Origin of the sequence: Chryseobacterium aahli, from assembly GCF_022699665.1 — a bacterium.
Lineage (GTDB): Bacteria > Bacteroidota > Bacteroidia > Flavobacteriales > Weeksellaceae > Chryseobacterium > Chryseobacterium aahli.
This window is the reverse complement of record NZ_JALDNB010000010.1, coordinates 115,344-173,014: the sequence shown is the minus strand read 5'-3', so window position 1 is coordinate 173,014 and position 57,671 is coordinate 115,344. Positions and strand designations below refer to the sequence as shown.

41 protein-coding genes (2 of these 41 cut by a window edge) are annotated in these 57,671 nt (G+C 35.0%); 15 read left to right on the top strand and 26 right to left on the bottom strand.

Going from position 1 to position 57,671, the window contains the following annotated elements; translation table 11 throughout:
* The 7 genes from MQX03_RS15920 to MQX03_RS15890 form a co-directional block, all read right to left on the bottom strand.
* On the bottom strand, window positions 1-642 hold the beginning of the coding sequence (locus MQX03_RS15920) for a choice-of-anchor L domain-containing protein (RefSeq protein ID WP_242804228.1). The gene continues 2,964 nt to the left of window position 1, outside the view; only the first 642 of its 3,606 coding nucleotides appear in the window; its start codon is at window positions 640-642; its stop codon lies beyond the left edge, outside the window.
* A gap of 169 nt (window positions 643-811) precedes the next feature.
* A complete protein-coding gene (locus MQX03_RS15915) occupies window positions 812-3,157 on the bottom strand; it encodes a choice-of-anchor L domain-containing protein (RefSeq protein ID WP_242804227.1) in 2,346 nt (781 codons plus the stop codon).
* A gap of 131 nt (window positions 3,158-3,288) precedes the next feature.
* Window positions 3,289-3,819, bottom strand: a complete 531-nt coding sequence (locus tag MQX03_RS15910) for a hypothetical protein (protein WP_242804225.1) — start codon at window positions 3,817-3,819, stop codon at window positions 3,289-3,291.
* A 10-nt stretch (window positions 3,820-3,829) separates the two neighbouring features.
* Entirely contained in the window at window positions 3,830-4,600 is a 771-nt protein-coding gene (locus MQX03_RS15905) for a TIGR02757 family protein (RefSeq protein ID WP_394801754.1), read from the bottom strand.
* A 6-nt stretch (window positions 4,601-4,606) separates the two neighbouring features.
* Window positions 4,607-5,521 (bottom strand): ribonuclease Z, encoded by a 915-nt coding sequence (locus MQX03_RS15900; RefSeq protein ID WP_242804223.1) that lies wholly within the window; start codon window positions 5,519-5,521, stop codon window positions 4,607-4,609.
* A 131-nt stretch (window positions 5,522-5,652) separates the two neighbouring features.
* The gene (gene rdgB / locus MQX03_RS15895) at window positions 5,653-6,228 is read right to left on the bottom strand and encodes an RdgB/HAM1 family non-canonical purine NTP pyrophosphatase (protein WP_242804221.1); all 576 of its coding nucleotides are present in this window, start codon (window positions 6,226-6,228) and stop codon (window positions 5,653-5,655) included.
* Between the two features lie 117 nt (window positions 6,229-6,345).
* Complete coding sequence (locus MQX03_RS15890; RefSeq protein WP_242804220.1) at window positions 6,346-7,176, bottom strand: CPBP family intramembrane glutamic endopeptidase; 831 nt, start codon at window positions 7,174-7,176, stop codon at window positions 6,346-6,348.
* A gap of 196 nt (window positions 7,177-7,372) precedes the next feature.
* On the opposite strand from MQX03_RS15890, the gene MQX03_RS15885 reads away from it, so the two are divergent.
* The 3 genes from MQX03_RS15885 to MQX03_RS15875 all read left to right on the top strand — a co-directional run bounded on the left by MQX03_RS15885 (window position 7,373) and on the right by MQX03_RS15875 (window position 11,105).
* Window positions 7,373-8,167 carry a hypothetical protein gene (locus tag MQX03_RS15885; protein ID WP_242804219.1) on the top strand — a complete coding sequence of 265 codons (795 nt, stop codon included), beginning with the start codon at window positions 7,373-7,375 and terminating at the stop codon, window positions 8,165-8,167.
* A 96-nt stretch (window positions 8,168-8,263) separates the two neighbouring features.
* Entirely contained in the window at window positions 8,264-9,454 is a 1,191-nt protein-coding gene (locus MQX03_RS15880) for an MFS transporter (protein WP_242804218.1), read from the top strand.
* 55 nt (window positions 9,455-9,509) lie between these two features.
* Window positions 9,510-11,105: a peptide chain release factor 3 gene (locus MQX03_RS15875; protein ID WP_242804217.1), complete on the top strand. Its 1,596-nt coding sequence runs from the start codon at window positions 9,510-9,512 to the stop codon at window positions 11,103-11,105.
* A gap of 72 nt (window positions 11,106-11,177) precedes the next feature.
* On the opposite strand, the gene MQX03_RS15870 is transcribed toward MQX03_RS15875, so the two are convergent.
* The 3 genes from MQX03_RS15870 to MQX03_RS15860 all read right to left on the bottom strand — a co-directional run bounded on the left by MQX03_RS15870 (window position 11,178) and on the right by MQX03_RS15860 (window position 16,933).
* Window positions 11,178-13,532: a reprolysin-like metallopeptidase gene (locus tag MQX03_RS15870; protein ID WP_242804216.1), complete on the bottom strand. Its 2,355-nt coding sequence runs from the start codon at window positions 13,530-13,532 to the stop codon at window positions 11,178-11,180.
* A gap of 528 nt (window positions 13,533-14,060) precedes the next feature.
* Window positions 14,061-16,418, bottom strand: coding sequence for a zinc-dependent metalloprotease (locus MQX03_RS15865; RefSeq protein ID WP_242804215.1), 2,358 nt, complete (start codon window positions 16,416-16,418; stop codon window positions 14,061-14,063).
* 20 nt (window positions 16,419-16,438) lie between these two features.
* A complete protein-coding gene (locus MQX03_RS15860) occupies window positions 16,439-16,933 on the bottom strand; it encodes a hypothetical protein (protein ID WP_242804214.1) in 495 nt (164 codons plus the stop codon).
* A 220-nt stretch (window positions 16,934-17,153) separates the two neighbouring features.
* Here MQX03_RS15860 and MQX03_RS15855 point away from each other — a divergent pair, with 220 nt between their 5' ends.
* Complete coding sequence (locus MQX03_RS15855) at window positions 17,154-18,089, top strand: DUF4349 domain-containing protein (protein WP_242804213.1); 936 nt, start codon at window positions 17,154-17,156, stop codon at window positions 18,087-18,089.
* Between the two features lie 223 nt (window positions 18,090-18,312).
* Here MQX03_RS15855 and MQX03_RS15850 read toward each other — a convergent pair whose 3' ends face one another.
* Together MQX03_RS15850 and MQX03_RS15845 are read right to left on the bottom strand one after the other, a co-directional pair.
* Window positions 18,313-18,678 carry a hypothetical protein gene (locus MQX03_RS15850; RefSeq protein ID WP_242804211.1) on the bottom strand — a complete coding sequence of 122 codons (366 nt, stop codon included), beginning with the start codon at window positions 18,676-18,678 and terminating at the stop codon, window positions 18,313-18,315.
* Window positions 18,679-18,713: 35 nt separating this feature from the next.
* Window positions 18,714-19,853, bottom strand: coding sequence for an acyl-CoA dehydrogenase (locus MQX03_RS15845; protein WP_229984422.1), 1,140 nt, complete (start codon window positions 19,851-19,853; stop codon window positions 18,714-18,716).
* 143 nt (window positions 19,854-19,996) lie between these two features.
* On the opposite strand from MQX03_RS15845, the gene MQX03_RS15840 reads away from it, so the two are divergent.
* The gene (locus tag MQX03_RS15840) at window positions 19,997-21,775 is read left to right on the top strand and encodes an AMP-dependent synthetase/ligase (RefSeq protein WP_242804210.1); all 1,779 of its coding nucleotides are present in this window, start codon (window positions 19,997-19,999) and stop codon (window positions 21,773-21,775) included.
* A gap of 269 nt (window positions 21,776-22,044) precedes the next feature.
* Here MQX03_RS15840 and MQX03_RS15835 read toward each other — a convergent pair whose 3' ends face one another.
* Together MQX03_RS15835 and MQX03_RS15830 are read right to left on the bottom strand one after the other, a co-directional pair.
* A complete protein-coding gene (locus MQX03_RS15835) occupies window positions 22,045-22,821 on the bottom strand; it encodes a zinc ribbon domain-containing protein (protein ID WP_229984420.1) in 777 nt (258 codons plus the stop codon).
* A gap of 2 nt (window positions 22,822-22,823) precedes the next feature.
* Window positions 22,824-23,921, bottom strand: a complete 1,098-nt coding sequence (locus MQX03_RS15830) for a Nif3-like dinuclear metal center hexameric protein (protein ID WP_242804209.1) — start codon at window positions 23,919-23,921, stop codon at window positions 22,824-22,826.
* A gap of 64 nt (window positions 23,922-23,985) precedes the next feature.
* On the opposite strand from MQX03_RS15830, the gene MQX03_RS15825 reads away from it, so the two are divergent.
* Window positions 23,986-24,813, top strand: a complete 828-nt coding sequence (locus MQX03_RS15825; RefSeq protein ID WP_242804208.1) for an ion transporter — start codon at window positions 23,986-23,988, stop codon at window positions 24,811-24,813.
* Between the two features lie 35 nt (window positions 24,814-24,848).
* Complete coding sequence (locus tag MQX03_RS15820) at window positions 24,849-25,010, top strand: hypothetical protein (protein ID WP_164998515.1); 162 nt, start codon at window positions 24,849-24,851, stop codon at window positions 25,008-25,010.
* Between the two features lie 66 nt (window positions 25,011-25,076).
* Here the strand turns inward: MQX03_RS15820 and MQX03_RS20550 are convergent, their stop codons facing one another.
* From MQX03_RS20550 to dnaE, 4 genes are all read right to left on the bottom strand, one after another.
* Complete coding sequence (locus tag MQX03_RS20550; RefSeq protein ID WP_242804207.1) at window positions 25,077-27,053, bottom strand: T9SS type A sorting domain-containing protein; 1,977 nt, start codon at window positions 27,051-27,053, stop codon at window positions 25,077-25,079.
* Window positions 27,054-27,300: 247 nt separating this feature from the next.
* A complete protein-coding gene (locus tag MQX03_RS15810) occupies window positions 27,301-28,794 on the bottom strand; it encodes a T9SS-dependent choice-of-anchor J family protein (RefSeq protein WP_242804206.1) in 1,494 nt (497 codons plus the stop codon).
* 298 nt (window positions 28,795-29,092) lie between these two features.
* Window positions 29,093-34,252: a T9SS type A sorting domain-containing protein gene (locus MQX03_RS15805; RefSeq protein WP_242804205.1), complete on the bottom strand. Its 5,160-nt coding sequence runs from the start codon at window positions 34,250-34,252 to the stop codon at window positions 29,093-29,095.
* A gap of 293 nt (window positions 34,253-34,545) precedes the next feature.
* On the bottom strand, window positions 34,546-39,213 hold the full coding sequence (gene dnaE, locus MQX03_RS15800; RefSeq protein WP_242804204.1) for a DNA polymerase III subunit alpha: 4,668 nt from the start codon (window positions 39,211-39,213) through the stop codon (window positions 34,546-34,548).
* A gap of 242 nt (window positions 39,214-39,455) precedes the next feature.
* Here dnaE and MQX03_RS15795 point away from each other — a divergent pair, with 242 nt between their 5' ends.
* Entirely contained in the window at window positions 39,456-41,528 is a 2,073-nt protein-coding gene (locus tag MQX03_RS15795) for an alpha-ketoacid dehydrogenase subunit alpha/beta (protein WP_242804202.1), read from the top strand.
* Between the two features lie 80 nt (window positions 41,529-41,608).
* On the top strand, window positions 41,609-42,643 hold the full coding sequence (locus MQX03_RS15790) for a bestrophin family protein (RefSeq protein ID WP_242804200.1): 1,035 nt from the start codon (window positions 41,609-41,611) through the stop codon (window positions 42,641-42,643).
* A 5-nt stretch (window positions 42,644-42,648) separates the two neighbouring features.
* On the opposite strand, the gene MQX03_RS15785 is transcribed toward MQX03_RS15790, so the two are convergent.
* A complete protein-coding gene (locus tag MQX03_RS15785; protein WP_129534237.1) occupies window positions 42,649-43,107 on the bottom strand; it encodes an Lrp/AsnC family transcriptional regulator in 459 nt (152 codons plus the stop codon).
* A gap of 144 nt (window positions 43,108-43,251) precedes the next feature.
* Here MQX03_RS15785 and MQX03_RS15780 point away from each other — a divergent pair, with 144 nt between their 5' ends.
* The gene (locus tag MQX03_RS15780; RefSeq protein ID WP_129534238.1) at window positions 43,252-44,478 is read left to right on the top strand and encodes an aminotransferase class I/II-fold pyridoxal phosphate-dependent enzyme; all 1,227 of its coding nucleotides are present in this window, start codon (window positions 43,252-43,254) and stop codon (window positions 44,476-44,478) included.
* A 68-nt stretch (window positions 44,479-44,546) separates the two neighbouring features.
* Here MQX03_RS15780 and MQX03_RS15775 read toward each other — a convergent pair whose 3' ends face one another.
* Genes MQX03_RS15775 through MQX03_RS15765 form a run of 3 tightly spaced genes read right to left on the bottom strand, consistent with a single transcriptional unit; the run spans window position 44,547 to window position 47,136 of the window.
* Window positions 44,547-45,551, bottom strand: a complete 1,005-nt coding sequence (locus MQX03_RS15775) for a glycosyltransferase (protein WP_242804198.1) — start codon at window positions 45,549-45,551, stop codon at window positions 44,547-44,549.
* Window positions 45,552-45,562: 11 nt separating this feature from the next.
* Window positions 45,563-45,964: a branched-chain amino acid ABC transporter substrate-binding protein gene (locus tag MQX03_RS15770; protein WP_242804197.1), complete on the bottom strand. Its 402-nt coding sequence runs from the start codon at window positions 45,962-45,964 to the stop codon at window positions 45,563-45,565.
* 2 nt (window positions 45,965-45,966) lie between these two features.
* A complete protein-coding gene (locus MQX03_RS15765; RefSeq protein ID WP_129534239.1) occupies window positions 45,967-47,136 on the bottom strand; it encodes a THUMP domain-containing class I SAM-dependent RNA methyltransferase in 1,170 nt (389 codons plus the stop codon).
* A gap of 136 nt (window positions 47,137-47,272) precedes the next feature.
* Between MQX03_RS15765 and MQX03_RS15760 the strand changes: the two genes are divergently transcribed.
* Together MQX03_RS15760 and MQX03_RS15755 are read left to right on the top strand one after the other, a co-directional pair.
* Window positions 47,273-47,998, top strand: coding sequence for a class I SAM-dependent DNA methyltransferase (locus tag MQX03_RS15760; protein ID WP_242804196.1), 726 nt, complete (start codon window positions 47,273-47,275; stop codon window positions 47,996-47,998).
* On the top strand, window positions 47,998-48,717 hold the full coding sequence (locus MQX03_RS15755) for a ZIP family metal transporter (protein ID WP_242804195.1): 720 nt from the start codon (window positions 47,998-48,000) through the stop codon (window positions 48,715-48,717). The genes MQX03_RS15760 and MQX03_RS15755 overlap by 1 nt, the downstream gene beginning before the upstream one ends.
* A gap of 167 nt (window positions 48,718-48,884) precedes the next feature.
* Here the strand turns inward: MQX03_RS15755 and MQX03_RS15750 are convergent, their stop codons facing one another.
* Both MQX03_RS15750 and MQX03_RS15745 read right to left on the bottom strand, forming a co-directional pair.
* Entirely contained in the window at window positions 48,885-50,291 is a 1,407-nt protein-coding gene (locus MQX03_RS15750; protein WP_242804194.1) for an OmpP1/FadL family transporter, read from the bottom strand.
* A gap of 56 nt (window positions 50,292-50,347) precedes the next feature.
* The gene (locus MQX03_RS15745; protein WP_242804193.1) at window positions 50,348-51,448 is read right to left on the bottom strand and encodes a prolyl-tRNA synthetase; all 1,101 of its coding nucleotides are present in this window, start codon (window positions 51,446-51,448) and stop codon (window positions 50,348-50,350) included.
* Window positions 51,449-51,595: 147 nt separating this feature from the next.
* Here MQX03_RS15745 and proS point away from each other — a divergent pair, with 147 nt between their 5' ends.
* The 3 genes from proS (at window position 51,596) to MQX03_RS15730 (ending at window position 55,972) form a co-directional block, all read left to right on the top strand.
* The gene (gene proS / locus MQX03_RS15740; protein ID WP_129534243.1) at window positions 51,596-53,071 is read left to right on the top strand and encodes a proline--tRNA ligase; all 1,476 of its coding nucleotides are present in this window, start codon (window positions 51,596-51,598) and stop codon (window positions 53,069-53,071) included.
* A gap of 127 nt (window positions 53,072-53,198) precedes the next feature.
* Entirely contained in the window at window positions 53,199-54,524 is a 1,326-nt protein-coding gene (locus tag MQX03_RS15735; RefSeq protein ID WP_242804192.1) for an OmpA family protein, read from the top strand.
* 113 nt (window positions 54,525-54,637) lie between these two features.
* Window positions 54,638-55,972 (top strand): Nramp family divalent metal transporter, encoded by a 1,335-nt coding sequence (locus MQX03_RS15730; protein WP_129537209.1) that lies wholly within the window; start codon window positions 54,638-54,640, stop codon window positions 55,970-55,972.
* 6 nt (window positions 55,973-55,978) lie between these two features.
* On the opposite strand, the gene MQX03_RS15725 is transcribed toward MQX03_RS15730, so the two are convergent.
* Window positions 55,979-56,365 carry a hypothetical protein gene (locus MQX03_RS15725; protein ID WP_242804191.1) on the bottom strand — a complete coding sequence of 129 codons (387 nt, stop codon included), beginning with the start codon at window positions 56,363-56,365 and terminating at the stop codon, window positions 55,979-55,981.
* Between the two features lie 71 nt (window positions 56,366-56,436).
* Window positions 56,437-57,671 carry the 3' portion of a beta-glucosidase BglX gene (gene bglX / locus MQX03_RS15720; RefSeq protein WP_242804190.1) on the bottom strand. It continues 1,093 nt past the right edge of the window, so 1,235 of the gene's 2,328 nt are visible here — the last part of the coding sequence; the start codon falls outside the window, past its right edge — the gene reads right to left on this strand; its stop codon occupies window positions 56,437-56,439.

Here is a 57,671-nt window from a genome sequence, read left to right as displayed (position 1 = left end):
AACTGCTAAATTAGTATAAGTAGGATCGCCTACTTTTTTTAACAATAAAGCAAAAGCATCGCTGATAGTACACGGAAAATTACCTTGATATTCTTCTGAAGCAAATAAATATCTAAATGAAACTTCTGTGGAAGTAGGAATGAAATCAAATTCTATGAAACTGGCATCATTAAGATTGACATTTGATATCCCAAGTGCATTTGCCAAATCCTGATCACCTTGTATAGGAAGTGTATCTTCCAGAGGACCTGAAATAAAAGAGTTACCTGCCTTTGATGCATGACCTGTGGTCAGTAATATTCCCTTCTCAAAAGGAAAATTGGTAGTGCCTCTATGGAAAAACCCCCAGCTTCTACTTGGATTGCTTGTTGCTAAATTTGGTGATACAACTACCCCATTTACATTTGCTGTAGAACATGCAGAACCACCAGAGATAAGAACATCTTTCACCAATTGTGTAATGCTATATGAAGATTCTGGATAGTTTGCGGTATTCACATCAATAAAAGCACCAGCTTTCATCGTTTGAGAAGAAGCTTTCTGAATACTTTTAACTTTTTCTCTAGTCTGAGAAAATGTAAAATTTCCAATAAGAACTAAAAACAAAGCCAAAAATAAACTTCCTGCACTTTTATTTAACATTTTGTATTATTTTTAACAAAAATACTATTTTTTTTGATTAAAATTTAATTCAAAAATATTTATATTATTATTAACACAATCTTACCATTTTAATTGTATTAATCTGATTGCAAAAATTAAACATAAAAAAAGACCGATTATTCATCGGTCTTTTTAATATTAGAGAATTTTATTCAAAGTTTTTCAATAAAATCCAACCAGTTTTCACTGTTAATTTTTTAGTTGCAGGATCTTCGAAAGTCACCTGATACCAATAAGATGAAGTTGGAAGCTTTTTACCTTGGAAATAACCATCCCAGAACGGCCTGGTTTTTTCAGCTTTAAATACGGCCTTACCATAACGGTCAGAAATAACCGCCTGGAAATCTTTGAGATCACTAATTCCTCTGAAATCAATCATCTCATTTACGTTGTCTCCGTTTGGAGTAATTACATTTTTCATAACAAATGTGAAATACTCTAAGAAACCAACACAACTTGTATTTTTCACTTTAACTCTGATTGAAACTAATGAATTATTTGGAACATTTGTAAATACATTTGAAGATTGCCAAGTAACTCCACTATCATTAGAATATTCTAATTGTCCGTTGCTTGGATTACTTGCTGTCACAACCAAAGTTCCACTTTCATCATAATCAACTTTGATAATCTGAGGAACAATTGCCTGAATGACCTGCGTAGTGTATACTTTAGAACAAACCCCATTATTAATTGTTACAGAATATGCACCTGCGGTAGTTGCAGATATGGTTTGCGTTGTAGCACCATTGCTCCACAAATATTGGTAACTTGGACCCGCACCAGCATCTAAAGTGATATTGTCACCAGAACAAATATAACCACCTGTAAGATTTGAAGTAATTGCAGGAACAACTTCTACTGTAATTGATACAGGCTGTAGAGATTTACATCCTTGAGCACCGATTGCGTAAACAGTATAAGTTGTAGTTTGTGTAGGAGATACCGTACGTACAGCACCTGTACCCGCAAAACCACTCCACTCATAAGTTGCTCCTCCTGAAGCCGTTAAAACAACTGACTCCCCATTACAGATTTTCATTTTTGAAGCATTAAGTACCGGTATAGGTGTTGCTTCTTTTCGTAAAGTTAAAGTAACTAGCTTACTACAGAAAGCACCATTAGAAACTACTACATATAAAACCTGGCCGTCATTTCCGTTAAAAAGTTCTGGAACAGTAATAAAACTATTGTTTTGAGCAACTGCATCTGCCTGATTTACATAAAATTTAAATACTGCACCCGCCGTAGTACTGATAGAAGGTTTTGCTGAATTAAGATCAAAAGTAGAAACACTAGGTGTAGTACATAATTTTAAAATAGCATTCTGTGCCGTTGGAGTTGTACCTCCTATAATGGTAACTTTTGCTTCTGCAGGACAATTTTGGCCCGGTATAATAATTTTCACAGTATAAACACCCGGGCTGGTAGCTGTATAATTTACGTTGGTAGCACCAGGAATGGCAATGCCGTCTTTAAACCATTGAAATGTCATCCCAGGAGTAGTAGCTACCAAAGCCTTTAAAATTTGGGGTGCATTATCACACACATTTAAAGTCTCTGGTACAGGGTTCCCTGCTTCATCCACAATACTTACTCCAATATCAAATGATCCGGCTTCTAAAAATACTGCCGAGTCATAGATAGTATCACGCGCATCTGCTATAACCATTTTAATGTGGTATGATTGTCCAGGAACTACAGTAGCCTCAGCTGTGAGAGGTACAGTACGCCCGTTATAATTTGTTGCATTAGGTAAAAGCGATCCAAAATACTGAGCGTTTATAGGGCCACAAGAAAAACTTGCAGGCAGAATATTTGGTACGGATACAGGACCAGCTCCAGCAGGAAGTATTGCTAAATTAGTATAAGTTGATCCCGGAGTATTAGGCTTTAGCAGTAAAGCAAAGGCATCATCAAATTGTAACGGTGGGCATGGATAGCTGCCTTCATACTCATGAGATGCAAAAATGTAATTAAATTTCATCTGGCTGCTTGTCGGTACAAAGTCGAACTCCAGAACTGAAGCATTATTAAGGTTTGCAACACCAATGGCAGCACTCAAATCAGCATCACCAGTTCCTCCATTGTTATCACCCATACTGCTTTGAGCAGTGTTACCTGCTTTTTTCGCAAAACCTGTTGATAATACGATACCTTCTAAAAATGGAAAGTTGGCAGTTGCCTTATTAAAGTAACCCCAAGCTCTGTTTTCCAGCGTGGCTGCTGTACTCGGTGTAACAGTTACATTGGAAATATTAGGAACAACACATCCTCCACCGTTACCCACAAGAATATCTGTAACTAATTGTGTTGGAGTATAATTGCTCGCAGGATATGGAGCTACGTTAACATCAATAAAAGCTCCCGCTTTTGCATTCAGAGGAAAAACAGTTGGTTTCTGAGTTCTTACTTGAGCAAAACTAAAAGTGCTTAGAAAAGCAAAAAGAACAAAACTAATTTTAAAGTAATTTTTTAATCTATAATTTAACATTTTCAGATTGTTTGCCCAAAAATAATAAAAATAATCCTAAATGATTAAGATTTAGTCTATAGATTTGCGAATTAACATCAAATTTACAATATGATTTAGAAAAACAAAAATTACAATTTTTTACTATCAGATTAGTCTTTCTTCAGGTCATCAATCATATTTTGCAGCTCCTGAATTTTATCTTTTAGCAACTTAATTTCGTTTTTATTTGAATTTACATTGCTTTTTAAAATCGCTTTTTTCGCTTTTTCTATATGATCCTCATCATCCTCATCTTCATTGATTTCCTCAATATCTTCCTGAATATCTTCGATATCTTCCGTGATTTCTTCAATATCCTCACTAATTTCTTCCAAATCTTCCTGAATGTCTTCAATGTCTTCGCTGATTTCTTCAATATCTTCCTGGATATCTTCAATTTTTTCATGGCTTTTGTTCACCGACATTTGGATCAGAATTGAAAGATAAATAGCTTCCAAAGAAAGAACCGTCGTCAATACCAACAGCATTTTGTCAAAATCAACCACGCCAAATGAAGGTAGTAAAAATGCAGTCAAAAAAAGTAAAGTATGAATAATAAGAGATGGTATAGAGCCAATCCAAGAGGTGATTCCATCTGCCAGTTTCTCAAGAAGTTCTATTCTTTCGTGTGATGTTTTCATTATTTTTTGTTTAAAATAATTCCTTAGTTACCCCTAAACCAAATAGTGCAAAATCATATTTTGCGGGATCTTTAGGATCAAATTTTCTGATAATTTCGTCTAACTCTAAAACAGTTTTCCAATCATTCTGCGTTCTGGAAATCAAGCCTAATTTTCTTGAAATATTTCCTGTGTGAACGTCTAAAGGTATTGATAAATTTTTAGTATCGATGTTATTCCAAATTCCAAAATCAACGCCACGCTGATCATTTCGCACCATCCAACGCAGAAACATAATAATTCTTTTTGAAGATGAATTTTTGTAAGGTGAACTTACATGTTTGTGACTTCTATGCTTTTCAGTCTGTAAAAAACCCAGCCTGAACCTTTCGATCGCATGATAAAAATTAGTTTCAGAATCTTTAATGATAAATAAATTTTCTAAACTATTATTTTCACGATAAATCCTGTTAAACTGTCTGACAAAATAAGTAAAATCTTCTCCGTTAAAAGTTCTGTGAATACTTTTTCCGTCAATAAATTTCAAATCATTTTCAGAATAATTCATCACAAAATCATAGGGAGAATTTCCCATGATGTCCAATATTTTATCAGCTGACTTTATAATTGCTTTCCTATTTCCCCAAGAAATAGTCGCCGCCAGAAAACCAGCAATTTCAATATCTTGTTTTAAAGAAAAACGATGCGGAATCTGTATAGGATCGTCTTGAATAAATTCAGAATTATTATACACATCAGCCTTTTCGTTTAGAAAATCTTTTAATTCTTCAAAATTCAACATATTCATTTAGATTTTTACAACTTCTAAAGCCTTAGGTAAAAAAGTATTTGGAAAAACCGTTCTTGCCTCATCAGTAAATACCGTCAAATCACCATATCTATTAGAAAAATGACCTAAAATCAATTTACCGACTTCCGCTTGTCTCGCAATTCTGGCTGCTTCTAAAGCTGTTGTGTGACCGGTGTAATCTGCCATTTCTTTCAAATCGTGTAGAAAAGTAGACTCGTGATACAATACCGTCACGTTTTTAATAATCGGAATGACAGATTCTAAATATCTGGTATCGCTGCAAAAAGCGTAAGAAACGGGCGGTGCGGGTTCTGTGGTCAAAATTTCATTTTTAAGAATATATCCGTCACTCAATTCAAAATCTTTACCTGCTTTCAAATTGTGATAATCACAGGTTTCAATTTCATTATATTTTGAAATTTCCTGCATATTAAGATGCCTGTCTTTTTGTTTTTCTTTAAAAAGATAACCGTTACAGTAAATTCTGTGATCTAATGGGATCGTATAAACCTCTACTCTATTGTCTTCGTAAATTTTCTCGGAATAATCTTTATCAAGCTCATGATAAACGATTTCAAAACCACGATGGGTTTCTGTAATGGTAAAAATGGTTTCCAGCATTTTTTTAATGCCTTTCGGACCATAAACATGCAACGGCACATCTCTTCCCAACAAACGAAAAGACGCAATCAAACCCGGCAAACCAAAACAATGATCCCCATGAAGATGCGAAATAAATATATGATTGATTTTTGAAAATCTTGCTTTTGCTTTTCTCAGCTGCACCTGCGTTCCTTCACCACAATCGATCAGAAAACATCGCTCTTCCATCTCAAGAAGCTGCGAAGTGGGCGATGTATTAACAGTAGGAATTGCTGAATTAAAGCCTAAAATGGTTAAATAAGTACTCAAATCAATAGTTTATTGGGGTAAATGTACGATAAAAGTTTGAGGTTGAGGTTGAGATTAAGGCTGAGGTTAACGTTAACGTTCATACTATTTTCAGAATATTTTATCAATCTAAATCTGAGCCCAATCCTAAATTATCCATTCACTTTTAAAAAATTTAAAAACAAATCTAGTGCCTGTTTTCTGTGGCTGATCTGGTTTTTATCTTCAGGATTCATTTCTGCAAAAGTCTTTTCATAACCTTCCGGAACAAAAATTGGGTCGTACCCAAAACCTTTGTGACCTTTATTTTCTGTAAGTAAATTTCCGTGAGCTCTGCCATCAAAATATTGAGCGCCGTTTTCGTCATAATAGCACAAAACGGTAATGAAATAGGCTTTTCTGTTTTCCACACCTTTCATTTCGTCTAAAACTTTCTCAATATTTTTTGCAAAATCATGGTTTCCGGCATAACGTGCGGAGAAAATTCCCGGTCTTCCGTCTAAAGATTCTACAACCAAACCGCTGTCATCGCCCAAACTCGGAATCCCAGTTTTTTCGAAACAATATTTTGCTTTAATTAAAGCATTGGCGTTGAAAGAATCGCCGTCTTCCACGATTTCGTCATGCAAATCATAATCTGCAAGACTTTTAACGGTAAACTTGTCTCCTAAGATCTGTTGAATTTCTTCTTTCTTGTGTACGTTGTGTGTGGCAACTAATAATTCCATGTAACTTTTATTTTTTTAAGCGCATAATGCGCTGTAATCTTTCTTGAAAACTAATAGCACTCATTGAATTTTGTGAAATTTGTGAAGAATGTTGGTGCTATTGGTGTTTGAATGAATTTAAATTTCTGAATAATGTACTTTATACTTCTTCATAAATAAATAGTAAAATGAAGAAAGCAAAACAATCCCAACTCCTAAAATTATCCATTCTGAAACTTTAAAAGCATCTGCAAAACTTTCAGATTTGGTGTAAAATATTAAGAAAGATGAGCATAAATTATTAAAACCATGCAAAAGCATTGGCAAGAGCAACGATTTAGTTTTATAATAAACCAACCCTAAAACGCAGCCAAGCATTACAGCTCCTACAAACTGCCAAGGATTCCCATGTACCAGACCGAAGACAATCGACGCAAAAACAATCGCTTTCCAAGGCTGTACCCCATTATTGATTAGTCCTTTCTGAATAATTCCTCTAAAAATAATTTCCTCAAAAATCGGCGCCATAATCACTGCAGTAATAATCATCACAACGGGATTATAAGTCAACTGACTCATCAAATCTGTAAAAAAATCATAATACTTTCCGAAAAAAGGTCCTGTAGTTGGAATTTGGGATGTTACAAATTCTCCTATAAACATCATTCCCAACATCATAGGAAATATGAGCAGATAAGTATAAAAATTAGTCGGAGAAAAGTTGAAATTCAGTTTCTGTTTCGTCTGTAATCTCACCACAAAAAAATCGAAGAAAGCAATTGAGATTAAAAATACCACCGCATTTGATACCATCAAAAACCAATCTTTATATTGTAGATTTTCTTTAAAAAACAACATCCAGAAAACATTGAAAAATCCAACAGCTAATGATCCTACCACAAAACCTGCGAATAATATCAAACCTCCGATCCAGGTGAATGTAAATTTTGGGTATCTGCTGTTTTCCATTTTTTTAATTTGAGAAACAAAGATAATTGAATTTGTATGAAAGAAAAATCAAATTCTGTTTTGGATAGGCAAAATTATTCCAGAAAATAGAAGATTAAAAATTTAATCTAAAAACTTAAATTTATATTCGCATAATTTGTGGGCATGAAACGTTTAACAATTTAACTTTATAATTTTCCTGAAAATAATTTCCATAATGAAACTTAAATCATTATTATTCTTTCTGCTTTTTATCACTCTAAAATTATCAGCTTGCAGATGCGGATCTGGGAATATTGCACAAGAATATTTTGATGCGGATCTTATAGGAATTATAACCGTTACAAAAACCTTTGATGGTAGCATTAAAGCTAACGGAGATCATAAATACGATAACTATAAAGCTAAAATTGATTTTAACCAAATAATTAAAGGACAAAAAGTAAATTTTTTAAATGTATTCGGTGCAAAAGATAAAGGAATTAATGATTATCAAGGCTGTTCACTTGCCCTTAATAGCGGAGAAAAATATCTTGTCATTTTAAAAAAAGATCAAAATAATGAATATTGGGTAGATTTATGCAGCCGGATGATTCTTTTAAGTTATCACAATAGTATTGACGAAGAGAATGAAATAATAAATCGGTATATCAATTTGTTTAAAAATCTTGAAAAATATAAAAACCAATTTTATGATTTAAAATTTGAAAAATTTTATGATTTGTCTGAAAAACGCATCACCTATCCTTACACACCACATACGGAATTTATAAAGTTGAATATCTCACAACCTTCTGAAAAATTAGGAATCTACAAGGTTTTTACTGATAAAAACAATAAAATAAAGAAAATAATCCCCATAAAGAAAATTGGTGAAAAGGATAAAAAAATTGAACAATTAATTTTAAAAAACTTGGAAATAGATCGTCCTCACCGAGATGAAAACAAATATAAGGAAAGTTTACTTTTACTCTATTTTGACGATTTTGAACACTTTTCTCTAAAATTCTAAAAAATTTGAATAAATAAATTTTTAAATTATTCATTTTGAAACATTGATATTAAATTATTTTTCTGAAGTATCTTTGTATCTTAATTTTTTATGAATATGGATCATGCAGTCAAACAGCCGGAAAATGTAAATTTACCACTACTCAGTTACGTTGGTTTTACTTTTTTAGGATACTTTATTATAGGTTTATCTCTCTCCGTTTTACCAATTTTCATCAGTAAAAACTTAGGTTTCAGCTTGGTCATTGCCGGATTGGTCATCAGTTTACAATATGTTGCCACATTTTTCCTGAGGGCATATTCCGGAAAAATCATTGATGGAAAAGGTCCGAAGCCGGCCGTTTTATTCAGTATGTTAGGTTTTTCTTTAACAGGAATTTTTCTTATTCTGGCTTATTATTTTAAATTTTCTCCTCTACTTAGTTTAGGTTTTCTGATCATCACACGTTTGCTGACAGGATGCGGAGAAGGAATGATTGGTGCGAGTCCCATCAATTGGGCAATTATGGCGCTTGGTGAAAAACATACCGCAAAAATTATTTCTTATAACGGTGTTGCGTGTTACGGAGCTTTAGCAATCGGGGCTTCGCTTGGAGTTGTGATTGAGCATAAATTCGGGCTTTACGGTATCGGTATTATTTCTATTTTAATTGGAATCATTGGTTTTCTGTTTGCCAAAACTAAAATCAATTACACAAATATGAATACTCAGGATTCTCAATCTTTCTGGAAAGTTTTGGGAAAAGTTTCGCCTTTCGGAATTTGTCTGGCTTTGGGAGGAATTGGTTTTGCAAGTATTTCTACTTTTATCACCCTATACTACAATTATTTTCATTGGAATAACGGTGCACTTTGCCTCACCGTTTTTGGAGGATTATTTGTTGCCGGAAGATTGGTTTTCAGCAATGTCATCAATAATTATGGTGGAATAAGAGTTGCGATTGCCTGTCTTTTAGTAGAAACAATAGGGTTGGTCATTATTTCCTTTGCAGCAACTTCACAGATGGCACTTTTAGGAGCCGGAGTTACCGGATTAGGATTTTCATTAATTTTTCCCGCTCTTGGAGTGGTTGCGATTAAAAGTGTTTCGCCATCAAGTCAAGGCTCTGCTTTGGCAGGATACGGGCTTTTTATTGACCTTTCGCTTGGCGTTGCAGGTCCGTTAATTGGTGGCGTTGCAGATATTTGTGGAATGAAATACATCTTCCCGTTCAGTGCCGGAATGGTTTTGGTAGGTCTGTGCGTTGCTTATTATCTTAAAACTAAATCAAGTTTCAACAAGTCGTAAATCCGATTTTCAGAATCCGATAAAAATCACGATTTTTGCAACTTCAAAATACACTATGTCAGACTTAATCAAAGAAATAGAGAAAAGAAAAACATTCGGAATTATTTCTCACCCCGATGCCGGAAAAACTACGCTTACAGAAAAATTACTTCTTTTTGGAGGTGCAATTCAGGAAGCTGGAGCCGTAAAATCGAACAAAATTAAAAAAGGAGCAACCTCCGACTTTATGGAAATCGAAAGACAGAGAGGAATCTCGGTAGCGACTTCCGTATTGGCATTTGAATATAAAGGCTACAAAATCAACATTTTAGACACACCTGGTCACAAAGATTTTGCTGAAGATACCTACAGAACTTTAACGGCAGTAGACTCTGTAATCGTCGTGATTGACGTTGCAAAAGGGGTTGAGGAACAGACTGAAAAATTGGTTAAGGTTTGTAGAATGAGAAACATTCCGATGCTGGTTTTCATTAATAAATTGGATCGTGAAGGTAAAGATGCTTTTGATCTGTTGGATGAAGTTGAACAGAAATTAGGTTTACGAGTTGTTCCACTTTCTCTCCCTATTGGAATGGGAGCTGATTTTCAGGGGATTTATAATATCTGGGAAAATAATATTCAGTTATTTTTAGAAGAAAAGAAACAGAAAGTAGGTGAAGCCATTAAGTTTGATGACATCAACGATTCTTCTATTGATGAGGTTATCGGTACTAAAGCCGCTAAGAATTTAAGAGAAGAATTGGAATTAATTCAATCTGTCTATCCTGAATTCAGCCGTGAAGATTATATGAATGGTGATTTGCAGCCTGTATTTTTTGGTTCAGCTTTAAATAATTTTGGAGTCCGTGAATTGTTGGATGCATTTATCGAAATTGCTCCGATGCCGCAGCCAAAAGAAAGCGAAACCCGCATGGTAAAGCCTGAAGAATCTGCATTTACAGGATTTGTTTTCAAAATTCACGCAAACATGGATCCTAAACACAGAGACCGTTTGGCTTTCGTGAAAATCGTTTCAGGAACATTTAAAAGAAATGAAAATTATCTTCTGGTAAGAGAAGGCAAAAAAATGAAATTTTCATCTCCAAACGCATTTTTCGCCGATAAAAAAGAAGTTGTGGATGAAAGTTTCCCGGGAGATATCGTAGGACTTCATGATACAGGAAGTTTCAGAATTGGTGATACTTTGACGGGTGGGGAAAAAATCAGCTTCAAAGGAATTCCGAGTTTCTCTCCTGAACATTTCAGATATATCAATAATAATGATCCTTTAAAGGCAAAACAATTAGCAAAAGGTATCGATCAGCTGATGGATGAAGGTGTTGCACAGTTGTTTACTTTAGAGATGAATAACAGAAAAATCATCGGTACAGTGGGTGCACTTCAGTATGAAGTTATCCAATATCGTTTGGAACATGAATATGGAGCAAAATGTACTTACGAACCACTTTCTATGCACAAAGCTTGTTGGGTGGAAGCTGATGAAAAATCTGAAGAGTATAAAGAATTTGCAAGATTAAAACAGCGATTTTTAGCAAGAGACAAATACAATCAATTGGTGTTTTTAGCTGATTCGTCATTTACCATTCACATGACTCAGGAGAAATTCCCGAATGTGAAATTACATTTCATCAGTGAATTCAGACAGAAATAAATTTTAAAATTTCATTCATATTCATAAAAAAACCGTTCAAATGAACGGTTTTTTTATGAATATGAATTACGATTACTTTTTATGAAGCATCAGTAATTTTTTAACAATTTTTTCGTCATCTACTGTTACATGAATCATGTAAGCTTCAGTAGGAAGATCTCTTAAATCTAGTTTCTCGTCAACTCTGTTATCAACAGTTCTTGAGAAGATGTGTCTGGTTTTCTTTGGCACCACTAATTTACCATCCATTGCATATACTTCGTATGTTACTTTGTAAGGAGCAGGTTTTCTGTCTGCATCAAATTTTGGAGGGAAGTCTGTTTTAATATACACATAGCCATCATTTGAAGGAACGGGGTAAATCATCATTCCCTGAAAGATTGGAGATTGGGCTCCAGGAGTTCCCGGAGTGATAACTGGAGGGGTAACGACTGCGGATGAATTAATTGTAAAGCCTTGTGTATTTACATTTAAAAAAATATTATTAAGACCTTTAACCATAATTCGTGCATTACTTACATTTCCCAAACCTCCTGGTACAGTGTAAGTATATGAACCATTATTAGGTGCGCTTGCTACTAATACTGTTGGGAACGTAAGACCACCATCCTTTGATAATAAAATGGTAACATTTGGTGTACTTACGGGAGCAGCTGTTGTTCCTGCAACGTTCCAAGTAATAGTTTGCGCCTGACCTTCATTCCATACTATTCCTGCTGTATTCTGAGAAGTAACAATAAAAGGTCCTGCAGTAGCATTTACTGTTACTACCATATCATCAGAATTATTTCCTGAACCTCCTGCTCTGTTGTCACGAGTTGTGAATCTGAAATTATATGTTCTTGCAACATTTGAGAGAGCTTCAACAACAATACCTGAGGCAGTACCAGCAGGACTTGAGGTGGTTGTTGCACCAGCAACTATTCGAGCTAATGGTGGAAAATATCTGTAAGGAACTGTTTGTGGAGTGTAAGATCTAAAAGTAGGTCCTGTTGCTTTTGTTGCACTTGCTGCTGAGTTAGCTCCGGTTTGAGTGTTAGACGCACTATCCATTTGCTCCCAAATATACGTTAGCGGATCACTATTTCCATCAGTACCAGAACCTGTAAGTACAAAAGGAGTACCTTTTGGAATTGTATAATCTAAACCAGCATCAGCTGTAGGAATAAGATTTCCAGTATTAGTAGTTACCGGGCAAGTTTTTAATTTAATATTATTTGTAATCTGCTGAATACTTGCCGCATGAAAATACGCATCTGAATGCATCTGAACATTTTGACCTGTAATACCTGCATAAGCCATAATTGTAGAACCGCTTCCAGGCTCCACATTGACCCCTGTTCCTTCGTTGCCATGTGAAAATGTGTGGTTTCCTCCAAATTGATGTCCCATTTCGTGTGCTACATAATCAATATCGAAATTATCTCCCATTGGAATGCCATCTGCTGGAGAAGTATATCCTCTACCTTTTGTACCATTGGTACAAACACAACCAATACAGCCAGCATTTCCACCACCTCCGGTAGCACCGAATAAGTGACCGATGTCGTAGTTTGCTTCTCCAATTGTTGCAGTAAGATTAGTTTGTAACTCTCCATTCCAAGCTCCACCTGTTCCAGCTGCTGCTCCAGAATAAGGATCAGTTGCTGCATTTGTATAAATTACAGAACTATTGTTTGCAATAATAATCATTCTAGCCGCAAAATCTTTTTCAAAAACTCCATTGACACGAGTCATGGTGGTATTCATTGCCGCTAATGCACCAGCTACTGTTCCTCCAAAATAAGTTGTGTATTCTCCTGTGCAAGATAAAGCAAGTCTAAAAGTTCTTAATTTACTATCATCTGCATTGGGTCTTGCCGTAAGGTTAGAGTTATCTATACCCTTTTGTGCTACATCAATTACCGTACATTCAAATTTATCTAAATTTTGATTTTTATCTGATTTTTTATAAACAACATACGTCGAAAGATCCTTTGTGTAAGGCTCTATAAAAACTGCAGATTTGTTAGCATACAACTCCATTGATGACAACCCTAGTGGTGACATGCTAAAATAAACCGTAAACTGAGTATCTCCTAAACTCTCCCCAACATAAGATTTTATGTCTGGGTATTGTGCTGCCAATTCCGGAGCAAAATTAGAGTTTTCTCTAACTTTAAAATCTTCCATCACGCCATCGGCATTTGGAAAAGAGATAATCACATCTGACTTTCCACTTTTAGAAAAATTTTGCGGAACCTTTGCTAATGCATTTTTTAAACCAGAAAAATCAAGACTATAAACTTTTGGGTGGATAATACTGGTTTTATTTTCAAATATTTCAGAACTGGTTTTTGGTGAAACTTCCTTCCAAAGTCGGTTTGTTTGTGCTAAAAACATATTGGATATAAAAAGCACTCCCATCACTAGTAGATGTTTTTTCATGTAAATTTTATTTAGATTACGAAATTTCAAAATTAATGAAAATTAACAACATTATAAATGATTTTTTTCACAAAACTTTTGGAATTATCTTAAAACTTTTCGCAATAATTAAAGATTCTATTTTTTGTTTTTTTTTAATAAAAGAATTAAAACAATGGACAAAACTAATTAGCACTTAAAGATGATTAAAAAAAACATGAATAATTGTTGAACTTCTCTCAAAATCATCTTTAAGAAAACATCAAACTACCACATAAGTTACTGAATATAAAATAATTAAAACAATGTTTTAATCATACATTTCATATAAATATTTCACGGAGAATAATCATTTATTTTACTTCAAAAAAAAGTGATTACTTGTGGAGAAACTTGAGATTAACCAATGTAAAAAAAAAGGAATGTAATTAATATCAAAAAAAGATTTTATAATTATATCAAACCATCTGATTAAATGTTAAACAATTAGAACGAAACACAAAAAAACCGTTCTTATGAACGGTTTTTTATACATATATTAATTACATTTTACTTCTTGTGAAGCATCAATAATTTTTTAACAATTTTTTCGTCATCCACAGTTACATGAATCATGTAAGCTTCAGTAGGAAGATCTCTTAAATCTAGTTTCTCGTCAACTCTGTTATCAACAGTTCTTGAGAAGATGTGTCTGGTTTTCTTAGGCACCACTAATTTACCATCCATTGCATATACTTCGTATGTTACTTTGTATGGAGCTGGTTTTCTGTCTCCATCAAATTTTGGAGGGAAGTCTGTTTTAATATACACATAGCCATCATTCGAAGGAACAGGATAAATCATCATTCCTTGGAAGACTGGAGACTGAGATCCAGGACTACTAGGTCCTCCCGTACCAGGACCTCCAGGGTTACCTCCTCCTCCTGGAGGAATAACTACGGCAGAAGAATTGATTGTAAAGCCTTGTGAATTTACATTTAAAAATACATTGTCTATCGCTTTCACCATGATTCTAGCATTAGTTACATTTCCTAAACCACCTTGTACAGTGTAAGAATACGAACCATTATTTGGTGTACTTGCAACTAAAACAGTAGGGAATGTAAGACCTCCGTCTTTCGATAATAAAATCGTAACGTTCGATGTGCTTACTGGTGCAGCTGTAGTATTGGCAACATCCCAAGTAATAATTTGTGCCTGACCTTCATTCCAAACTACACCGGCAGTATTTTGTGAAGTTACCACAAATGGACCAGCTGTACTTACTACAGTCAATTTCACATCATCTCGAGCCGTTTGTCCTCCTACAGGATTATTATCTCTTACAAGAACTGAAAAATTTAAAGGCCTGGCAATAGATGAAAGTCTTTCCCAAGTACTAACAGTAGCAGGATTTACTATAACTGATAATTTTGGAAAGTATCTTGACGGAGACACTGTAGGCGCAATAGACCTAAACAAAGGACCTACTGTATTGGTTGCCACTGGCGGTTGAGTTGCAACACCAGCATCAATCTGCTCCCATGTATATGTAATCGGATCACTATTTGGATCAGAAGCTGTTGCAGTCAACATAAAAGGTGTGCTCTTCGGAATGCTTTTATCTAAACCTGCATCTACAGTCGGCTCAATATTTGACGTTGGTGTCTTAATACCACAAGTTGATGTAGCCCCTGTAGTCAATCTTAAATACATCTCAGCAATACTAATAGAATGAAAATATGCATCACTATTATTTTGTACGTTTGGTGCACAAATTCCGGCATATCCCATGATAGTACTAGCACTTCCTGGTTCTACTGTTGTTGGTACATTTCTGTTACAATTGTTGTTTTGCGTGTGCATAGCTCCAAATTGGTGTCCCATTTCGTGAGCAACGAAGTCAATCACAAAAGGATCTCCAACCGGGATTGCGGAACCTGTTACACCACCTGCTTTGCTATTTCCACAAATTGACGGTGTAGCGGCTAATCCATTATCATTACCAGCAGTTGCTCTGAAAAACAAATGCCCGATATCATAGTTGGCAGCACCAATTACAGAGTTGGTCACTGTAATGTTTTGATTAAGCATTTGACCAGCATCAAGAGTATCAAAAGTATCTGTACTGATAAAGAACAAAGCATCAGTATTAGCAATAAGCTGTAGTCTAACCGAAATATCTCTTTCAAAAACTTCGTTAAGACGTGTAACCGCTAAGTTTACCGCTGCAAGAACAGCTGCTTTTTTCTGAGCATCAGTTCCTGTTCCTACTCCAGCAACTCCAGCGATATATGCTGTATATTCTATAGTTGTTGTGATAGAAAGTCTGTATTTTCTATTAAGCCCATCAACTACTGTTTTTTGAGAATTAAGTGCAGCATCTTTTAAATCACTGTCGCCATTGAAAAGACATTCAAATTGGTTTAAAGAAGTAGCCTTTTTTCTGTCATACATTTTATAGACTTTATTGTCTGTTGTATGAGAATCAAGATAGTAAATTCCGCTTTCACTTCTCATCATACCATTAAATCCGAAATAAGGATCTACGGTAAATCTGATTTGTGATGATTTATCCCCTTTTTTGTATCCTAAATAAGATTTAATATCAGAATATCTATTCTGAAGGTCAGGATGCATTGTAGATGATTCATAAACCTCATATGTATCAAAACCTCCCTCAATATTTGGGAAGTTCAGAAGAATACCTTTTTGGGAAGGATATGCACTTCTGTCCGGAGCATTTTTTAACTGATTTTGAATATCAGCCACATTTAATGTGAAAAGAGTGTAATCAGAAAGTCTTACGTTGTTCTCCCGAACCTCTGTTTCAACTTTAGAAGTCAACTTTTTCCAATTATTTTGCTGTGCAAAGCCCGCTGCAGAAAAAACCAGCAAACTGCTCAGAATGAGTATTTTTTTCTTCATATTTAAAATAATTATTATTACTATTTATTTAAATTTATTAGTTTGACACCTGACGGAGCAATTCCGTTTACTCTCAGTATCAATATAGGATCTTTTTGTTTGTTTAATAAATACTCTTCATTGCTTATTTCTTTATAATAAACATTCAATACAGAACCTTTCATTTCCATTTTTGTCACTTCAAAATCTCCAAAAGGTTGTTTTTTCATTATTGGCTTTAGCAACAGAAAAAATTCATTCTCCTCAAGAGTTGGAATAGGCGCTGATCGAGAAAATCTTTTATCTGCTAATTTACCATATAATTTAACGGTTTCGCTAAAGTCTTTTATTATCAGAAAATCATTTAATTGAACCTCACGATTTAATCTTCTCACCTCTGAAAACTCAACATTACCTTGGGGCTCATTCATTATTGATTCAGCTTTTAATTCATTATTTGCCATAGAAACACTTCTACAGCTAAATTCTGCAGAACCAATTAAAAACGACAAAACCAATAAGAAAGTATGTTTCATTATTAAAATCTCAAAAAGCAAAGGTAAATATTATTATATTTATAATGAATATTTTTTTTTAACATTTTTAACATTTAACATTTTCTTTGTAAAATAACTCTATTTATTTTACAAAAAACTGATTATCAACAACATAAAACTTTACCAAAATCATACATTTCTTTTACAAATTTCGCTGAAGATAACCTTATAATTTTATTTCAACAAAAAAATTAATGTTATGAAAAAGTATATCTTATTATTAGCAACAGCGACCAGTTTCACGATGTGTAAAAAAGGTGAAGCAACAAATTCTCAATTAGAAAAATCACTAAATTCTGTTGATAGCATGACGACAGATATTAGTGATAAAGCAAAAAGTGTAAGCAATGAAGCAGAAGCTGTTTTCGATTCTGCAAGCATTAAAATTAAAGATTTTGAAAAAACAAAAAGCAATGCAACCAAAATTATAGAATCAACGTCTAAAAGTGTTGACTCTATTTCAGATAAAATTGCCAATATAAAATTGGAGTCTAAAATTGAAAAGAAAGATTCTTTGAACAAAAATTCCGAAAAAATCGTAGTCAATGTTCCGGCACCGAAAATCATTAAAGAAACCAAAATCATCTACAAGGACAAACCGAAAAATAAAAATTACGAACAAATTGTTTCAAAAAACAAAATGACAAAAACCGGAATTTTGGAATTAAAAGTAAATGATGCCGAAACCGCAAAAGAAATCGTAAAAGAACAAGTTAAAAAATATGATGGCTTCATCAAAAGTGAAAACATTTCTTTAAATAACAACGACAAAAAAATCGCTTACCTTAAAGTAAAAGTTCCGATTCAAAAGTTCGATTATCTAATGGAAGATCTGAGCTACAACATTGGAGAAATTGAAAATAAAGGAATTGATATCAGCGGTCAGGATTTCGTGAACAATACTTTATGTGACGTAGAAATAACTATATATGGAGACAATGAAAGTCTTGCTGTAAAGGAAAAACCTGAAGGCTTCGGAGCACAATCTCTGGCAGCTGTTTCCTCTGGTTGGAACGTCATCACTTCAATATTCTTATTCATTCTTCCGCTTTGGCCTTTGTTTTTGATCGCAGGAATTGCCTACTACTTTTATAAAAAGAAAAACAAAAATCTCCCTGGGAATGATTCTAATTAATTAGAAAAGTTTTAATTAAATTTTAAGGCAAGATTTTATATTAGAATTAATATTCATACTAAATTTGTTTTATCAAAATTTCAAAAGAGAAAAAAAATTTAAACAAGATTTAACCTTATTCAAAAATTTGAATCAAAACAATAAAGAAATTAATAGTTTTCATATATTAATATTTGTGATTTGGTGTAAAGTAAAAGGCTCTCAATGCGAGAGCCTTTTATGATTATTTCATGTTCACTATTTTATCAACAACATACTTTGTGTTCCCTCTCCAAGGCAAAGTTCCGTTGTATTCTTTGTAATGAAGATCAAAAGTTTTACCACTGTTGAGTTCCAGCTGTTTGAAAATTTCAGGATCCGTTACAGAAAACTCAAACTCGTAACTTGTTACAGTTCCGGTTTTTCCTCTTCCAAAACCTTCCTGAATCAGTTTACCCTCGTATGTTTTAAAAACATAGCCTTTATTGATGGCATAATTCAGATATCCGGATTTCACTCCTTCTCCGAAAACGAAGAAAAATTTATACCAGATAAAAACTCCCACGAGAAGTAAAACTACTCCTAAAGTGATTAACCAAGATTTTTTCATACTAAGATATATTAGTGCCCTTAAATTTAAAGATATTATTTTGCAATACTTCTAGAAATCACAATTCTTTGGATTTCAGAAGTTCCTTCATAAATTTGAGTGATTTTTGCATCTCTCATCAATCTTTCTACATGGTATTCTTTTACATATCCGTATCCACCGTGAATCTGAACTGCTTCAATGGTGGTATCCATCGCAACCTGAGACGAATATAATTTAGCCATTGCTCCGATTTCAGAAATGTCTTTTCCTGCATCTTTTTCTACAGCCGCTTTAAAACAAAGCATTCTTGCCGCCGTAATCTGAGTTGCCATATCTGCCAATTTGAAGGCAATCGCCTGGTGATTGATAATTTCAGTTTTGAAAGCTTTTCTGGTTTTAGCATATTTCAGAGCCATTTCGTAAGCTCCTGAAGCAATCCCTAAAGCCTGAGAAGCAATCCCTATTCTACCACCATTCAAAACAGCCATTGCAAAGTTGAATCCGAAACCGTCTTCACCGATTCTGTTTTCTTTAGGCACTTTTACGTTGTTGAAAAGCAAAGAATGTGTATCACTTCCTCTAATTCCCAATTTGTCTTCTTTTGGTCCGATTTCAAAACCTTCCCAACCTCTTTCTACGATAAAAGCGTTGATTCCTTTATGTTTTTTCTCAGGATCTGTCTGAGCGATTACAATATAATAAGTAGCCGTACCTCCATTGGTGATCCAGTTTTTCACACCATTTAAAAGATAGTAGTCACCTTTGTCTTCAGCTGTAGTTTTTTGAGAAGTCGCATCAGAACCTGCTTCCGGCTCAGATAATGCAAATGCTCCGATTACCTGACCGCTTGCTAGTGGTGTAAGATATTTTACTTTTTGCTCTTCAGAAGCATATTTTTCTAAACCAGCACAAACTAATGAGTTATTTACAGACATTACAACTGCTGCAGAAGCATCGATTTTTGCGATTTCCTCCATTGCCAAAACGTAAGAAACGCTGTCCATACCGGCACCGCCGTACTTAGGATCAACCATCATTCCCAAAAGTCCCATTTCGCCCATTTTCTTTACTTGCTCAGTAGGAAATTTTTGATCACGGTCTCTTTCAATTACTTCTGGTAATAGTTCGTTCTGTGCAAAATCTCTTGCTGCCTGCTGAATCATCAGCTGTTCTTCGGATAAATTAAAGTCCATAAAAATTATAATTAGATGGTCGTAAATTAATACTTTTTAGTCAAATCTGAAAAAAAAATTAACAATTGTGATTTGTAAACAGATTTATGTTATTTTTACAAAAATGCTTATATTTAAAATCCTATATTAAATATTTAACAATTATGACGATCAAAAGATTATTCGATATACCGCACCACGCTTTAGAAAAACTCCCAAATGATGTAATGTTCGCTACAAAACATCAAGGCGAGTGGATAAAGACGTCAACTCAGGAGTTTGTAAACCAAGGAAACAAAATTTCGAGAGGACTTTTGAAACTAGGTATAAAACCCGGAGATAAAATAGCGCTGATTACTACCAATTCTCGTACAGAATGGGCCATCATGGATCTTGGACTTTCGCAAATCGGAGTTGTTTCGGTGCCTGTTTATCCAAGCATTTCACCTGAAGATTACGAGTTTATATTCAATAATGCCGAAATAAAATATTGCTTTGTTTCTGACAAAGAACTTTTGGCTAAAGTGATGAAAATCAAGCACAACGTTGCTTCATTACAAGGTGTTTTCACATTTGATAACATTTCCGGAGCTGCCAATTGGAAGGAAATCCTCGATTTGGGTGAAGATGATTCTACACAAATGGAGGTGGAAGATCTTTCAAAAGCTATTAATACTCAAGATTTAGCTACTTTAATTTATACTTCCGGAACTACAGGGAAACCAAAAGGTGTAATGCTAACCCATGAAAATATTGTTTCGAATGTTTTGGGTTCAATACCGAGAATTCCAAAAAGGAAGAGCTTAGATTATAAAGATACGAGAGTATTGAGCTTTTTGCCTATTTGCCATATTTTTGAAAGAATGCTTTTTTATCTTTTCCAATACAATGGTTTCTCAATTTATTTTGCTGAAAGCATCGAAAAAATGGGTGAAAACGTAAAAGAAATAAAACCTCATTATATGAGTGTAGTACCTCGTTTGGTAGAAAAAGTTTATGATAAAATTTACAATACAGGTTCATCAGCAGGCGGATTTAAACAAAAAATATTCTTCTGGGCTTTAAATTTAATTCAAAAGAAAAAAGAGGTTTCAAAACCGTCAGGTCTTTCTGAAATCATCGCTGACAAACTGGTTTTCAAAAAATGGAGAGAAGGTTTGGGCGGTGAAATCATCACTTTGGTTTCGGGTTCTGCAGCTTTATCAACAAGATTAAATTTAATGTTCCAAAATGCAGGGATTCCTATTCTTGAAGGATATGGTTTGACGGAAACTTCACCAGTTATTTCTGTAAATTCATTTGGAAAAATGAAAGTGGGAACTGTAGGACATCCTTTGGATAATTTAACCGTAAAAATTCAGGAAGACGGTGAAATTACAGTGAAAGGTCCTTCTGTATTTAAAAGCTATTTTAAAAACGAGGAACAAACAAAAGAAACATTCACAGAAGATGGATTTTTCAAAACGGGAGACATCGGACACATCGACAGCGAAGGATTTTTACAGATCACCGATCGCAAGAAAGAAATGTTTAAAACTTCCGGTGGAAAATACATTGCTCCGCAAACGATTGAAAATTTAGCCAAAGCTTCGAAATTTATCGAACAGGTAATGGTAGTTGGTGATGGTGAAAAAATGCCATGCGCATTTGTACAGCCAGATTTTGAATTTGCTAAAAATTGGGCAATGAGAAATAACCTCAACATCGGCTCTACTCCGCAGGAAATTGCAAGTAGTCCTGAACTGAAAGAAAGAATTGAAAAAGAAATCGAAGGTATTAACGAGCATTTAGGAAACTGGGAACAGATCAAGAAAATTGAACTTACTCCGGAGGTATGGAGCATTGAAGCAGGACTTTTGACTCCTACCCTCAAACTGAAAAGAAAGGCGGTAAAAGAGAAGTTCAAAGATCTGTATGACAAGATGTATGGTCATCACAATTAAAATAAATGAACCGTTTCAGTTTTTGAAGCGGTTTTTTTTGGTTTAAACATTAATTGCACGAATTGTTTTATCCGAAATTAAATTTAATAAGACTTAAAAAGTATGAAGATTGTTAAACAGGTAAAATAAAACCACCCCGGCAAAAATTTCTTCAAAATTTTTGCTCCCCCTACAAAAGAGGGGAATTATAATTTTGTCATCGAAAAGTTCAGACCTAAAAAAACGGCTTCAAAAATTTGAAGCCGTTTCTATTTTATAAAAAGTTTTAATTAAAACTTGATGATAGAATTCATTTTTTCAGTTTCTTCGTTTACCAACTCGTCGTCAACAAGAATTTTTCCTGAATGTTCATCGATGATAATTTTCTTTCTCTGAGCAATTTCCATTTGCTTTTGTGGTGGAATTGTGAAGAAAGATCCTTTCGGAGCACCTCTTTCAAGACCTACTACAGCAAGACCTGTAGAAGAGTTTGTTCTGATTCTGTGGTAAGACGCCAATAATCTTTCGTCGATTTTAGAAGCAAATTCTTCAGATTTTGTGATCAGATAATCTTCTTCTTTTTGAGTTTCAGAAATCAAACCTTCCAATTCTTCTTTTTTGAATTTTAGGTGGTTTTTAAGATTTTCGATTTTAGTATTCAACTCATTCAGAGTTTCTTCTTTGTGACCGATTTTAGCTCCAAATTCTTTGATTCTTTTGTCAGAAAGTTGAATTTCAAGTTCTTGATATTCAATTTCTTTTCCTAAAGCTTCAAATTCTTTATTGTTTCTTACGTTATCCTGTTGAGATTTGTATTTTTCGATTAAAGATTTTGCATGGTTGATCACTTCATTTTTGTTGCTGATCTGATCATTCTGCTCTTTAATCTCTGCATGAAATTTTTCCGCTCTTTTTTCTAGGCCTTCAATCTCGATTTCAAGATCTTCAACTTCGATTGGCAACTCTCCTCTTGTATTTCGGATCTCGTCCAATCTTGAATCGATGATTTGCAAATCGTATAAAGCTCTTAATTTTTCTTCGACTGAAATTTCGGTGATTTTTGCCATATCTATAGGAAATAATTTACTGGGTTTGTTTTTTCACTAGATTTTAAGATTGCAAATGTACTAAATTTTTGTGATAAAATTTCAAATAATTGCTGACTTACCAATTGCTCAGATTCATAATGTCCAATATCGCAAATCAACATTTTAGATTCTGCCAGAAAATAATCGTGGTATTTGAGATCTCCTGTAAGATAGGCATCACATTTTTTTGAAAGTGCAGACGTTATCCCGCTTGCTCCCGAACCTCCTAAAACTCCTACTCTTTTGATTTTCTTTTGATTAAAATCAGAATGTTTGATGATATTTAAATTAAATTTATCTTTCACTAAACTCAGAAAATCTTTCTCATCCATTTCAATTTCAAATTCACCGTACATTCCCAAACCTGAATACTGATTTTCATTTTCAAGCTGATAAATCTGATGAGCGACTTCTTCGTAAGGATGCGCAGATTTCATTGCAGCTACAATTTGATTTTGTTTAAAAGATTCAAAAATTACGGAAATCATATCTTCTTCCGCATTTTCACGTACATCTTGCTGCCCGGAAAACGGATTTGAACCATCAATAGGTCTGAACGTTCCTTTTCCTTCTGTCTTAAAACTGCACTCGTCATAAAATCCGATATTTCCGGCTCCGGCAGAGAAAAGCGCTTCTTTTACCGATTCAGAATAGTCTTTCGGAACGTAAACATTTAACTGTTTTAAATTATTTTTTTTAGGCTGAAGAATTTTTAAGTTTTTTAATCCCAAAAGATTACAAATTTCTGCATTTACTCCATAAAAATCATTGTCGAAAGCGGTATGAATCGCATAAATAGCAACTTTATTTTCGATTGCTTTTAAAACTGCTCTTTCGACATAATTTTTTCCGGTCAAAGATTTTAAACCTGAAAAAATAATAGGATGAAAGCAAACAATCAAATTACAGTTCTTGTGAATTGCTTCATCCACAACATTTTCTAAAGCATCGTGACACACTAAAATCCCAGAGACATTTCTCTCCGGCAATCCACAGAGAAGCCCCACGTTATCAAAGTCTTCAGCCTGTGGCATCGCAATGTGTTTTTCTATCTCTGCAATTACTTTTTGTATTGTCATTTTATTCTGTAAGTTTGTTTACGAAAATAGGGATAATTTGCTAAATTTAAAAAAAACTCTGATCATGGAAAGAGAACATAATCTTGTTCCCGGGGATAAGCTCTGGAAAAGATTCTTGTACCGAATTATTTACCGCGCTGACACTAAGCTCGGAAAATTGTTTGACATTGTTCTGCTTTGTCTTATTTTGGTAAGCACCTTTATCATTATGATGGAAAGTGTGCCGAAACTGGATAAAAAATTTCACATCTATTTTATCATTTCAGAATGGGTGATTTCTGTGTTTTTTTCTGCAGAATATTTTACGAGAATTGCTGTCTTAAAAAATAAAAAGCATTACATATTCAGTTTTTTCGGAATTATTGATTTTCTATCTCTCGTACCTTTTTATTTGAGCTTCCTCTTTCCTGTGACAAAATATTTTCTGATTTTCAGAATGCTGAGAATGCTTAGAGTTTTCAGGGTATTTAATCTTCTGGATTTTATGAATGATGGTTTTGTCATTGTGAGAGCTTTGAAAAACAGTTCGAGAAAAATTTATATTTTTCTTTTATTTTTAATTATATTTTCGGTAATCGTCGGTTCGTTGATGTTTATGGTTGAAGGCGGTAGACAAGGCTTCGAGACAATTCCTCAATCAATCTATTGGGCAGTGGTTACGGTGACGACGGTTGGTTATGGTGATGTTTCTCCTATCACGCCGACGGGGAAATTCTTTGCAGTGATATTGATGTTGGCAGGTTATTCCATCATTGCGGTTCCTACGGGAATTGTAACAGCCGAGATGAGAAACAAAAGACAAAACCTTGAATTAATCTGCGAATGTTGCGGAAACGAAGATATTGACGATGATGCAAGGTATTGCAAACAGTGTGGCAAGAAATTAGCATAGAGTTTAATATCTATTAATCTAATACCCAAAAAATCATGGAACCACAAAAGAAAAACAGACCCAACAGTTTAGTGATTATCTTATTTGCTTTAATTATCTTGATGATTATCATCTACTTTATACTCGTGATGTTTTTCCCGACTGTATTTGATCTTATGAATACAGGAGAAATAAAACCAGTTTCACCAAACGAATAAACTTTTTTTTAAACATAAAAAAGGTGACAGTCAATTGATTGCCACCTTTTTTATTGCTATTTAATTTTACTTTTTAATTATTTTCAATGATTGTTTAGAACCATCTTTCATCAGTAAACTTAAAATATACATTCCTGATTTTAATTGATCTAAATGAATAAATGAAGCCGGATTTTCAATTGTTTTTAAATGACGACCCAACAAATCAATTACTGAAACGGATTTGATATTTTTGAAATCTGAAATATGGATACTGTCTGTAAAAGGATTTGGATAAACTTTCACTTTAGTTTTTACCTCATCAACGTCTGTAGCTGATAAAACTCCGCTTACCATACTGATAGTAAATGCATCTTCTGCTTCATCACTAACATCATTATAATGTCCTACATTTACATAATATGTTGTTCCGGAAACACTCGCTATAGACAAGATCTCTATCTCTCCATCACCGGCATCATCTATCGTATCAAAACAATTTAAAGCAGTACAGCTTCCTGTGAAAACTCCGATTTGAGGATCAAAATAACTTCCTGCAGGCATCGTAACAATGATATCGACGTTACTCCCATTTCCTACAAATGTAAACCAAGTTCCGTCATTCATTCCATCAATTATTCCATTACTACAAGCATTTAAAAAACCAGAGTTATTCGTTGCTCCTAAAGCATCAGATTGTGTGTAAGAATACGGAAATAATGTAGCAACCAATGCCCCAGAACAAGCATCATTAACAGGCGCCGGCGGAACTGTTCCCACACATATGTCGAAACTATTATTACTTCCTGCACCTGCAGCACTGAAAACTCTCACATAATAAGTAGAGCCAACAGTCAACCCTGTTACCAAAGAAGATGCAGGTTCTGAACACAAAACACTCGTTAAATTCCCACAAGCTCCGCTGAAAACTTGAAAATCTATATCATCACTAAAATCTGTTCCAATTGACGTAATATTATTTAATGAAATTTTGTGCGTGGTTGCAGTTGCGACAAATTTAAACCAAACATCATCATCCGGATTGCCAAAACATGAGCCTACTGTTACACCAGAATCAGTCGCACCCAATGTATACCCTTGATTAAAAGAAGCGCAGCTGGCATTTGGATTAACAGTTAAAGTAGTTGCATTTGAACATTCATCGTTTGCAGGTTGCCCAGGAGTTGTTCTGAACATATTTGTAGAGCATCCTTGTGATTCTCCTGCAACATTCACAGCAGTTACTTTTAAATAATATACTGTGTTTGCAGATAAAGTCTGAGGAACTGTAAAGCTTGTTGCACTTACAGACTGCTGATTGACTACATCGGAAGTACCCATCGCTGTTCCAACTGATACTTTATAACTTATTGCCCCTGGAACTGCATTCCATTCAACTGTTGGCAACAAAGGTATGTATACTGCATTATTGAGAGGATAAGCAACATCCGGGCATGCAATCGTTGGGCTTGCAGCCAACCCCGTAAAAGTGATTACTGATTTTTGATCGGTTAGAGATCCGGCCGGTGGAAATGACGGATTTGGATTGACATTATCATCAGAGTAAAAAAGAACAGAGTTTACATTTGAATAATATCCATAAAATGCATCATCAAAACCATTAATATCATAATTGGGAGTATTTTCTTTCACAGCTACAACCAGATTCCCAGTGTTGTTATAAAAGAAAGGCACCGGAAAAGTAATTGTAACTACTCCATTTACGTTGGTAACAGTTCCGGAAAAAACCTGATTCAATTGTGACACAGGAATCCAATCTACCGAAGAAGTAAAATTTGTTTTTGCAGTTGTTCCCAAATATACTACCCAACTTGAAGAGTTTGCAATAGTTGAATTGGGATTCAAATAAAATTTCAACCCTGTAATATTACCTAAAGCATTGGCATTAATCTCATTCTTAGTAAATATTTGCTGCGTATAAGAATATCCAAATAGTGTACTTACCGGAGCAGATCCTACAGTTGTACTTCCTGCACCCAAAGTAATCTGAGCATTTAGAAACATATTTAAAAAGAAAAGGCTAAAAAATAGAAGTTTTTTCACAAATTAATAAATTTAAAATATTAACCGTAAATTTATAACAATTTACTGATTATGACTTTAAATTTTCAATAATAAAACATTACATCTACAAAACATTCAACTTAAATTTAAATTTAAATTTCATATTTTTTTTGACACACATCATTAATATAAAATAAGCAATTATTTCAATTAATTCTCAAAAACATTTTACAAAAAAAATAGCGATCTCAATGACCGCTATTAATATTAACAAATTAAAATAAATTTATTTTTTAATTGCTTTGATTGTTTGTTGAGAACCATCATTCATATTCAAAACAATCACATACAAACCAGATTTCAATTCCCCTAATTGAAGAGCTGAGCTTGGTTTGTCTAGAGTTTTCACTACCCTACCCGCAATATCAATAACTGAAATTGACTTTACATTCTTCACATCTGAAATGTTTAAAACATCAGCAAATGGGTTGGGATATGCTTTAAGAGTATTTTTTACACCCGAAACATCATTTGTTCCCAATACCGAAGCATCATAAGCCGAAATACTGAAAGCACCATCACCACCATCACTAGTGCCAAATTTCCAAACACTTACATACAATGTTGTACCTGGTGTTTGAGCCGTTAATTCTAACTTAGAGAAAGCGCCAGTACCCGCATCATCATCACACCCAAGAGAAGTTGCACCAGTACAGTCTGAAAATACCGAAAGTACCGTGTCAGTTAATGCAGAACCTGCAACACCAGCCGTCTCAATAGTTAGACTACCAGAGGCAGGAACCACCACTTTATACCATACATTACCTCCAACATTTGAAGGCGTAAATAAACAAGATGCTGTTAATGCAGGGGTATTGGTAGAAGCAGATGTTGATCCTGAAATTGCATTTTGAGCAAAATTTGCACCTAAAGTTAACATAACCGCACTTGAACAATCATCATTTGCAGGTGAAGCCATTGTCGTAAATGATATCTCTGAACATCCAATTGCATTCCCTACAATGTTATAAGGAGTAACAGATGCATAATATACGGTATTTGGAGTTAGGTTTCCAGTAATATTATAGGTAGCGACATCACCTACATCTATATTATTTACTACATCACTTCCTCCGCTTGTTGTCCCCACCTTAAGTTTATATCCTGTAGCCGAAACTATCGAATTCCAGTTAAGAATTCCATTTACATCTACACCTATCGCTCCATTTGCGGGAGAAGTAAAAGTTGTACATACTGGCGGAGAAGCTGGCAATGCATCTACTTTAAAAGTATCAGCATAAATCTCAAACTGATCTGTATCGGTCGCATGTATAGCAACATAAACTGTTTGCCCAACGTAAGAAGATAAGCTAAATGTTTTTTGAGTCCAAGTATCAGGTGCTTTTTGAGTAGCCTGAAGAACAGTTGTAAATGCAGGTTTTGTCTGATTAGTAGTTGAAAGCAAAACTTCATAATCCTCAAGAAAAGATGAAGTTCTTGATTTTACATAAAACGAAATTCTATCACTTACTCCAGCAGTTACAACAATAGCTTTCGTAATTAAATAATCGTCATGCGCAGTTGCATTGTATGTAAGCGTAGCAACATTGTCACCCGATTGCGCAGAACCAGAATCAGGAATATCAAAAAGCCATTCATTAGCCCCGCCATCGTTGATAACTGCCCATCCCGCAGGCATTGTTGTGCCAGAATCAAAATTCTCTGTCCACTGTGAAAATCCCAAAAAAGGAATTAAGAGAAAAAATAATGTTTTTTTCATTTTGTTTTGTTTTAAAATTTACACTAATTTACAAATATTTCATTAAAATAAAATATAAAATATCATTTAAACAACATTTAAATAACACAAAACATACATATAGAATAATATTTACATTAAATTTAGAATTCATAACGAAAATAAAATGTCAAATAATAATCATTTAAAATCAAAACAGTAAAATAATCGCATTAATAATCTATTATTCATACTTATAAATCATTTTAATTTACAAGTATTTTAATAAAAAAATAGCGACCAAAATTGGCCGCTATCATAATTTAAAGTTTAAAATTGATTACTTTTTAATCGCCTTGATTGTTTGTCTAGAACCATCATTCATATTTAAAATAACCATATACATACCTGAGTTCAATTCTCTTAATTGAAGAGACGAACTTGGTTTTTCAATAGTTTTCACTACCCTACCAGCAAGATCAACAATTGATATTGATTTTACATTCTTCACATCTGAAATGTTTAATACATCAGCAAATGGGTTTGGATAAACTTTTATTCCTTTTTCATTAGATGTCATTTCACTCGTACCAAGCCCAGAAGCTATTTCTGCATAAGATAGAAAACCTGTATAATCAGCAGTTGCTAATGCAGTAGTAGATTGCGTAGTATTTGGTGTACCAGCCGCATAAGTTCCAGTAGTACCAAACAAACTATCATATACTCCACTTGCTGTTGGTGCTATTACAGGGAAATTAGCATTCGTAATTGCATTCTCTCCTAATCTTACATTAATTGTTGAGAAAGTACCAGATACTAAAGGTGCTTCCCATCTTTTTGTAGATAAATTTTGGATTGTAGCAGCAGACGCCGTTCCTGAGTTAGTATCAAATGCTTCCGCTTTCATATTAGCAACAGAAGTAGTAACCGGAGCTAACCAAACTGGTGCATATGCAGTCTTACCAACAGGATAGTGAATATAAGTTGAAGCAGTATTTGCATTAGCAATAGTTCTAGCAAATGGACCTGTAATATAAGCCGTAGCTGATCCTCCTGATAAAGTTCCCGCAGCTGTTGCTGTTCCTAATGTTAACAGATTAGCAGAAGTTGTATTTACTTTACCTGCAGTAAGCGTCAAAGTTCCACTTACCGATAATGGCACATTTAAAGTAACACCTGCTGCATTTGAATTATTAATAGTTAAAGAAGTTAAACCAGCTGTAGGAGAAGCTGTTAAATTTCTGAATACACCTGTACCAGATATCGTTTGTGCATTTGTAGATGCCACGCTAGAAGTAGAAGATGTTAAATCTGCTCCCCATAATGCTAATTCTAAAGTACCAGTAGAAGTAAGTGTACCATTATTTACAATATTACCATTAATTTTTGAACTAGTTGAACCAGGTAATCTTAACTCACCAGAAGTAACTGTTAAATCTTTTTCAACACCTACTGCATAAGGAGGTACAACGAATCTATTTGTACCTGTAGATAAATTAATAACTAAATTACCAGCAATAAAATATCCAGTGCCCGGCCAAGTATTATACTGAAAACCACTTGTATGTCCACCTGCATCAGTAGAAACTCCGTCTCCTAATTGAATTGTATGATTTACTCCTGCACGGTAACCATTACCCCAATAAGCGAAAGCGTGTCCATTTGAAGTACCTCCTGCTGCTGAAGTTGCAACATGCGGATCTACAATAACAATTTTACCGCCTGTTAAATTTAATGTAGCACCTGTTCCTGAAGTACCAAAACCAAATATATTAGTACCAGAAGCAACAGAATTAGCTACTACACCTGCATCATTACCATCTACAATAATATCTCCACCTGATTGATTAAATGTTGATCCATTTGCATTATTTACATTACCATTTACATTTAGTATACCACCTGAAACTGTTAATGTTCCATTATTTACTAATGAATTATTTTTAAGAGTACAACCTACCGTAAGATCACCGGATACATTTACTAATGTTCCTCCTGAATTTATAGTAACATTTTTAGAACCATTACCCGAAGAATTTACAGTAACTATAGTACCTGATGCAACTTGAACTATATCTGTACAAGTTGGTACAGTACCTTTATTCCATGTTGCAGGATTATTCCAGTCTCCATTTGCTACAGATACAAAAGGAATATCCGAAGCCGAAATACCTAAATAATAGGTATCAGCTAAATTAGCCAATGGAACAGCTGTTCTTTGTGCATTTACATAATTTGTTCCTGCTTGGTGTGTTCCCAAAGCTGGAGCTGATGCTAAAGTTATTCTACTGTTTCCATTACCAGCAGTATAAATATTTTGTCCGTTTATTGCCATTCTATAAGTAGATGTTCCTGTAATCCCTGATTGAGAAACAACCCAATTAGATTTAGCTTGCGTATCTACGGTATATGCTCCGTCTACAATACTTACAGCATTTGTTCCTGCAACATCATTGTATTGTACTACGATTTTACCACCCGTGGTAGCTGCTACTGTTTGGTTTAAGTAAAGAGTTCTTGCCACAAAAGCGGTTGATATTCCTGTAACGAAAGGATAGGCTCCTGAAGTTGTTGAACTTGTTGAAGTTGTTGAACTTGCAGTAATAGTTGCACCACCTGTGGCAGTTCCCCACCATCTTGCAAAACTACTTCCTGTGCTAAATCCACCTGCAGCATATGATAAAGTTCCTGTAGAAGCCGCTGAAATTCCTAAAATAAAAGTATTAGCACCCGTATTTACAAAACCTGTTGTTAAGGTTAATGTTCCAGATGCTGTTCCTGTATTTGTACCACTTAACAAAGAATTTGCATCTGCAAATGTCACCCCTGTTGAAGAACTATTATTGATCAATATTGAATTAAAATTAGCAGTAGAACTTGCTGTAACAATATTATTTCTAAATACACCAGTTCCTGAAATAGACTGAGGTGTGGTAGAAGCTGAAGCTGTTCCATTATTCTTGAAATTTTGGAAACTCAAAGTGGAAGCAGTATGTGTAAATGTACCATTATTGGTAAAATTACCTGCAATACTTATTCCAGATGTTGGCATTCTAAATTCTCCATTTGCATTAATTGTTAATGTATTAATACCAATCGTGGAAGAATTTGACACATATCTATTTGTACCCGAAGCTCCATCTATTATTACATTGTCAAAATATATTTTGCTTCCTGCATTGTTCCAAATAAATCCTCCAACAGCTGAAGCGGTTGCAGTAGTTCCTCCTGCATCAGTAGAAGATCCGTCACCAAATTTTAAAGTCCAGCCTATTGTATTATCAATGGCAGTTCCACCAGAATAAGAGAATGCGTATGAAGTTGTACTACTAGCTGCATGAGGATCTACCACGGTCATAGCTCCACCAGTAAGTGTTACATTTCCGGTAGCTATATTCACTATGTTTGTACCCGAAGCTACACTTGTTGCTGTAGCTCCTGCATTATTTCCGTCTATTTTAATATCTCCTCCCGATTGAGCAAATGTAGAACCAGATACATTATTAATGTTACCATTAACAATAACACTACCTCCTGAGACATTAATTGTACCATTATTAATAACAGTATTATTATTATTTGTACAGCCAACAGTAATAGAACCTCCTGTAACTGCTAAAGTTCCTCCTGAATTAATAACAACATTATTTGAGGTTGCTGTTGTAGAAGATGATACAGTAACTGTATGTCCAGAAAGAATAGTTGCATTAGCGCAAGAAGGCACCACTCCACCTATCCATGTACTTGTGCTTTCCCATGGTCCTGATTGTGCTGATTCTATAGGATTTTCTGATAAAATAGAACCTAACGTATAAGTAGCTGCTATATTTGTAGAAGGCACTGCAGTTCTTTGCCCCATAGGCTGGTTTGTACCTGCCTGCGCAATCCCTACCAACGCTCCATTATTTAATAATGTAATATTTGCAATAGTAGGTACAGTATAAGTTCCCTGACCTTGAATTGCAAAAGTATGTGTAGCTGAGGAAGCATATCCTGCAGAAGTAGTTACTACCCAATTAGCATTCGTTTGTCTATCATAGGTTAATGAACCTTCCGTTACAGGAGTTATTGCAGAAGTACCGATAGCAGCGTTAAACTTAACTGCCATTTGACCTGCTGTAGTAAGAGCTGCTGTAGCTCTATGAAAATGGTTAGCATTGTAAGAACCTGCATTCCCTGTTACAAAAGGATAAGTACCTGCACCTGAAGTTGGAACCGTAGCTGCTGCGATTGTTGTTCCTGAGCCTGTTGTTCCATACCATCTACTAAATGTAGAGCCTGAACTGAATCCGCCTGCAGTATGAGACAATGTACCTAATGTTGTGCCCGACACTCCTAATACAAACGTATTAACCCCAGTGTTTACCACACCATTTGTAAAAGTTAATGTTCCAGAAACAGTACTTGTATTTGCACCACTTAATAATGAGTTGGCATCTGCAAAAGTAACACCACCTACACTTGAGTTATTTATTAATACACTCGTAAAGTTCGCCGTTGGTGAAGCTGTTAAATTTCTAAAAACTCCACTTCCAGAAATTGTTTGAGCATTTGGAGCAGCGATAGCTCCACCTGTAGCATTTCTACTACTTAAACTTAAAGTAGTAATAGCTGTAAATGTGCCGTTGTTTGTAATATTTCCGGCAACACTTAAAGTACCTCCAGCTGAAATGTTTCTTAGTTCAGAGCCAGCATTAATTGTTAAATTTCCACCAACAAAAGTACCATTAGCTGAAGCAGAAGATGATGTCGTCCATCTATTAGCTGCATTCCCACCATCTACTATAACATTTCCTGTAAGAGATTGAGTACCGCCACTACCAATATAAGTATCGAATTCGAAACCGTTTGCATTTGCAGAAGCATCTGTACTTGTTCCATTTCCAAATCTTAAGGTATGTCCTACCCATTGTACATTACCCGCTGTAAAATTAAATCCAAAGCTTTTGCCAGTACCTGTTGCAGGTGGATCTACAATTGTCAGTGTTCCTCCATTTACAGTCCCCAAAACTGATTTTACCTCAAATAAAGTGGTTCCACTCACTACACTTCCTGTAGCAGAACCTCCATTATTTCCATCAACGGTAATAGTTCCATTACTTTGGTTAAAAGTTGCGCCAGAAACGATCACAACATTTCCATTTACATCCAGATTACCCCCTGAAACAGTTAATGTTCCTCCAGCAACATTTAACGTAGAATCAAATGCTCCTGCTTTACTCACCGTTAGAGTATTAGCTGCAATAGTTAAACTTCCAGAATTAATAGTAAGCTGTCTGACTGAAGCATTACCAGGAAGTGTCATTACTGAAGCATTTTGTATAACAAAATTATCTGCATTGCTAATGCTGGTTGGTGAGGTACCTGTACCATCTGTCGCAGTGCCCCAACTGCCCACAGCTGTAAAATCCGTGGCCGAAGCCTTCGAATAGTACGTGGTTTGTGCTTTCATTGTTGCAAAACTGCAAATCAACAAGAGCCAAAGATAAGTTTTTTTCATACTTAGTTAAATTAAAATTAGAGGGTGAAATTACTAAATATTTGCATTACAAATCAAAAAATATCTTAATTTTTATATAAAAAGTCTTAAAACCCTTTAAATAATTAAATAATTATCAAACAGACATTTAATTATTTTCAAACTTAAATAAAATTAAGCATTTAAACATCTCATTTATAATTAATTAAGGTAAAAGACGATTAATAAAATAAGCTTATATCTTGTAGATTATAATTGATATAAATAAAAAAAGTGACCACAGGTCACTTTTTAAATATCTAAGTCAATAAGTTTTAGTTTAGATAAAACTCATACTTATTCAACAATTGAATTTCTTTAATCAAATCTCCATTCAAATCAACAGAATATTTCATCGATTGTAATTCCATATCAGAATTTTCTTCTGAATTTTTGATTAAAAATTTGAATTTTTGATTTCCTTTATTTTGATCGAGAACATTTCTGAAAAACTCCAAATCTTCTCTCCTGAAGTCCATGACATCCATGACCAGCGAAATACTTTTTGCAAACTTTTCAAATGCTTCCTGAAGTTCGATAACATCAACTACATTCACGAAAACACGCCCGTCTTTTACCTGGGCAAATTTTATTTTTAATATAACAAAACGCTGCACTTCCAATTTCTCTTTCAACCTCATATAATCACGATCACCTAACCTAAAAGAATACGAACCGGAATAATCTTCCAGAGTTAAAAACGCCACTTTTTCGCCACTTTTAAAACCATCTTTCACTACATATTCCGTTATCAAACCAGCAACAGTATATTCTTTTCCGCTACCGCCATTTTCTCTTTCTTTCTGAAGGGTTTTCCAGTCTTTCTTTTTTTCTTCAAACAATTCTGCAGGTTTATTAGCAAAAGCCTGTTCTTTATAAGCATCAACCTCATCAAGGTTTAAAAATCCAAAATTTCCTTTTGGTTCTGCCTTTTTTGTAACTTCTTCTATGATTTCTTCTTCACCAGCAACAATATCATCCGAAATAATCTCTGTAATATCTACTGCTTCATCTTTATCGTCTGCTTCCAAAATCGGAACTTCATCAATCACCACTTTCACCTCATCTTCTTTTTCCAAAACCGCTTTTTTAGAAAGTTTACCCTGCATAAATTGGTAATGATATTTAAATTCATCGAGCGGATGTGCAGAAAGATAGAAACCGATGATTTCTTTTTCTTTATTTAATTTGTGCATATTTGGCCATTCCGGACAAGGTAATAATTTGGGTTGCTCTATTTGAACTTCTTCAGCAAAATCAGCAAAAAGAGAATTTTCCATCTCATTTTTACTTTCCTGAAAACTCTGTCCGTATCTGATTAATCGCTCAAGATTTGTTCTTCCCGCCATATCAATATCAAAATACTGACCTCTGTGATACATATTAAACTCATCAAAAGCTCCAGCCAAAACCAAACTTTCTGCTACTCTTTTATTCATTTGAGACGGTAAGATTCTTTCAAAAAAATCATAAATATTTTTAAATCTTCCATTTGCTCTTTCTTTCGTAATCCCTTCACTCGGTCCTTCTCCTATTCCTTTTATTGCACCCAATCCAAATCGGATTTGCCCTTTTTCGTTTACCGAAAATTTATAGTGAGATTCATTCACATCAGGTCCCAAAACATCAACGCCAATACTTTTACAATCTTCCATGAACATGGTAATCGATTCTGTATTGTTAATATTGTTACTCATTACACTCGCCATATATTCTGCGGGATAATTTGCCTTTAAGTATGCCGTTTGATAAGCAATCAGGGCATAACAGGTTGAGTGGGATTTGTTAAAAGCATATTCAGCAAAGGCTTTCCAGTCATTCCATATTTTTTCTAAAGGTCCTTCATCAAGGTTATTTTTTCTACCGCCTTCAATAAATTTCGGGTACATTTTATTCAGAACTTCTATCTGCTTTTTACCCATTGCTTTTCTCAAAGTATCGGCTTCACCTTTTGTAAAATTGGCTAATTTTTGAGACAAAAGCATTACCTGTTCCTGATAAACGGTAATTCCGTAGGTTTCTTTTAAATATTCCTCAGTTTCCGGTAAGTCATAAATAATTTCTTCAATGCCATGCTTTCTATTGATAAAATTTGGAATATATTTAATTGGTCCAGGACGATATAATGCGTTCATGGCAATCAAATCAGCAAAAACTGTTGGCTTCAGTTCACGCATATACTTTTGCATTCCCGGACTTTCATATTGGAAAATCCCCACTGTTCTACCCTCTTTAAACAACTGATAGGTTTTGGCATCATCTAGCGGAATCTCATCCGGATTAATATCAATATTATGCCTTTGTTTTACCAGTTTTAATGCATCTTTAATAATCGTCAGTGTTCTCAGACCCAGAAAGTCCATCTTCAGAAGTCCTGCGCTTTCTGCTACCGAGTTGTCAAACTGAGAAACCAAAATATCAGCATCTTTTGCCGCAATTGTTACCGGAACGAGATTACTCACATCTTCGGGCGTAATAATTACACCACAAGCATGAATTCCTGTATTTCTGATACAACCTTCCATCTTTTTGGCACTTGCCAAAACATCGTGACGGTTATCATCAGGTGTATTAAGAACATACTTCATCTCATCGACAAGCTGCTGCTCTTCGGGTTTTAGCTTATCATATTTAGATAATGCTTTCGCAATATTCATCCCCGGACTTGGTGGAATTAATTTCGCAATATTATTCGTATCAGGAATTGGAAGATCTAAAACTCTTCCAGCATCTTTAATAGCCGATTTTCCACCCAAAACTGAATACGTGATAATCTGCGCTACCTGATTTTTACCGTATTTTTCAACAACCCATTTGATAATTTTATCACGACCTTCATCGTCAAAATCGATGTCAATATCAGGCATTGAGATCCTTTCCGGATTCAGGAATCTCTCAAATAGCAAATCATATTTAATAGGATCAACATTGGTAATTCCTGTGCAGTAAGCCACTACAGAACCTGCTGCAGAACCACGACCGGGACCAACCCAAACCCCCATATTTCGGGCTTCATTACAAAAATCCTGAACAATCAAAAAGTACCCCGGATACCCCGTGTTGGCAACAACTTCCAGTTCAAAATCTAAACGTTCTTTGATTTCATCTGTAATTCCGGTTTCTGTATATCTTTTTTTAGCACCTTCATAAGTCAGATGTGTTAAATACGCCATCTCACCACGTTTTCCGCCATCAACTTCATCCTCCGCATGTAAAAATTCTACTGGAATATCAAATTTAGGCAAAAGAACATCTCTTTTTAAAGTATAAGGACTGAATTTTGCCGTAAACTCTTCGTAGGCATCAAACGCATCAGGGTAATTCAGAAAAGTTTCCTTGATTTCGTGGGCATTTTTAATGTAATATTCACCGCTAGCCAATCCTCTTCTTTTCCCGAAACCCTTCCCTACAGGCGTTGTCAGTTTTTCACCATCTTTTATACAGCTTATAATATCCTGAATATTAGAATCGTCTTTATTGGTATAATAGGTTTGATTTTGTGCTAAAATTTTAACGTTATATTTGTCTGCAAAATGCAAGAGAACATCGTTCAAATGCTCTTCTTCAGGAAGTTTATGATTTTGAATCTGCACATAAAAATCATCTTCAAAAGTATCTTTCCACCATTTGAAAAGCTCCTCCCCTTTTTGTTCACCAGTATTTAAAATTGCATCAGGAATATCTCCATTAATGCCTGAAGTCAAAGCAATTAGTCCTTCTTTATATTCAGCAATCAATTCACGGCTGATCCTCGGAACTCCGAAATAAAATCCTTTAAGAAAACCTATACTTGAAAGTTTTGCCAAATTTTTATATCCGTTAAAATCTTTTGCCAGCAAAACAACCTGCGTTCTTCTATCAGGATCATCTTTGGTAAATTGTTTTTGCTCATAACGGTCTGAAATATAAAATTCACAACCTACGACAGGAATTAATGATTCAGAAATCGGTTCAGTTTCATTAAATTCCGTTCCGTTTTCTTCTGCTTCCTGTTTTTTAGCTAAATATTCTTTATGCTTTTTTGAACGGTCAGAATTGGTAGACTCAACAGCAGAAACAAATTTGAAAGCTCCCATCATATTCCCCAAATCCACCATTCCAACTGCAGGAAATTGATCTTCTGTAGCCTTGTTGATTAAATCATTAATGCTCGAAGTCGCCGTTAATGTTGAAAAAACACTTTTATTATCGAAATTGAAATATCTTCCTAATTCAATATCATCAATACTGCCGACATCGGATTGCTTTTTCTTATTGTTAAAATCTGCAACCTGCCTTCTGATAATAATTCCAAAAGGTTTTATCGGATCTGGATGCAACGTTTTGAAATATGCCAACTGATCTTCCGATGTCTTCAAAACTTCTGCAGGAATAATTCCGATACGCATCATTTCGAAGAAAACCTGAGCCGTAGCATTTACGTCGGCCGCTGCGTTATGCGCTTCATCGAATTTGTGCCCATACAATTTTTCATACAATTCTTCCAATTTTGGAGATTTGTATCTTCCACCTCTTCCACCGCCGAGCTGACAATAATCTGTTCCCAGAATCATCGTGTCCGCTTTCGGTTTTTCCTGAAGATTGTCTTGAATATTTTTTCTGAAAAATTCTGCTCCAACGATGTTGTAATCGAATTCCACATTATGTCCGGAAACAACTCTGACTTTTTCTAAAACTTTGGCAAATTCCTTTAAAATCTCTTCAAGATCACGACCTTCTTCATTGGCAATTTTAGTTGTAATTCCGTGAATTCTTGCGGCGTTAAATGGTATATCATAACCTTCCGGTTTAATTATATAATCTTGATTTTCAAGCAAATTACCATCATCATCATGCAATTGCCAGGCAATTTGAACCATTCTTGGCCAGTTGTCTGAATCTGAAAGCGGTGCGTTGAAATTTTTCGGTAAACCTGTGGTTTCTGTGTCAAAAACTAAATACATGTATTTTTTTCTAACTTTTTAAATGAGAAAATAGTCAGTAAAGTTACTGCATTTTTTTGTTTTTTAATGAGTTTTTGGAAATTGATATTAACTATAAACTGAATCATTTCCCTTTAAATAATGTTTATAACTTCACCATTGTAAATATTTAATTAACTAACATTCAAATAATTGATTCAACTACCTATCAATTGTTAGGCTTTTATTTTTTGAAATCCAAATTATGTTTATCTTTGCTTTCTATGGAAAATACACTTCACGAAAAAGTTTCTCAGGATATTTTACTTAAGGCTTATAATCACATGATGCTTGCCAAAGCAATGGCAGATATCTATGAGGAAAACAGAAATGTTTGTAAATATGTACACAGTACTTCAAGAGGTCACGAAGCAATTCAATTGGCAACAGCTTATCAGTTAAAAAAAGAAGACTGGGTTTCTCCATATTACAGAGATGAAAGTATTTTGTTGGGAATTGGTTTTGAGCCTTATCAATTGATGCTTCAATTGTTGGCTAAAGCTGATGATCCTTTTTCTGGTGGAAGATCGTATTATTCTCACCCTTCGAGCAGAAACGAAAATATGCCGAAGATCATTCACCAAAGTTCCGCGACCGGAATGCAGACTATTCCTACGACTGGTGTTGCACAAGGAATCAAATATATTCAGGATTTTAATTTAGAACAATTTGAAAACAATCCTGTCGTAATCTGCAGCTTGGGAGATAATTCTGTTACGGAAGGTGAAGTAAGTGAAGCATTTCAGTTTGCTGCTTTACACCAACTTCCTATTATTTTTCTCGTTCAGGACAACGAATGGGGAATTTCTGTAACCAAAGAAGAAGCGAGAACTTGTGATGCTTATGATTTCGTAGCAGGGTTTGAAGGTTTAGGAAGAATGAGAGTTGACGGAACCGATTTCGTTGAAAGTTTTGACGTAATGAAAAAAGCTGTTGATTTTGTGAGGACTGAAAGAAAACCTCTAGTTGTTTGCGCAAAAACCGTTTTGATTGGTCACCACACTTCAGGAGTGAGAAGAGAATTCTATAGAGACGAAGATGATTTAACCAAGCACAGAGCAAAAGATCCGGGAGAAATCCTTAGAAATCAATTGCTGGAATCTGGTACCGATGAAGAATTATTAAAGCAAATCACAAAAAAGGCAAGATTAGAAGCTGAAGAAGCGTTTGAAAGAGCTCAAAAAGCAGAAGACCCAAAGCCTGAAACGGTGATGCAACATATTTTCGCACCGACTCCGATTACGGAAGAAGTGGGAACACGTGAACCTGAAGGTGGAGAAAAAATCGTGATGGTTGATGCAGCTATTCACGCAATTCAGGAGATTATGTGGAAACATCCTGAAGCTTTATTGTACGGACAGGACGTGGGTGAAAGAATCGGTGGAGTTTTCCGTGAGACGGTGACTTTGGGTAAAAAATTCGGAAGCAAAAGAGTTTTCAACACCGCTATTCAGGAAGCTTACATCATCGGTTCAACAACGGGAATGAGTGCAGTTGGTTTAAAACCAATCGTTGAGGTTCAGTTTGCCGATTATATTTATCCGGGAATCAATCAGCTGATTACGGAGATTTCAAAATCAAATTATTTAAGCAACGGCAAGTTTCCTGTAAGCAATATCATCAGAGTTCCTATTGGAGCTTACGGCGGTGGCGGACCTTACCACAGCGGAAGTGTGGAAAGCATTTTAGCGAATATTAAAGGGATAAAAATCGCTTATCCAAGCAATGCAGCCGATTTTAAAGGTTTATTGAAAGCGGCTTATTACGACCCGAATCCGGTTGTGATGCTGGAGCATAAAGGTTTATACTGGAGCAAAGTCCCGGGAACTGAAGATGCAAAAACCATCGAACCTGCAGAAGATTACATCTTACCTTTCGGAAAAGGAAAAATCGTTATAGAAGCTGACGAAAACGAGATTAAAAAAGGAAACACTGTTATCGTAATCACTTACGGAATGGGTGTTTACTGGGCAAAAGAAGCGGTGAAAAACTTTGCTGGTAAAGTAGAAGTGATCGATTTGAGAACCATTATTCCTTTGGATGAAGAATTGGTTTTTGAAAGAGTAAAAGCCCACGGAAAATGTATCGTTTTAACTGAGGAACAATTAAATAATTCTTTTGCAGAAGCTTTTGCACACCGTATTTCTAAAAACTGTTTCAAATATCTTGATGCTCCGGTTGAAACGATGGGATCGCTTGATACTCCGGCAGTTCCGATTAATTTAATATTAGAAAAAGAAATGCTTCCCAACGCTGAAAAGCTCTCGAAGAAAATCGACGAAATGTTGAAATATTAAAAATTAAAACCTCTAAATTATTTTTAGAGGTTTTTTTGTACAGTTTTTGTTAACTTGGTTCTACAAATGTTTATATACAAATGATCACAACCAAATACGTCAACTATAAAAAGGTTCTCAACTTATCCGGATTCCATTTACTCATAATTTCTTTTTGGTGCTCGCTTATCGCTGTACTTTTTCACGTTTTTCACTGGGACTGGATGATTATTCCATGGGTTCCGGTAGCTCTGATTGGTACAGCAGAAGCTTTTTTGGTAGGTTTTAAAAATAACCAGGCTTATGAAAGATTATGGGAAGCAAGAAAAATCTGGGGTGGCATCGTTAATGCGAGCCGCTCATTTGCCGCGATGGTTTATGCTTTCGAAATAGATAATAATGAGGTAGGAAAATTTGATCTTGAAGAACGCAGAAAAAAAATTATTTATCGTCATATTGCCTGGTTATATGCATTCCGCGAACAAATCTTGGTGCCTGTAGAATGGGAACATATAAAATTTGAAGAAGATAAATTAAAAAACACAGATAAAAAGAGACATAGAATCATTAGAGCTGGATTTCCGGATTATGGAAGAACACCTATATTCCTCAAAAAATATCTATCTGAAGAAGAATGCGAGCTACAGTCTTCGTACAACAATTTTGCAACTTTTCTTGTTTCACAACAGGCGAAAGATGTGAATGAATTAAAAAACATGAAGGCAATTTCTGATTTTAACCAAATGCAACTGCAGGATTGTCTTACAGAATTTTACACACTACAGGGGCAGGCAGAAAGAATTAAAAAATTTCCGCTTCCCAGACAGTTTGCAAGTACAGCTTTTGTCTTCAATATTATCTTTATTATGTTGCTTCCTTTAGGTTTAGTGAGCGAATTTTCTAAACTCGGCGACTGGGGAATATGGGTATCGGTTCCTTTCTGCATTATAATTGGCTGGATTTATATCATTATGGAATTGGTAGGAGACTACTCCGAAAACCCTTTCGAAGGATTAATGTTTGATATTCCAATGTTATCAATATGCAGAACCATAGAGATCGACCTTCTTCAAATGATTGGCGAACACGAAGATCTTCCGGAACCGATCGCTTCTAAGAATGGAGTTTTAGTTTAAATACATTACAATACCAATTCGGTCGTATTTTTCACTTCAGAAATAGTGAACGAACTTTGGGTACTTGCAATATGCTGAATCGTTGTGAGTTTGGTCAGCATAAAATTGCGATAATCTTCCATATCTTTCACACAAATTTTTAGAATATAATCGTAATCACCACTCACATGAAAACATTCCGTCACCTCATCTAATGTCATCACTTCCTTTTCAAAACGAAGTACATATTCTTTTTTATGCTGAGTCAATTTTACATGACAAAGAATAATGAAGTTTTTATCAATTTTTGTTTTATCTAAAATGGCCACGTATTTTGAAATCACCCCATTGTTTTCAAGCTTTCTGATACGTTCATAAACTGCAGTAATCGACAAACCGAGTTTGTAAGACAGTTCTTTGGTGGTTTGCTTACAGTCTTGTTGTAGAAAAAGCAGCAGTTTTTTATCTGTTTCGTCAAATTGCATAGAAAATTTTTTTGTTAAATTTATTAAATTTAAAATTAACCAACTTTTTATCATCAAAATTTAATTTAAATAGATTTAAAATCTAAATATTGAATATTCTGTTGTAATAAAATATAAAAAGATTCACTTTTAAAACAAAAAAATATGGATCATTTTAATGCGGCAAACGAAATTCAAGACTTACAATATTTTGGAGAATTTGGAGGAGTAAATCCGTCAATTTCAGACAGCTCTACCTACACTTTCCTTTCTGCAAAAACCATGTTTGATACTTTTGAAGGAAATGCAGATGGCTGTTATTTATATTCAAGACATTCTTCTCCGATGAATCTGTATCTTTCTCAGGCATTGGCAAAGATGGAAAATACAGAAATGGCCAACGTAACCGCTTCCGGAATGGGTGCCATCACCTCTGTGCTGATGCAGGTTTGCAAAAGTGGCGATCATATCATCTCCAGCAGAACAATATATGGCGGAACGTATGCTTTTCTAAAGAACTTCCTTCCCCCGTTCAATATTGACACAACTTTTGTTGATATCAATAATTTTGAGTCGATTGAAAATGCCATCAAGCCAAACACAAAAATAATATATTGCGAAAGTGTGAGCAATCCACTTTTAGAGGTTGCCGACCTTAGAAAGCTTTCTTCAATTTGTAAGAAACATAACTTAAAACTTATAGTAGACAATACTTTTTCTCCGCTTTCCATTTCACCAAGTCTTTTAGGTGCTGATATTGTCATTCACAGTTTAACCAAATTTATTAATGGTAGCAGTGATACGGTTGGCGGAGTTTATTGTGGTACCCAAGAATTTATTAATGATACCAAAAATGTAAACAACGGAGCTTGTATGCTTCTTGGCCCTACGATGGACAGCTTCAGGTCTGCAAGCATTCTTAAAAACCTGAGAACGCTTCACATTCGAATGAAACAGCACAGCTACAACGCACTATATCTTGCTGAAAGATTTGAAAATGATGGTTTAAAAGTTTCTTATCCAGGTTTGCCATCTCACAAAAACCATGAACTGATGAAGAGTATGATGCAGAAAGAATATGGTTTTGGTGGTCTTCTCACTGTGGACGCCGGAACAACCGAAAAAGCCAATGAATTAATGGAAATGATGCAGCACGAAAATCTTGGATATCTTGCTGTAAGTTTAGGATTTTATAAAACATTATTCTCATGCTCCGGAAGCTCAACTTCATCTGAAATACCTGAAGAAGAAAGAGAAGAAATGGGAATCTCAGACGGACTCATACGATTTTCTATAGGCCTCGACCACGACATCGAGCGAACTTATAAAAAAATGAAAGAATGCATGATAAAAACAGGCGTTCTACACCATGAAACTATTTTTACATCTTGATTAATAAATGCTGTTGAACTTTCAACAGCATTTATTTTTTTAGAAATATTTTTGAATAATTAAATCTATTAATTTTTATGAAAATGTTTCGGGAAAGCATTTTCAGGTTTCATTCTGAAAACATTTAGCAAAATCCACGATTTTAAAAAACCGTAGCCATAAGAAAACATTTGAATATAAGTCGAAATAACCGCCATTCCTGCAATTGCGATATTCTTAGTGACAATCGTGGCATGTATCAAAACCATGAAAGTATAGAGTCCGTAAAAAGCCAGAATAATTCCTCGTCCAAGAATAAAATATTCGATAAAACCTAAAACATATCCCAGCAGAAACAAAGTTGGAAAAGCAAAAGAGATTTTCACATATTTCGGATGTCTTTGGTTTAAAATAGGTCTTGCGCAACCAAATTGATACACCTGTTTTGAAAACTTACCGAAATCGACACGACGTTTATGATACACTGCAATATCATCAAAAAATGCAGTTGAAAAACCATTTTCCCAAAGCGTCATCGATAAATCCGGATCTTCACCAATTCTCATTTCCGAAAAACCTCCTACTTTCTCAAAAACTTCCTTCTTCACTCCCATATTGAAACTTCTGGGCTGAAATTTTGAAACTGCTTTTTTATTCCCTCTGATTCCGCCAGTCGTAAAAACGGAAGTCATAGAGTAAGAAATTGCTTTTTGCATCAGATTAAAGCCTTTATGTGCCTTGTCTGCACCACCAAAAGCATCACAAGGAATCGTGAGAATATCTTTTTTGATGTTTTGAATATAATCTTTCTCCACAATCACATCGCTGTCTACAAAAACAAGCCATTCATTCGAAGCTCTTTTTGAACCGTAATTTCTTGATAAACCCGGACCTGAATTATCTTTTCTGAAATATTTAATATCTAAAATCTCATCAAAATTCTTGATTGTTGGTTTCAAATCAATCAATGAACCGTCATCAACAATAATAATTTCAAAAGCTTTATCCGTTTGAAAGGTTAATGAATTAAGAAGTTCGAAAAGCTCGTCTTTTCGGTTAAAAATAGCGACGACGATAGAAATGGTAGGATTCAATTTACTTTAATTTAAATACTAAACAAATTTGATTTAAAATACACATACAAAACAAGTGCAATCATTAATAAAATGAACGTTCCGCTGAAAAGCAGAAACTCAAATACACTCCTGAAATAATAAAGACCTAAGTGAAATAGAGAAAAAAACACAATAAAAGAAAGCACTAAACCTATCAGAACACAAACCAAAATGCTCTGTACAAAATCTTTATCTGGTAAAGGATTTTTAAATACAATAAAAAACAAAATGGAGGCAATTAGCAAAAAGCCTCCACTCCACAATTTTACTGTGTATTTTGATTTTTTTCTGAATTTTTTGCCGTTATTATTAGAATCTGACGAATTATAATCTGTCAAAAGACAAATGAAATCGACGATACCTTCAATAATCTCAAAAATATTCAGGGACATTTTTACTCTTCTTTGTTCTCCAGTTTATGTAACTTCTTCGTTCCTTCATACATTTCGTACTGCAAAAATCTGGTTTCCAGTTTTCCGTTGAAAAGTTTTATTTTTCTTGAAGGTCGCAATCCGATTTTCTTTGGTGCATCAAGATCTGAAGAAATCAGCCACGCCAAAGTATTTGGATAACTTGTCTTAAAAGTATCTCCTATTTTTTTGTAGAAATCGTCATCATTAATCGAAATTCTCTCGTCGTAAGGCGGGTTAAAAACCATCAACAAAGGGAAAAGATCTTTTTTCGTATCAAAGAAGTTCTCTCTTCTTACCTCGATCACATCTTCCATTTCTGCAGACTCTACATTGGTTCTTGCGGCATCCAGCATTCTTCCGTCGATATCGTAACCCACGATTTTTCCGTGAAATTCTCTGATTCTGTCAACACGATGCTGCTTTATCGTAGCAAACAAATCATCATCATAATTTTTCCAATTTTGGAAAGCAAATCTTCTTCTATAAAGCTGTGCCGGCAAATCCATCGCAATCATCGCAGCTTCTATCAAAAGCGTTCCAGAACCGCACATCGGATCAAGGAAATTTCCTTTTCCGTCCCAACCTGCCAACTGAAGCATTCCGCTTGCTAACACTTCGTTGATTGGTGCTTCACCCTGCTCTCTTCTGTACCCTCTTTTAAATAAAGCATCACCCGAAGAATCTAAAGAAATCGTTACCAATTCTCTGTCGATATGAAGATGAAATTTAATATCCGGAGATTTCGTTTCAATGCTCGGTCTTCTTCCGTACTTATTTTGGAAATAATCTACAATTGCATCTTTCATTTTGAAAGTCATGAACTGAGAATGACTGAATCTTTCAGAATTCACCGTAGAATCTATGGCAAAAGTCTGGTTGACATCCATAAACTCATCCCATTCAAATTTGAAAAGTCTGTCGTAGTATTTTGTTTCGTTGTATGCTTTAAATTCATCAATCGGCACAAGAATTTTCAAAGCCGTTCTTGCGGAATAATTGATTTTATAAAGAAAACCTAAATCTCCCTCACAATTGACTGCACGATTTTTAAGTTCAACGTTTCTTCCGCCCAGTTTTTTGATTTCTTCACCCAAAACTGTTTCTAATCCGAAGAATGTTTTTATCTGAATTTTAATATTTTCTGTATCCATAAGTTATAATTAAAAGATTTAACTATTTAAAAATTAAAGAATTAGCGTTTCATTTTATTAATAAATTGAATTTTTCAATACCTTAATATTTAAAATACTTTTCTTTTAACACCGCAAATTTAGTTATTTTTGCATTATGGAATGGTTTGAATCTTGGTTTGATACGCCTTATTATCATTTGCTTTACAGTAACAGAGATTATACGGAAGCAGAAAACTTTATCACAAAACTCACTCAGGAGCTTCAGCTGCCTCAATCTTCAAAAATAATTGACCTTGCGTGCGGAAAAGGAAGACACTCGGTTTTTCTTAATAAATTGGGCTATGATGTGCTTGGTTTAGACCTTTCCCAGCAAAGTATTGAGTTTGACAAGCAGTTTGAAAATGAAGGTTTAACTTTCAAAGTTCACGATATGAGAAATCCTATCGATTCTGAACCTGTAAATGCGGTTTTCAATCTTTTTACCAGCTTTGGGTATTTTGATAACGAGACAGATGATAGAAACGTTTTCCAATCTGTTTACAATGCCTTAAAACCGGAAGGTTTTTTTGTTTTGGATTATCTGAATGAAGAATTTGTAACAAGAACTTTGGTTCCGGAAACTACAATTCACCGAGAAGGAATTGATTTTCATATTTCTAAAAAAATTGAAGGCAGACACATCATTAAAGACATTCGTTTTGAGATTGATGGAGAAGCTAAACATTTTTTTGAAAAAGTAAAACTTCATACCTTAGAAACTATTGAAAACTACGCTTCAGAATGTGGTTTTGAAAGAGTGAAAATTTGGGGAGATTATCATTTGAATGATTTTAAAAAGGAAATTTCACCACGTTGCATTAATTTGTTTAAGAAAAAGTAATGATTTTCATTTTATTAATTTTAAGTGTTGTTGCCGGTGTTTTTCTCGGAAAACTCTTTGGTAAAAAAGAGCAGTTTGCAAAAAATCTATTGATTTTAAGTGCAGGTTTCCTTATTACCATTTGCCTTAATGAAGTTTTTCCACAAGTTTACACGTCTGATGTAAGTGAAAATCTGGGAATCTTTGTGATTGGCGGAGTTTTGCTTCAAATGATTTTGGAAGCGTTAACGAAAGGTTTTGAGCACGGGCATTTTCATCATCATAATGAAAGCAGCAATATTTTGCCTGTCGCATTGATGGTCGGATTGTTTATTCATGCGTTTATCGAAGGAATTCCTTTGGCTAATGAAACCAATCCTCTGTCACCTTATCTTTTAGGGATTTTGTTTCACAATCTCCCGATTTCTTTTATATTGGGAGCATTTTTGTTTAACAGATCAGGTTCAAAAGCGTCTTATCCATCTTTATTAATTGTGGCTTTATTCGCTTTAGCTTCCCCAATGGGAATGTTACTTGGAAATTATTTCAACCCTGAATGGCAGCCATATTTCCTAGCAATTGTGGGTGGTATTTTTCTTCACATTTCATCAGTCATTATTTTCGAAAGCAATAAAAATCACAATATCAACTGGTCAAAGATTGGTTTGGTTATTTTAGGAGTTTCTTTGGCTTTGTTGATGCATTTGTTTCATACACATCCACATGATCATCATCATTAAATAGCTTTTATTTCAATTAAAAAACAATCGTTTAAGATATTTAAAGCTTCCGTTAATACTTTATAAAATCTTCTTGATTAGCTTAATCTGCGAGAAAAAATTTAAATAAAACAAGAAAGGCTTCGAAATAATTCGAAGCCTTTTATATATTTAAGTAAAATCTCTGATTAGAATTTCCAGCCTACAGTAAGGAAGAAATTGTTTCTCACATTTTTCACATCAGATACTACAGAATTTGGCGTTGTAACGTCGAAATCTCCTGAGTAATATCCTGTATTATAATCATCAAATTGATATCCTGCCAAAAACGGATTTTTGTATTCTGAAGTAATATTCTGATAAGCTGCATCGATGTAGAATTTACCAAAATCATATCCTATACCTGCACCAATCGTATTTCTATCTCCTAAAATGAAGTTGCTGTAGTTGGTATTTGCAACAGTTCCCGTATTTGAAAATGCACTGATTGTTGTACTGTCAAAAGGGCTTGATGCATAAGAATAACCTCCTCTCAATCTCAAAGCTTTGATTCTGTATTCTGCACCTACTTTAATTTCAGATAAATTTTTGTAGTTGTCGTTGAAGAAAGTGTTTAATTCTGATTCAGCAACACCCTGAACTTTATATTTTGGCTTAGTTAAGCCTAAAGTATAGTCAACGTTGATCGCAAAGTTTTTATTAGGAACAAAAGCACCACTTAAAGTCGCTTTCATTGGAGATCTGAATGTTCTGTCTTCTGCAAAATTATCATAATAGATTCCATCTGCACCATCATAATAATCTCTATATACTCGATCAACCGACCACCAAGTAGGTGATTCAATTGAAGCACCCAACCTCAACTGATTACTAATTTTTCCAATAACCCCTAAAGTACCCGAGAAACCACTTGATTTTTCAGAATATGGCGTGTATTGTTTATCAAAACTAGTTACAGAATTATCTAAATCTAATCCGAAAACAGCGCTGTCAAATTGCTCTAGATCAACACTGTGCATATTTAAACTTGCACCAAAGTACCAAGCATTATTATAATTAGCACCTACACCAACATTGAATTTAGTTTGAGTTCCATATCTGTTGTAAGCGTGTCCTAAATAAGACATATTTCCCACAACGTTATTTCCTCCTGAGTCAACAAGATTTTTAGCAATAGAAACATTTGAGTTTCCTGGTGATTCTACATAGTTTTCAATAGATGATGTAGAAATATTGGCTGCAACGTTAATAAACTTCCAAGGTGTTTCTGTCATCAACTGAAAAACAGCAACTCCATTGGCATTACCGATATCAACTTTATTAATATCATAATTTAAAGAAGAACCAGCTAATGAAGATGTGTTTTTATTATTCGTAACCGATAGCGTTGCTGAAACATCACCAGCAATCGCAACACCGATACCTGCCGGGTTGGTCATCAACGAAGTACCGTCACCACCCAAAGCTCCATTCGAGCCTACCATTGCATTAAACTTCGAAGAACCAACCATTGGCGTATTTGAATATACATCAATAGAGTTTCTAATCACTGAAATATCTTGAGCCTGCACAAAAAATGCTGCAGAAATACTCATTATTACTAAAGATTTTTTTAACATTATTTTATTAATAGTTATTGAGTTTTACAATATTATCTACCACCAGATCTGAAACCGCCGCCACCGCCGCCTGATCTCATTCCTCCACCACCTGAAGAACCACCAGATCTAAATCCGCCACCACTGCTACTTCCAGAGTTGGATCCTCCTGATCTGAAACCACCATTATCGTTTGATCTTGGCTGTGATTGTTGTTGGTTATAATTTGGTCTGGTTTGTTGCTGTTGTTGTGGTCTGTAATTATAGTTGGGTCTTTGCTGGCCATTAGGATTTCTCATACCAGATTGATTTCTGAAACCTCCGTTTGTAGTTCCTTGTCTAAATCCACCATTGGTTGTCCCTTGTCTGAAACCTCCGTTATTATTTCTAAATCCTTGCTGACCTTGGCCATTTCTCATGCCAGAACCATTGTTTCCATTTCTGAAACCAGAAGTGTTTCCGTTATATTTATTGACTCCGGGAGCATTTGTAAATCCTCTACCATTTGCTCCACTTCTTCTGTAAGATGGTCTGTAATAATTACCTCCCCAATAACCTGCACCACCGTACCAGCCTCCGTAACCATATCCGCCCCAATAAGGGTTATATCCCCAGTAAGGTGAGTTCCATCCCATACCCCAATAAGAATTGTATCCGCCCCAGCCCCAAGAGTTTCCCCAGCCGAAAGACATTCCCATGCCCCAGCCAGATCCCATTCCCCAGTAAGGACTGTAGCCTCCCCATCCCCAAGGTGAGCCCCAACCCATTCCCATACCCCAACCCCAAGAGTTGTCGTATACGTTGGTCTGGCTTCCTGCGAAACTACCCCAATCAGAATCTGTTGCATTGCCGTAATTGGCATCACTCCATTCATTATATCTGTTGTTGTATTCCTGGGAATTGATTTGAGAATTTTCTACAATACTAGATTGCGGGGAATAATCATAATAATCTCCTACTTGGTTTCCCTGATCACCATTGATGATGACACCTTCCGGAAGAGTATCTTTGTTTGGATCATAATATACTCCGTCTGTCTCACTGTAACCTCCAACCTGAGCACCACAAGACATTAATAGCAAGCCACTTGATATAGCCAAAATCCCTTTAGATTTCAGCATGCCAAGTAAATTTTTATGTATATTTCTTTTCATGATAATGTAAAAATTTTTAATTTAAATTATATTTGCAATCTGTACCAAAAATATACCAAATTATTGGTTACAAATATCTATCAAAAATAGATTTTTATTTTTAGATTACAATAATAGAGAAAAGTTAAAAATATTAAAATAAAATTAATGGCAAAATTAACCTCAAGAAGCGAAGATTATAGCAAATGGTATAATGAATTGGTTGTAAAAGCAGATTTAGCTGAAAACTCCGGCGTGCGAGGATCTATGGTTATCAAACCATACGGATATGCAATCTGGGAAAAAATGCGTGACGAAATGGATAAAAGATTCAAAGAGACAGGTCACGTTAACGCTTACTTCCCCTTATTCGTTCCCAAAAGTTTATTTGAGGCTGAAGAAAAAAATGCTGAAGGTTTTGCCAAAGAATGTGCAATCGTAACTCATTATCGTCTAAAAAATGATCCTGATAATCCAGGGAAATTAATGGTAGATCCTGATGCAAAATTAGAGGAAGAATTAATTGTTCGTCCTACTTCTGAAGCAATCATCTGGAATACCTATAAAGGTTGGATTCAATCTTACAGAGATTTGCCAATTTTAATTAATCAATGGGCAAATGTTGTTCGTTGGGAAATGAGAACCCGTTTGTTTTTAAGAACTTCTGAGTTTTTGTGGCAGGAAGGTCACACTGCTCACGCTACAAAAGATGAAGCTTTAGAAGAGGCAGTGAAAATGAATAATGTGTATTCAGATTTTGCTGAAAAATTCATGGCAATGCCGGTTGTAATGGGTGTAAAAACTCCTTCTGAAAGATTTGCAGGAGCTGATGACACGTATTGTATCGAAGCATTGATGCAGGACGGGAAAGCACTTCAGGCTGGAACATCTCACTTCTTAGGACAGAATTTCGCAAAAGCATTCGATGTGAAATTTACCAACAAAGAAGGAAAAATAGAACATGCTTGGGCAACATCTTGGGGAACTTCAACCCGTTTGATGGGTGCTTTGATTATGACGCATTCTGATGATTTCGGATTGGTTTTACCTCCGACATTGGCTCCGATTCAGGTTGTGATTGTACCTATTTTTAAAGGTGAAGAGCAGTTGAATCAAATCAGCGAAGTCGCTTTAGAAATTCAAAATAAATTAAAATTAAAAGGAATTTCTGTAAAATTTGATGATGATACTCAAAACAAACCGGGATGGAAATTTGCTGAGTACGAACTGAAAGGTGTGCCTTTGAGAATCGCAATGGGTCAAAGAGATTTAGAAAATAAATCTGTTGAGATTGCAAGAAGAGATACTCTTACCAAAGAAACTCGTCCGTTGGAAGGTTTAGATTCTTATATTGAAGATTTATTGAAAACTATCCAACAAGATATGTACACTAAGGCTTTCGATTTCAGAAAAGACAACATTACAAAAGTTGACTCTTATGAAGAATTTAAAAAAGTTTTAGAAGAAAAAGGAGGTTTCATTTATGCACATTGGGACGGAACTGACGAGGAAGAAGCACAAATAAAAGAAGAAACTAAAGCCACAATACGTTGTATTCCTTTGGATGATGATATTGAAGAAGGTATTTCTATGATTTCCGGAAAACCATCTAAGAGACGTGTTTTATACGCAAAAGCATACTAAAATTCAATAACTTATAATTAACAAATCTTTAAAAATTCTAGTGATTTTTAAAGATTTTTTTTTTGAAATCAACATTTGGATAGATTTTTGTTTAAATTTATAACACATTAATCTCAAATAATTTATTATGTCATTAAACATCATCGATTTAATTAAAGGACAGCTTGGTTCTGCATTGGTAACGCAAGCTGCTTCGCAATTGGGCGAAAGTGAATCTGGTATTTCAAAAGCCATCGGAGGTTTGTTACCCGCAGTTGTGGGAGGTTTGGCAAACAATTCATCTAATCCGGCTGTTTTAGATGCAATTACTGGCGCTCCTTCTCAAGGAGTTTTAGGAAATCTTTTAGGATTGGCTTCAGAAAATACTTGGGTACAAAGTTTGTTAGCATCAATTTTTGGTGATAAACTGAGCGGTTTGGTTAATTCTATTTCAACCTATGCAGGAATCAGTAATAATTCATCCGCTTCTTTACTAAATTTAGTAACCGGAGCCACTGTAGGTTCTGTAGGAAAGTATGCAGCTGATAATAACCTTGACCAATCAGGAATTTCAGGTTTATTGAATGATCAGAAGGGTATTGTTTCATCATTATTGCCAGCAGGTCTATCTTTAGCATCATTAAATGTTGGAGATTGGGCAAAAGGCTACAAGTTTGATAATGATAACGACACCATCAAAACTACACCGACTACTCCTCTTCCAAATCCTACTCCGCATGAAGAGAAAAAGATTGAGGTTACAAAAAGTGTAGCTGATGGCGGAACTTTCCCGGATAGATCTACAACTTCAGATGGCGGATCAATCTGGAAATGGCTTTTACCTTTATTATTATTAATTGCCGCCGGATATTTTCTTTGGAAGCAATGTGAGAAAAAAGAAACCACTACAACAACAGCGGTTGCTGGCGATAGTTTAAATACAACAAACGATAGTGCTTCAATGCAAAATGATACTGCAACGACCATGACAACTACCAGAGTGGATGAAAACATCGATTTAAACGGAACTTCATTGAAAGGTTACAAAGGAGGAATGGAAGATCAGATGATTACTTTCTTGAAGTCAGACGCTTATAAAAATGCAGCAAACGATGATGCTTTAAAAACCAAATGGTATGATTTTGACCATGTAAACTTCAAAATCGGAAGTGCAAATACTTTGGAAGCTGGTTCTGAAGGACAGTTACAAAACTTGGTAGCAATTTTAAAAGCTTATCCGGATGCTAAAATTAAAATTGGAGGCTATACAGATAAAACTGGTGACGAAGCAAAAAATAAAAAGCTTTCTGCAGACAGAGCCAATTATATTAAAGATTGGTTAGGAAAACAAGGTGTAGGAGCACAAGTGATTGCAGCAGACGGTTACGGAAGCGAGTTCGCAAAAGTAGACGCAGCAGCTTCTAACGAAGAAAGAGCTGTTGACAGAAAAATGTCTGTCAGATTCGCAAAATAAACTTATATCTAAATTAAAATTGAATCCCGAAAGAATATTTTTCGGGATTTTTTATGTGAACTCCTTTTCTATTTCAATTATTTAATTAAATTTGTTAGTCATTTCTAACAATGATGAAATTCGATATGAAAAACGCTTGGCGAAAAGATAAAACATCACACTCATTACCAGAGGTATTTTCCTCAATTTCTATACCTAAAGGTTCAGGTTTTTGGAGGAAGTATTTGGCATTTGCAGGTCCAGGTTTGATGGTTGCCGTTGGTTATATGGATCCCGGAAACTGGGCAACCGATATTGCCGGTGGTTCACAATTCGGGTACACTCTACTTTCTGTTGTTTTAATTTCGAATATCTTTGCGATGGTTTTACAGCATTTATCGGTAAAATTGGGTGTAGTTGCAGAAAGAGATCTTGCTCAGGCTTGTAGAGATCATTTTAAACCCACCACTAATTTTATTCTTTGGGTATTTTGTGAAATTGCTATTGCCGCCTGCGATTTGGCAGAAGTCATCGGTTCTGCAATTGCTTTAAATTTACTTTTTGGAATCCCTCTGACATGGGGAATTGTGATTACCACAATTGATGTCTTGATTATTTTAATGCTTCAGGCAAAAGGTTTCCGATGGATAGAAAGTATTGTCGCAGGATTAATGTTTATTATTTTGGTTTGTTTCGGGTATGAAATTATTATTTCTAAACCTGAAATCAATGCTATTTTAGGTGGATTAATTCCTCAAAAAGAAATCATTACCAATCCCGCAATGCTCTACATTGGTATCGGAATTTTAGGAGCCACCGTAATGCCGCACAATCTGTATCTCCACAGCAGCATCGTTCAGACCAGAGATTATACTCGAGACAAAGAAGGAAAAAAAGAAGCAATAAAATTTGCAACCTTAGACAGCACAGTTTCCTTATTATTGGCGTTTTTTATCAATGCAGCCATCTTAATTTTGGCCGCAGCAACTTTTCACACGACCGGAAACGAACACATTGCAGATATTCATGATGCGTACAAAATGTTGACCCCGATTTTGGGAGCATCAATGGCAAGTATTGCTTTTGCGATTGCACTTTTAGCTTCAGGACAAAATTCTACCTTGACAGGAACACTTGCCGGACAAATCGTAATGGAAGGCTTCTTAAATATCAGATTAAAACCTTGGCTTAGAAGACTTATTACCCGATTAATTGCCGTAATTCCAGCATTGATTGTAACCATTATTTATGGTGAAAAGGGAACGACAGACCTGCTGGTTTTGAGCCAAGTGATCTTATCAATGCAGCTAAGCTTTGCCGTAGTTCCGCTTGTTATGTTTACCAGTGATAAAGGAAAAATGGGTGATTTTGTGAATAAACCGTTTCTAAAAATCTGTGTTTGGATTATTACTGCTGTTATTATTATTTTGAATCTATATCTTTTGTACCAAACTTTTTTCGGGGAATAATTTAACTTATTGGTAAATTACCACATTATCTTTTTTCAACTGATAACCCGTCTTTTTATAAGGAGCCAAAATATATTTACCATTCTTCCAGACTTTCCCTTTTCCAAGTTTTGTTAAGATTAAACTTCCGGTATTTTGTTCTGGAAGGAAAACCTCAGCTTTTTTCATGTCTTTGCTGAAAATTATGGCGGTCATTGAAGTTGAGCTTCCTTTTGGTTTTACTTCGGTGAGTTTAATTTTCTGTTCAAAAACTCTTACACAATCTTTTTTCACTTGTGAATACGTGTAGCCGGCAGAGCCTTTACAGCCATGAACATCCTTATCACCTCCAACTTTTTGGGCAAATGCAAAAGAGCTCAATAACATTGCACTGAATAAAATTGATTTTTTCATAATTAAATATAAGTTTTTAAGTTTATCTAAGATATAAAAAAGCCACTCTTTCGAATGGCTTTATATAGAATTTATTTTGTCCAATTGATTTTTGAATGCTTTACATCCTCAGAATTGGTTCCGATCATAATATCAAATTCTCCGGCTTCCCAATCATACTTTAAATCTCCGTTATAGAATTTAAGATTTTCCGGAGTGATGTCAAAAGTTACTTTTTTAGATTCACCTTTTTTCAGCATAACTTTTTGGAAACCTTTCAACTCTTTTACAGGTCTTGTGATGGTTCCTACTAAATCTCTTATGTATAACTGAACCACTTCTGCTCCATCATAATTTCCAGAATTGGTCACAGTAACCGAAGCCTGAACCGTTTGATTTCCTTTTGGATTAGCATTAGAAACCGTCACGTCAGAATAGTTGAATTTGGTATAACTCAAACCGTATCCAAACGGATACAACGGCGTATTACACTCATCCATATAATTTGAACGGAACCTTTGATACTCACATTTATCAACCAATTTCTGATCTAATGGACGACCTGTATTTTTAGCATTATAATAAATTGGAACCTGCCCTAAACTTCTCGGGAACGTCATCGGCAATTTTCCTGAAGGATTTACTTTTCCAAACAAAACATCTGCGATGGCATTTCCAGCTTCTGAACCTGCGAACCAAGTATTCAAAATAGCATCAGGAGCATCTTTTACATTGGTTAGTGCCAAAGGACGACCCGTGAAAAGCACGACTGCGATTGGCTTTCCCGTCTTCTTTAATTCATTTAACAAATCAACCTGAGACTGAGGAATTGTAATTTCAGTTCTTGAAGAAGATTCTCCACTCATTTCGGCAGATTCTCCGATAGCTAAAACAATTACATCCGCTTTACTTGCAACTTCAACAGCTTCTTTCAATAAAGCTTCTTTGGAGCGGTTGTCTCTGTCGGTTTTTTTACCGTGAGCAGCATAAATATCTTCTAATTTAGCATCATAATCAATGTTCGCTCCTTTTGCAGAAAGGAATTTTACATCTTTCCCATAATTAGCCTGAAGACCCTGCATCAGATTGATTGCATTAGCATGTTTTGAAGCAACGCTCCAGGTTCCTGGCATATTCATAGAATTGTTCACCAATGGGCCAATAACAGCAACCGTTCCTGATTTTTTCAGAGGTAAAACCTGGTTTTCATTTTTCATTAAAACCATCGACTGAGCAGCAGCACTTCTGGCAATATTACGGTTTTCCATATTGTAAACCTCTTTTGCCGCTAGTTTAACATCTCCGTGTTTGTAAGGATTATCGAATA

Excerpts from the sequence above, each read along its gene's own strand:
- MQX03_RS15915 (WP_242804227.1), bottom strand. The coding sequence starts at position 3,157 with ATGTTAAATTATAGATTAAAAAATTACTTTAAAATTAGTTTTGTTCTT.
- MQX03_RS15910 (WP_242804225.1), bottom strand. The coding sequence starts at position 3,819 with ATGAAAACATCACACGAAAGAATAGAACTTCTTGAGAAACTGGCAGAT.
- MQX03_RS15905 (WP_394801754.1), bottom strand. The coding sequence starts at position 4,600 with ATGTTGAATTTTGAAGAATTAAAAGATTTTCTAAACGAAAAGGCTGAT.
- rdgB (WP_242804221.1), bottom strand. The coding sequence starts at position 6,228 with ATGGAATTATTAGTTGCCACACACAACGTACACAAGAAAGAAGAAATT.
- MQX03_RS15890 (WP_242804220.1), bottom strand. The coding sequence starts at position 7,176 with ATGGAAAACAGCAGATACCCAAAATTTACATTCACCTGGATCGGAGGT.
- MQX03_RS15885 (WP_242804219.1), top strand. The coding sequence starts at position 7,373 with ATGAAACTTAAATCATTATTATTCTTTCTGCTTTTTATCACTCTAAAA.
- MQX03_RS15880 (WP_242804218.1), top strand. The coding sequence starts at position 8,264 with ATGGATCATGCAGTCAAACAGCCGGAAAATGTAAATTTACCACTACTC.
- MQX03_RS15875 (WP_242804217.1), top strand. The coding sequence starts at position 9,510 with ATGTCAGACTTAATCAAAGAAATAGAGAAAAGAAAAACATTCGGAATT.
- MQX03_RS15870 (WP_242804216.1), bottom strand. The coding sequence starts at position 13,532 with ATGAAAAAACATCTACTAGTGATGGGAGTGCTTTTTATATCCAATATG.
- MQX03_RS15865 (WP_242804215.1), bottom strand. The coding sequence starts at position 16,418 with ATGAAGAAAAAAATACTCATTCTGAGCAGTTTGCTGGTTTTTTCTGCA.
- MQX03_RS15860 (WP_242804214.1), bottom strand. The coding sequence starts at position 16,933 with ATGAAACATACTTTCTTATTGGTTTTGTCGTTTTTAATTGGTTCTGCA.
- MQX03_RS15855 (WP_242804213.1), top strand. The coding sequence starts at position 17,154 with ATGAAAAAGTATATCTTATTATTAGCAACAGCGACCAGTTTCACGATG.
- MQX03_RS15850 (WP_242804211.1), bottom strand. The coding sequence starts at position 18,678 with ATGAAAAAATCTTGGTTAATCACTTTAGGAGTAGTTTTACTTCTCGTG.
- MQX03_RS15845 (WP_229984422.1), bottom strand. The coding sequence starts at position 19,853 with ATGGACTTTAATTTATCCGAAGAACAGCTGATGATTCAGCAGGCAGCA.
- MQX03_RS15840 (WP_242804210.1), top strand. The coding sequence starts at position 19,997 with ATGACGATCAAAAGATTATTCGATATACCGCACCACGCTTTAGAAAAA.
- MQX03_RS15835 (WP_229984420.1), bottom strand. The coding sequence starts at position 22,821 with ATGGCAAAAATCACCGAAATTTCAGTCGAAGAAAAATTAAGAGCTTTA.
- MQX03_RS15830 (WP_242804209.1), bottom strand. The coding sequence starts at position 23,921 with ATGACAATACAAAAAGTAATTGCAGAGATAGAAAAACACATTGCGATG.
- MQX03_RS15825 (WP_242804208.1), top strand. The coding sequence starts at position 23,986 with ATGGAAAGAGAACATAATCTTGTTCCCGGGGATAAGCTCTGGAAAAGA.
- MQX03_RS15820 (WP_164998515.1), top strand. The coding sequence starts at position 24,849 with ATGGAACCACAAAAGAAAAACAGACCCAACAGTTTAGTGATTATCTTA.
- MQX03_RS15810 (WP_242804206.1), bottom strand. The coding sequence starts at position 28,794 with ATGAAAAAAACATTATTTTTTCTCTTAATTCCTTTTTTGGGATTTTCA.
- MQX03_RS15805 (WP_242804205.1), bottom strand. The coding sequence starts at position 34,252 with ATGAAAAAAACTTATCTTTGGCTCTTGTTGATTTGCAGTTTTGCAACA.
- dnaE (WP_242804204.1), bottom strand. The coding sequence starts at position 39,213 with ATGTATTTAGTTTTTGACACAGAAACCACAGGTTTACCGAAAAATTTC.
- MQX03_RS15795 (WP_242804202.1), top strand. The coding sequence starts at position 39,456 with ATGGAAAATACACTTCACGAAAAAGTTTCTCAGGATATTTTACTTAAG.
- MQX03_RS15790 (WP_242804200.1), top strand. The coding sequence starts at position 41,609 with ATGATCACAACCAAATACGTCAACTATAAAAAGGTTCTCAACTTATCC.
- MQX03_RS15785 (WP_129534237.1), bottom strand. The coding sequence starts at position 43,107 with ATGCAATTTGACGAAACAGATAAAAAACTGCTGCTTTTTCTACAACAA.
- MQX03_RS15780 (WP_129534238.1), top strand. The coding sequence starts at position 43,252 with ATGGATCATTTTAATGCGGCAAACGAAATTCAAGACTTACAATATTTT.
- MQX03_RS15770 (WP_242804197.1), bottom strand. The coding sequence starts at position 45,964 with ATGTCCCTGAATATTTTTGAGATTATTGAAGGTATCGTCGATTTCATT.
- MQX03_RS15765 (WP_129534239.1), bottom strand. The coding sequence starts at position 47,136 with ATGGATACAGAAAATATTAAAATTCAGATAAAAACATTCTTCGGATTA.
- MQX03_RS15760 (WP_242804196.1), top strand. The coding sequence starts at position 47,273 with ATGGAATGGTTTGAATCTTGGTTTGATACGCCTTATTATCATTTGCTT.
- MQX03_RS15755 (WP_242804195.1), top strand. The coding sequence starts at position 47,998 with ATGATTTTCATTTTATTAATTTTAAGTGTTGTTGCCGGTGTTTTTCTC.
- MQX03_RS15750 (WP_242804194.1), bottom strand. The coding sequence starts at position 50,291 with ATGAGTATTTCTGCAGCATTTTTTGTGCAGGCTCAAGATATTTCAGTG.
- MQX03_RS15745 (WP_242804193.1), bottom strand. The coding sequence starts at position 51,448 with ATGAAAAGAAATATACATAAAAATTTACTTGGCATGCTGAAATCTAAA.
- proS (WP_129534243.1), top strand. The coding sequence starts at position 51,596 with ATGGCAAAATTAACCTCAAGAAGCGAAGATTATAGCAAATGGTATAAT.
- MQX03_RS15735 (WP_242804192.1), top strand. The coding sequence starts at position 53,199 with ATGTCATTAAACATCATCGATTTAATTAAAGGACAGCTTGGTTCTGCA.
- MQX03_RS15730 (WP_129537209.1), top strand. The coding sequence starts at position 54,638 with ATGAAATTCGATATGAAAAACGCTTGGCGAAAAGATAAAACATCACAC.
- MQX03_RS15725 (WP_242804191.1), bottom strand. The coding sequence starts at position 56,365 with ATGAAAAAATCAATTTTATTCAGTGCAATGTTATTGAGCTCTTTTGCA.